Annotated in this window: 55 protein-coding genes, 1 tRNA gene and 1 pseudogene; 37 read left to right on the top strand and 20 right to left on the bottom strand. The window is 45.1% G+C overall.

Going from position 1 to position 57,168, the window contains the following annotated elements; all coding sequences use genetic code 11:
• Positions 1 to 547: 547 nt before the first annotated feature.
• The 10 genes from glmS to IM462_RS00535 all read left to right on the top strand — a co-directional run bounded on the left by glmS (position 548) and on the right by IM462_RS00535 (position 12,365).
• On the top strand, positions 548 to 2,449 hold the full coding sequence (glmS, locus tag IM462_RS00580; protein WP_287702689.1) for a glutamine--fructose-6-phosphate transaminase (isomerizing): 1,902 nt from the start codon (positions 548 to 550) through the stop codon (positions 2,447 to 2,449).
• 55 nt (positions 2,450 to 2,504) lie between these two features.
• Entirely contained in the window at positions 2,505 to 2,807 is a 303-nt protein-coding gene (locus IM462_RS00575; RefSeq protein ID WP_002746625.1) for a hypothetical protein, read from the top strand.
• On the top strand, positions 2,798 to 3,037 hold the full coding sequence (locus tag IM462_RS00570) for a DUF2283 domain-containing protein (RefSeq protein ID WP_002801930.1): 240 nt from the start codon (positions 2,798 to 2,800) through the stop codon (positions 3,035 to 3,037). Before IM462_RS00575 ends, IM462_RS00570 begins: the two co-directional genes overlap by 10 nt.
• Before the next feature lie 485 nt (positions 3,038 to 3,522).
• Positions 3,523 to 5,034 (top strand): type I restriction-modification system subunit M, encoded by a 1,512-nt coding sequence (locus IM462_RS00565; protein ID WP_287700908.1) that lies wholly within the window; start codon positions 3,523 to 3,525, stop codon positions 5,032 to 5,034.
• Positions 5,035 to 5,037: 3 nt separating this feature from the next.
• A complete protein-coding gene (locus tag IM462_RS00560) occupies positions 5,038 to 5,361 on the top strand; it encodes a nucleotidyltransferase domain-containing protein (RefSeq protein ID WP_002750888.1) in 324 nt (107 codons plus the stop codon).
• A gap of 296 nt (positions 5,362 to 5,657) precedes the next feature.
• On the top strand, positions 5,658 to 6,806 hold the full coding sequence (locus tag IM462_RS00555) for a restriction endonuclease subunit S (RefSeq protein ID WP_287700910.1): 1,149 nt from the start codon (positions 5,658 to 5,660) through the stop codon (positions 6,804 to 6,806).
• Between the two features lie 300 nt (positions 6,807 to 7,106).
• Entirely contained in the window at positions 7,107 to 7,550 is a 444-nt protein-coding gene (locus IM462_RS00550; protein WP_287700912.1) for a DUF6036 family nucleotidyltransferase, read from the top strand.
• A 231-nt stretch (positions 7,551 to 7,781) separates the two neighbouring features.
• Positions 7,782 to 11,252 carry a DEAD/DEAH box helicase family protein gene (locus tag IM462_RS00545; protein ID WP_287700914.1) on the top strand — a complete coding sequence of 1,157 codons (3,471 nt, stop codon included), beginning with the start codon at positions 7,782 to 7,784 and terminating at the stop codon, positions 11,250 to 11,252.
• A 28-nt stretch (positions 11,253 to 11,280) separates the two neighbouring features.
• Positions 11,281 to 12,111, top strand: a complete 831-nt coding sequence (locus IM462_RS00540; protein WP_287700916.1) for an Rpn family recombination-promoting nuclease/putative transposase — start codon at positions 11,281 to 11,283, stop codon at positions 12,109 to 12,111.
• Positions 12,112 to 12,254: 143 nt separating this feature from the next.
• Complete coding sequence (locus IM462_RS00535; RefSeq protein WP_223210947.1) at positions 12,255 to 12,365, top strand: DUF2887 domain-containing protein; 111 nt, start codon at positions 12,255 to 12,257, stop codon at positions 12,363 to 12,365.
• A gap of 65 nt (positions 12,366 to 12,430) precedes the next feature.
• On the opposite strand, the gene IM462_RS00530 is transcribed toward IM462_RS00535, so the two are convergent.
• Complete coding sequence (locus tag IM462_RS00530; protein WP_287659911.1) at positions 12,431 to 12,748, bottom strand: DUF3067 family protein; 318 nt, start codon at positions 12,746 to 12,748, stop codon at positions 12,431 to 12,433.
• Between the two features lie 176 nt (positions 12,749 to 12,924).
• Here IM462_RS00530 and efp point away from each other — a divergent pair, with 176 nt between their 5' ends.
• The 6 genes from efp (at position 12,925) to IM462_RS00500 (ending at position 17,271) form a co-directional block, all read left to right on the top strand.
• Positions 12,925 to 13,482 carry an elongation factor P gene (efp, locus tag IM462_RS00525; protein WP_002750882.1) on the top strand — a complete coding sequence of 186 codons (558 nt, stop codon included), beginning with the start codon at positions 12,925 to 12,927 and terminating at the stop codon, positions 13,480 to 13,482.
• Positions 13,483 to 13,648: 166 nt separating this feature from the next.
• Complete coding sequence (accB, locus tag IM462_RS00520) at positions 13,649 to 14,143, top strand: acetyl-CoA carboxylase biotin carboxyl carrier protein (RefSeq protein ID WP_271928495.1); 495 nt, start codon at positions 13,649 to 13,651, stop codon at positions 14,141 to 14,143.
• Between the two features lie 163 nt (positions 14,144 to 14,306).
• Complete coding sequence (locus IM462_RS00515) at positions 14,307 to 15,293, top strand: zinc-dependent alcohol dehydrogenase family protein (protein ID WP_287700920.1); 987 nt, start codon at positions 14,307 to 14,309, stop codon at positions 15,291 to 15,293.
• Positions 15,294 to 15,432: 139 nt separating this feature from the next.
• Positions 15,433 to 16,119 (top strand): ATP-dependent Clp protease proteolytic subunit, encoded by a 687-nt coding sequence (locus IM462_RS00510; RefSeq protein WP_002746650.1) that lies wholly within the window; start codon positions 15,433 to 15,435, stop codon positions 16,117 to 16,119.
• Positions 16,120 to 16,154: 35 nt separating this feature from the next.
• A complete protein-coding gene (locus IM462_RS00505) occupies positions 16,155 to 16,754 on the top strand; it encodes an ATP-dependent Clp protease proteolytic subunit (protein ID WP_002734165.1) in 600 nt (199 codons plus the stop codon).
• Positions 16,755 to 16,866: 112 nt separating this feature from the next.
• Positions 16,867 to 17,271, top strand: coding sequence for a DUF1622 domain-containing protein (locus tag IM462_RS00500; protein WP_002762845.1), 405 nt, complete (start codon positions 16,867 to 16,869; stop codon positions 17,269 to 17,271).
• A gap of 72 nt (positions 17,272 to 17,343) precedes the next feature.
• On the opposite strand, the gene IM462_RS00495 is transcribed toward IM462_RS00500, so the two are convergent.
• The 3 genes from IM462_RS00495 to IM462_RS00485 all read right to left on the bottom strand — a co-directional run bounded on the left by IM462_RS00495 (position 17,344) and on the right by IM462_RS00485 (position 19,220).
• Positions 17,344 to 18,024, bottom strand: coding sequence for a response regulator transcription factor (locus tag IM462_RS00495; protein ID WP_287700922.1), 681 nt, complete (start codon positions 18,022 to 18,024; stop codon positions 17,344 to 17,346).
• A 382-nt stretch (positions 18,025 to 18,406) separates the two neighbouring features.
• Positions 18,407 to 18,862 (bottom strand): (2Fe-2S) ferredoxin domain-containing protein, encoded by a 456-nt coding sequence (locus IM462_RS00490; RefSeq protein ID WP_287701692.1) that lies wholly within the window; start codon positions 18,860 to 18,862, stop codon positions 18,407 to 18,409.
• Positions 18,863 to 18,917: 55 nt separating this feature from the next.
• Entirely contained in the window at positions 18,918 to 19,220 is a 303-nt protein-coding gene (locus IM462_RS00485) for a hypothetical protein (protein WP_079205566.1), read from the bottom strand.
• A gap of 115 nt (positions 19,221 to 19,335) precedes the next feature.
• Here IM462_RS00485 and IM462_RS00480 point away from each other — a divergent pair, with 115 nt between their 5' ends.
• The 3 genes from IM462_RS00480 to IM462_RS00470 all read left to right on the top strand — a co-directional run bounded on the left by IM462_RS00480 (position 19,336) and on the right by IM462_RS00470 (position 21,653).
• Positions 19,336 to 19,737 (top strand): Npun_F0494 family protein, encoded by a 402-nt coding sequence (locus IM462_RS00480; RefSeq protein ID WP_287701696.1) that lies wholly within the window; start codon positions 19,336 to 19,338, stop codon positions 19,735 to 19,737.
• 191 nt (positions 19,738 to 19,928) lie between these two features.
• Positions 19,929 to 21,404: a cobyric acid synthase CobQ gene (gene cobQ / locus IM462_RS00475; RefSeq protein ID WP_287701690.1), complete on the top strand. Its 1,476-nt coding sequence runs from the start codon at positions 19,929 to 19,931 to the stop codon at positions 21,402 to 21,404.
• A 9-nt stretch (positions 21,405 to 21,413) separates the two neighbouring features.
• On the top strand, positions 21,414 to 21,653 hold the full coding sequence (locus IM462_RS00470) for a 2Fe-2S iron-sulfur cluster-binding protein (protein ID WP_002775208.1): 240 nt from the start codon (positions 21,414 to 21,416) through the stop codon (positions 21,651 to 21,653).
• 14 nt (positions 21,654 to 21,667) lie between these two features.
• Here the strand turns inward: IM462_RS00470 and IM462_RS00465 are convergent, their stop codons facing one another.
• Positions 21,668 to 22,372 carry a cytochrome b/b6 domain-containing protein gene (locus tag IM462_RS00465; protein WP_287701688.1) on the bottom strand — a complete coding sequence of 235 codons (705 nt, stop codon included), beginning with the start codon at positions 22,370 to 22,372 and terminating at the stop codon, positions 21,668 to 21,670.
• A 44-nt stretch (positions 22,373 to 22,416) separates the two neighbouring features.
• Here IM462_RS00465 and IM462_RS00460 point away from each other — a divergent pair, with 44 nt between their 5' ends.
• Both IM462_RS00460 and IM462_RS00455 read left to right on the top strand, forming a co-directional pair.
• Positions 22,417 to 23,157: a TIGR00297 family protein gene (locus IM462_RS00460; RefSeq protein WP_287701686.1), complete on the top strand. Its 741-nt coding sequence runs from the start codon at positions 22,417 to 22,419 to the stop codon at positions 23,155 to 23,157.
• A 24-nt stretch (positions 23,158 to 23,181) separates the two neighbouring features.
• Complete coding sequence (locus IM462_RS00455) at positions 23,182 to 24,237, top strand: amino acid ABC transporter substrate-binding protein (RefSeq protein ID WP_287701684.1); 1,056 nt, start codon at positions 23,182 to 23,184, stop codon at positions 24,235 to 24,237.
• A 2-nt stretch (positions 24,238 to 24,239) separates the two neighbouring features.
• On the opposite strand, the gene IM462_RS00450 is transcribed toward IM462_RS00455, so the two are convergent.
• From IM462_RS00450 to IM462_RS00435, 4 genes are all read right to left on the bottom strand, one after another.
• Entirely contained in the window at positions 24,240 to 25,127 is an 888-nt protein-coding gene (locus IM462_RS00450) for a lipid kinase (protein WP_287701682.1), read from the bottom strand.
• A 336-nt stretch (positions 25,128 to 25,463) separates the two neighbouring features.
• A tRNA-Thr gene (locus IM462_RS00445) sits at positions 25,464 to 25,535 on the bottom strand.
• 149 nt (positions 25,536 to 25,684) lie between these two features.
• On the bottom strand, positions 25,685 to 27,583 hold the full coding sequence (locus IM462_RS00440; RefSeq protein WP_287701680.1) for an NAD(P)H-quinone oxidoreductase subunit F: 1,899 nt from the start codon (positions 27,581 to 27,583) through the stop codon (positions 25,685 to 25,687).
• Between the two features lie 208 nt (positions 27,584 to 27,791).
• Positions 27,792 to 28,475, bottom strand: a complete 684-nt coding sequence (locus IM462_RS00435; protein ID WP_287701678.1) for a PHP domain-containing protein — start codon at positions 28,473 to 28,475, stop codon at positions 27,792 to 27,794.
• Between the two features lie 463 nt (positions 28,476 to 28,938).
• On the opposite strand from IM462_RS00435, the gene queD reads away from it, so the two are divergent.
• The 5 genes from queD (at position 28,939) to IM462_RS00410 (ending at position 36,016) form a co-directional block, all read left to right on the top strand.
• The gene (gene queD / locus IM462_RS00430; protein WP_287701694.1) at positions 28,939 to 29,313 is read left to right on the top strand and encodes a 6-carboxytetrahydropterin synthase QueD; all 375 of its coding nucleotides are present in this window, start codon (positions 28,939 to 28,941) and stop codon (positions 29,311 to 29,313) included.
• A 411-nt stretch (positions 29,314 to 29,724) separates the two neighbouring features.
• Complete coding sequence (locus tag IM462_RS00425; RefSeq protein WP_287701677.1) at positions 29,725 to 30,219, top strand: tetratricopeptide repeat protein; 495 nt, start codon at positions 29,725 to 29,727, stop codon at positions 30,217 to 30,219.
• A 143-nt stretch (positions 30,220 to 30,362) separates the two neighbouring features.
• On the top strand, positions 30,363 to 31,463 hold the full coding sequence (locus tag IM462_RS00420) for a S1C family serine protease (RefSeq protein ID WP_287701676.1): 1,101 nt from the start codon (positions 30,363 to 30,365) through the stop codon (positions 31,461 to 31,463).
• A gap of 59 nt (positions 31,464 to 31,522) precedes the next feature.
• Positions 31,523 to 32,131: a COP23 domain-containing protein gene (locus IM462_RS00415; protein ID WP_002763038.1), complete on the top strand. Its 609-nt coding sequence runs from the start codon at positions 31,523 to 31,525 to the stop codon at positions 32,129 to 32,131.
• Between the two features lie 39 nt (positions 32,132 to 32,170).
• Complete coding sequence (locus IM462_RS00410; protein ID WP_287701675.1) at positions 32,171 to 36,016, top strand: serine protease; 3,846 nt, start codon at positions 32,171 to 32,173, stop codon at positions 36,014 to 36,016.
• Between the two features lie 124 nt (positions 36,017 to 36,140).
• Here the strand turns inward: IM462_RS00410 and IM462_RS00405 are convergent, their stop codons facing one another.
• The 3 genes and pseudogenes from IM462_RS00405 to IM462_RS00395 all read right to left on the bottom strand — a co-directional run.
• A complete protein-coding gene (locus IM462_RS00405) occupies positions 36,141 to 36,512 on the bottom strand; it encodes an ATP-binding protein (protein ID WP_287701673.1) in 372 nt (123 codons plus the stop codon).
• A 43-nt stretch (positions 36,513 to 36,555) separates the two neighbouring features.
• Positions 36,556 to 38,883, bottom strand: coding sequence for a tetratricopeptide repeat protein (locus IM462_RS00400; protein ID WP_287701671.1), 2,328 nt, complete (start codon positions 38,881 to 38,883; stop codon positions 36,556 to 36,558).
• Positions 38,884 to 38,909: 26 nt separating this feature from the next.
• Positions 38,910 to 39,011, bottom strand: a pseudogene (locus tag IM462_RS00395) (IS30 family transposase); the annotation flags it as partial.
• Positions 39,012 to 39,375: 364 nt separating this feature from the next.
• On the opposite strand from IM462_RS00395, the gene IM462_RS00390 reads away from it, so the two are divergent.
• Both IM462_RS00390 and IM462_RS00385 read left to right on the top strand, forming a co-directional pair.
• Complete coding sequence (locus IM462_RS00390; RefSeq protein WP_287701669.1) at positions 39,376 to 40,437, top strand: CIA30 family protein; 1,062 nt, start codon at positions 39,376 to 39,378, stop codon at positions 40,435 to 40,437.
• 86 nt (positions 40,438 to 40,523) lie between these two features.
• Positions 40,524 to 41,144 (top strand): CPP1-like family protein, encoded by a 621-nt coding sequence (locus tag IM462_RS00385; RefSeq protein ID WP_287701667.1) that lies wholly within the window; start codon positions 40,524 to 40,526, stop codon positions 41,142 to 41,144.
• On the opposite strand, the gene IM462_RS00380 is transcribed toward IM462_RS00385, so the two are convergent.
• Complete coding sequence (locus IM462_RS00380) at positions 41,141 to 41,836, bottom strand: HAD family hydrolase (RefSeq protein WP_190380565.1); 696 nt, start codon at positions 41,834 to 41,836, stop codon at positions 41,141 to 41,143. The genes IM462_RS00385 and IM462_RS00380 overlap by 4 nt on opposite strands.
• A gap of 285 nt (positions 41,837 to 42,121) precedes the next feature.
• Here IM462_RS00380 and sds point away from each other — a divergent pair, with 285 nt between their 5' ends.
• Entirely contained in the window at positions 42,122 to 43,093 is a 972-nt protein-coding gene (gene sds, locus IM462_RS00375) for a solanesyl diphosphate synthase (protein WP_287666325.1), read from the top strand.
• Here sds and IM462_RS00370 read toward each other — a convergent pair.
• Together IM462_RS00370 and IM462_RS00365 are read right to left on the bottom strand one after the other, a co-directional pair.
• Positions 43,090 to 43,635 (bottom strand): hypothetical protein, encoded by a 546-nt coding sequence (locus IM462_RS00370; protein ID WP_287701665.1) that lies wholly within the window; start codon positions 43,633 to 43,635, stop codon positions 43,090 to 43,092. The genes sds and IM462_RS00370 overlap by 4 nt on opposite strands.
• A 139-nt stretch (positions 43,636 to 43,774) precedes the next feature.
• Positions 43,775 to 44,107 (bottom strand): 2Fe-2S iron-sulfur cluster-binding protein, encoded by a 333-nt coding sequence (locus tag IM462_RS00365; protein ID WP_287701664.1) that lies wholly within the window; start codon positions 44,105 to 44,107, stop codon positions 43,775 to 43,777.
• Between the two features lie 62 nt (positions 44,108 to 44,169).
• Between IM462_RS00365 and cimA the strand changes: the two genes are divergently transcribed.
• A complete protein-coding gene (gene cimA, locus IM462_RS00360) occupies positions 44,170 to 45,810 on the top strand; it encodes a citramalate synthase (protein ID WP_287701663.1) in 1,641 nt (546 codons plus the stop codon).
• Positions 45,811 to 45,947: 137 nt separating this feature from the next.
• Here cimA and IM462_RS00355 read toward each other — a convergent pair whose 3' ends face one another.
• The 4 genes from IM462_RS00355 to pilM form a co-directional block, all read right to left on the bottom strand.
• Positions 45,948 to 46,442 carry a hypothetical protein gene (locus tag IM462_RS00355; protein ID WP_287701661.1) on the bottom strand — a complete coding sequence of 165 codons (495 nt, stop codon included), beginning with the start codon at positions 46,440 to 46,442 and terminating at the stop codon, positions 45,948 to 45,950.
• Positions 46,443 to 46,506: 64 nt separating this feature from the next.
• The gene (locus tag IM462_RS00350) at positions 46,507 to 46,971 is read right to left on the bottom strand and encodes a hypothetical protein (RefSeq protein WP_287701659.1); all 465 of its coding nucleotides are present in this window, start codon (positions 46,969 to 46,971) and stop codon (positions 46,507 to 46,509) included.
• A gap of 52 nt (positions 46,972 to 47,023) precedes the next feature.
• Positions 47,024 to 47,803 carry an ABC transporter permease gene (locus tag IM462_RS00345; RefSeq protein WP_287701657.1) on the bottom strand — a complete coding sequence of 260 codons (780 nt, stop codon included), beginning with the start codon at positions 47,801 to 47,803 and terminating at the stop codon, positions 47,024 to 47,026.
• Between the two features lie 502 nt (positions 47,804 to 48,305).
• Complete coding sequence (pilM, locus tag IM462_RS00340; protein WP_287701655.1) at positions 48,306 to 49,433, bottom strand: type IV pilus assembly protein PilM; 1,128 nt, start codon at positions 49,431 to 49,433, stop codon at positions 48,306 to 48,308.
• A gap of 141 nt (positions 49,434 to 49,574) precedes the next feature.
• Here pilM and IM462_RS00335 point away from each other — a divergent pair, with 141 nt between their 5' ends.
• Together IM462_RS00335 and ilvC are read left to right on the top strand one after the other, a co-directional pair.
• Positions 49,575 to 49,787 (top strand): hypothetical protein, encoded by a 213-nt coding sequence (locus IM462_RS00335; RefSeq protein ID WP_287701653.1) that lies wholly within the window; start codon positions 49,575 to 49,577, stop codon positions 49,785 to 49,787.
• Between the two features lie 156 nt (positions 49,788 to 49,943).
• Positions 49,944 to 50,936 (top strand): ketol-acid reductoisomerase, encoded by a 993-nt coding sequence (gene ilvC / locus IM462_RS00330; protein WP_045361115.1) that lies wholly within the window; start codon positions 49,944 to 49,946, stop codon positions 50,934 to 50,936.
• 118 nt (positions 50,937 to 51,054) lie between these two features.
• On the opposite strand, the gene IM462_RS00325 is transcribed toward ilvC, so the two are convergent.
• A complete protein-coding gene (locus tag IM462_RS00325; protein ID WP_287701650.1) occupies positions 51,055 to 51,843 on the bottom strand; it encodes an ECF transporter S component in 789 nt (262 codons plus the stop codon).
• Between the two features lie 303 nt (positions 51,844 to 52,146).
• Between IM462_RS00325 and IM462_RS00320 the strand changes: the two genes are divergently transcribed.
• From IM462_RS00320 to dcm, 5 genes are all read left to right on the top strand, one after another.
• A complete protein-coding gene (locus tag IM462_RS00320) occupies positions 52,147 to 52,431 on the top strand; it encodes a hypothetical protein (protein WP_287657470.1) in 285 nt (94 codons plus the stop codon).
• Between the two features lie 63 nt (positions 52,432 to 52,494).
• Entirely contained in the window at positions 52,495 to 53,271 is a 777-nt protein-coding gene (locus IM462_RS00315; protein ID WP_287657471.1) for a M48 family metallopeptidase, read from the top strand.
• A 382-nt stretch (positions 53,272 to 53,653) separates the two neighbouring features.
• Positions 53,654 to 53,830 carry a hypothetical protein gene (locus tag IM462_RS00310; RefSeq protein WP_287701648.1) on the top strand — a complete coding sequence of 59 codons (177 nt, stop codon included), beginning with the start codon at positions 53,654 to 53,656 and terminating at the stop codon, positions 53,828 to 53,830.
• Between the two features lie 307 nt (positions 53,831 to 54,137).
• Complete coding sequence (gene argZ, locus IM462_RS00305) at positions 54,138 to 56,249, top strand: bifunctional arginine dihydrolase/ornithine cyclodeaminase (RefSeq protein ID WP_287701646.1); 2,112 nt, start codon at positions 54,138 to 54,140, stop codon at positions 56,247 to 56,249.
• Between the two features lie 91 nt (positions 56,250 to 56,340).
• Positions 56,341 to 57,168 (top strand): DNA (cytosine-5-)-methyltransferase (gene dcm, locus IM462_RS00300; protein ID WP_287701644.1); only part of this gene is annotated, 828 nt, incomplete at its 3' end.

The following is a 57,168-nucleotide window of genomic DNA, read 5'->3' as shown; positions in this document are numbered from 1 at the left end:
TCTAACACTTTCTGGTATAGTTCACTTATCATTTTCGTTATTTAGGTCATATATGGTAAATATGACTTATCTTTTTTTGGAGTCTGTATCTGTATTCCATGCTACATAAGCTTTTCAGCTTGCTTGTCCCCCTGTCAGGGTTTTTAGCTGTCTGGTGATCCTGAAAACCCTTGCTAAATCTACACTCAGCTATTTGGGAACAGCAATAAATGGAGGTTAAAGAGCCTTTTAAAACCCAACCCGTTGATCAATTAATTGTGTAGTTTTGTTGCAAAGAGAAAGTTTTTTTGACAAAAAGAACAAAGTGTGCTGCTGAGTGATCTATAATATATTTGTTCTTCCCACACCCCACACCCCACACCCCACACCCGTTCGGCTGAGCTCACGGCCGAAGCCCACACCCCACACCCTACACCCCACACCCCACACCCTAATCTCCTATAGGGGAAACTTTGCCCTTACCCCTGCGTCTTGAGCCTCTAAGCAAACAAGTGTCACGCTTGCGATAGAATAGATCGGACTTAGCCTAAATGGGGTCAGCGAAAGAATGTGCGGAATTGTTGGCTATATCGGAACCCAAACAGCGATCGATATTCTCCTAGCTGGTTTGGAACGTTTAGAATATCGGGGTTATGATTCGGCAGGGATTGCCACAATTCTTGAAGGTGAATTACATCGAGTCCGCGCCCAGGGAAAACTCTACAATCTGCGAGAAAAATTAGAACAGGAAGTTAATCCCTCCCAAATTGGCATCGGTCACACCCGTTGGGCAACCCACGGCAAACCCGTAGAAAGTAATGCCCATCCCCACACCGATAACAGTCAACGGGTGGCAGTGGTACAGAATGGCATTGTCGAAAATTTTCAGGCATTAAGAACAGAATTAAAGGGGAAAGGCTGTATATTTGACTCGGAAACCGACACAGAAGTTATTCCCCATCTAATCGCCAGTTATTTACCCAAACCTAGCGATGAAGAAGACTTGGGGGTGAGTCCTTTCCTCAAGGCAGTTTTAAGGGCAATTGAACGTTTAGAGGGTGCTTTTGCCCTAGCGGTGATTAGTCCCGATTATCCCGATGAATTGATTGTCGTGCGGCAACACGCCCCTTTAATCATCGGTTTTGGTCAGGGGGAGTTTTTCTGTGCCTCCGATGTCAGTGCTTTGGTTCCCCATACCCGGGCTGTGCTGTCCTTGGATAATGGCGAAATCGCTCGGTTAACACCCTTGGGAGTAGAAATTTATAATTTTGAGGGAAAAAGAGTCCGTAAAAGCCCCAGAGTCCTCGATTGGAGTCCGACAACCGTAGAGAAACAGGGTTATCGTCACTTCATGCTCAAGGAAATCTACGAACAACCAGGAGTGGTGCGCGACTGTTTAGGGACCTATCTGCATCCCCATTGGACAGCACAAAATGGGGATAATGTCAACCCGATAAATATTAATTTTTCTGAAGAAATTTACGATAATTTAGAACATATTCAGATTTTAGCCTGTGGGACCAGTTGGCACGCTAGTTTAGTGGGTAAATACTTGATTGAGCAGTTGGCGGGTATTCCCACAAGGGTACAGTACGCCTCGGAATTTCGCTATGCACCCACCCCCCTGATGCCCAATACTTTAACCATCGGGGTGACGCAATCGGGGGAAACAGCCGACACTTTAGCAGCGTTGGAAACGGAAAAACAGCGTCGTTTAGGATTAGGAAAAAAATATCAGGCCCGGATTATTGGGATTACTAATCGCCCCGAAAGTACCCTAGCACAAATGGTCGATCAGATTATTAATACTCAGGCGGGGATCGAAATCGGGGTGGCGGCAACTAAGAGTTTTACCGCCCAGTTATTGGGTTTTTATCTCTTAGCTTTGGATTTATCCTATCGTCGTCAAACTTTGTCTTTAGAGAGAATCGAGCAAATTATTAATGAAATGCGATCGCTGCCAAGATCGATCGAAACTGTCCTAGAAACACAGGAAAAAGCGATCGAAGAATTGGCCCATGAATTTAATGACACCCAGGACTTTATTTTCTTGGGACGGGGGATTAATTTCCCCATCGCTTTAGAAGGGGCCTTAAAACTCAAAGAAATCAGTTATATTCATGCGGAAGGCTATCCAGCCGGAGAAATGAAACACGGACCAATCGCGCTTTTAGATGCAAAAGTTCCCGTAGTAGCGATTGCGATGCCGGGGGTAGTTTATGATAAAGTTCTCTCCAATGCACAGGAAGCAAAAGCAAGGGATGCGCGGTTATTGGGAGTAGTTGCTGACAGCGATACGGAAGCACCAAAAGTCTTTAATGATTTATTGTATGTGCCGGAAGTTGAGGAATTATTATCGCCAATTTTAACAGTAATTCCCCTACAATTGCTCTCCTATCATATCGCGGCCCGTCGCGGTTTAGATGTGGATCAGCCGCGCAATTTAGCCAAAAGTGTCACGGTGGAATAGGGTTCATCGGGTTGAAAGTGTGGTTTAAAGGTCTATTTACACTGAATCGGAACCTATGAATCTTTATGCAACTTCTCAGAATGGGGTTTTAATTCGTCTGACAGAGGAGAGATGGAAACACATTATCAGTGGACATAGTGAATTAGTATCGTATCAAGCGGAGATATTGGAAACCATTCGCCATCCTGAGAAAATCCTAGTAGGAAACCATCAGGAATTGTTGGCAGTTAAACAAATAGTTTCTGGAAAATATCTAATTGTTGTTTATCGGGAATTATCAGAGGGGGGATTTATTATTACTGCTTATTTAACCCGTCGTCTTCGTGAATTAACCAAGAGGAAACAAATATGGCCATAACTAGCATTAATATTCAATCCTATCTTAACTTCGCCAAGATGATTCACGCTCTGCCTCAGCAAGATTTTTGGACAGCTTATGATGCAAAAGCAGATATTTTGTATATTAATTTTCATCAACCATCTTTACCAGCGGATGATAGCGAATTAACAGATAATGATGTGATTATTCGTTATCAAGGGGATAAGATCATTGGTTTAAGTATTCTCAATGTTAGTAAAATCCAATGATGCTAAGTAGCTGGTTATAATTAAATTAAAAATGGATTTTGCCTTTAATCCCCCCTTAGTCCCCCCTTGATAAGGGGGGTGCCGATCCCCCCTGCCCCCCTTGATAAGGGGGGTGCCGATCCCCCCTTAGTCCCCCCTTGATAAGGGGGGTGCCGATCCCCCTTAATCCCCCCTTAATAAGGGGGGCATCTGATAATTTTTAACGCCTACCTACTTATAAATAGGGTTGGCTGCATATCAGTAGAAGCTTGGCTAGAAAAGGCTTTAATTAGTGATTGCAAAGCGATCGCTAGGCAAGATTGCCAGATAAAATTGAGAAACTGAGCTATATAGGAGCGATCGATCTTTGTGTCCTTTGTGTCTTTGTGGTTCGTTCCACCCCCTAGCCAGTTTTAGAATATATTTTACCCAGAAAACCTAAGAGACCCCCCGATTTTCAGTACAATATTACTGCAATATTAAAAGCAGTGAACAAATAAACAGCGATGATCACCGGCGAATTAAAATCCAAAATAGATAAACTTTGGACAACCTTCTGGAATAACGGCATTAGTAACCCGCTTTCGGTAATCGAGCAGATTTCCTATTTACTCTTCATCAAGCGCCTAGATGACCTAGAACTAGCTAAGGAGCGTAGGGCCCAACGATTAGGCGAAAACCTCGAAAATCCCACCTTTACCCCCAGCCAACAGCATATCCGTTGGTCCCGCTTCAAAAATATCGATGATGCCGAGACAATGCTGCGGATTGTCCGGGATGAAGCGTTTCCCTTTATCAAAGATCTGGGGCAATTGTCCAAGGGTAGCACCTACGCTAAACACATGAAGGACGCGGTGTTTCTCATCGCCTCCCCGGCGCTGCTGGCCACGGTAATCGAACAAATTGAAAAAATCCCCATGGAGGATCGGGACACCAAAGGCGACCTTTACGAGTATATGCTCTCGAAACTGAGTACAGCCGGGACTAACGGACAGTTTCGCACACCGCGCCATATTATCAAAATGATGGTGGAGTTATTAGCGCCGGGACCCCGGGAGGTTATCTGTGATCCGGCCTGTGGCACAGGAGGCTTTTTAGTAGCGGCTGCCGAGTATGTGCGGGAGTTAAAGGACAGCGAGGGGGGACGTTTGCTCCATGAACGCGGCAACCTAGAGCATTTCAATAACCAAATGTTCCACGGTTTTGATTTCGATGCGACGATGTTACGCATCGGCAGCATGAACCTGATGTTACACGGTATCGAGCAGCCGATTATCGAGGCCCGGGATTCCCTATCGGAGGACCACGCCGGGGTAGAGGATAGTTTTACCATGATTCTGGCTAATCCACCGTTTAAGGGTTCGGTGGAGAAGTCCACTATTGCCAAGGATTTATCGAAAATCATTGACACCACTAAAACCGAGTTATTATTCATGGCCCTGTTTTTGCGCTTGCTGAAGACGGGGGGAAAAGGTGCGGTAATTGTGCCGGATGGGGTGCTATTTGGCTCGTCCAAGGCCCATAAGGACATCCGCACCATCTTGGTAGAAGAACATAAGCTAGAGGGGGTGATATCGATGCCGTCGGGGGTGTTTAAACCTTACGCGGGGGTATCTACCGCAATCCTGATTTTTACGAAGCTGGGGGTAAGGGAAAAGGGGACTGACTTCGTTTGGTTTTATGACATGGTGGCGGATGGTTTCTCTCTCGATGATAAGCGCCAACCGATTGCCGATAATGATATCCCGGACTTGCTGCGCTGTTGGCAGCAACGCGACTCCGCTAAGGATACCAATCGCACTTCGACAAAGCTCAGTGACCGCACAGGGAAGGCGTTTTTTGTGCCTCGCGAGGAGATTCAGGCCAATGCTTATGATCTATCAATTAACCGCTATAAGGAGATAGAGTACGAGGAAGTGAGCTATGAGCCGCCGAAGGTGATTTTACAGAAGTTAAAGGCTTTAGAGGCTGATATTCGTCAGGATTTGGACGCATTAGAGGAAATGTTAGGAGATTAGGAGATGAAAAATCTACAGCTAGAGGTTATTCTGCGGGAGATAAAAGATTATTTCCATCTGCTCTATCAAAACCAATTACAGAAAATCGTCCTTTACGGTTCCCAAGCACGGGAAGATGGACGGGAAGATTCTGATATCGATCTTTTGGTCATTCTTTCTGGTGTGGTGGATCCTTATCAGGAAATTGACCGCACGAGTGAATTTATCGCTAGGCTTTGCCTTGATTATAATGTGGTTGTTTCCCGTCATTTTATCTCTGCGGCAAAGTTCCAGAGCGGAGATAATCCATTTCTTGACAACATACGGCGCGAAGGGGTTACGCTATGAGCGATGATTGCATTGGTAGTTTTGCTCAACCGAAAGGATATTTGATTTATGCTGAGAAATAAGATTTGTCGGCATTTAGATTCCAAGAGAGTGGTGGGTTACGCTATCGCTAACCCACCCTACCCATTGAAGGGAGAAGAGTTCATAGTAGGGTGGGTTAGACGGCAACAATCTAGGCATTAAAGTCAATCTAACAATCCGTCGTAACCCACCGCTTTAGTCCACCGAAAGGATATTTGATTTATGCTGAGAAATAAGATTGATCAGGTTTTACACGCATTAAAGGAGATGTTGGGATGAATAGAGATTTATTATCTGGAGAGTACAAGCGCTTTCCAAAACACTGGGAGGTAATTTCATTTACTAAAGCTTTTAAAGATATGACAGGGGGACAAACCAAAATTCCAAAAGGAGATTATTTAGAAAGCGGAGATATTCCCATAATAGATCAGGGGCAAGACTTGATTGGTGGTTATACTAACGAACGCCAAGCTGTATGCGATATAAGACTTCCATGTGTGGTGTTTGGCGACCATACAAAAATATTCAAATTTGTCACCAAACCATTCGCTTTAGGGGCTGATGGTGTCAAGGTATTGAGTGAGGCTAATAATATTGACCCTAAATTTGCGTATTATTTTCTGAATACGCTGAATCTCCCTGATGTCGGCTATAGCAGATATTTCCGCTTTCTGAAAAGAACTTTTTTCCCCCTCCCACCCCTCGAAGAACAGCGAAGAATTGCGGCAATTTTAGATAAAGCAGATGGGGTGCGACGCAAGCGCAAAGAGGCAATTCGGTTGACTGAGGAGTTGTTAAAATCGACTTTCCTAGAGATGTTCGGTGATCCTGTTACTAATCCGAAAGGGTGGGAGATAGCTAAACTCGGTGATTTTGGTAAAATATTGACTGGAAACACTCCTCCTCGTTCTGTCTCAGAAAACTATGGAGACGAAATCGAATGGATTAAGTCGGATAACATCACCACTCCTGAGCATTTTTTGACAGAGGCAGAAGAAAAGCTTTCGGCGAAGGGAAAGAAGATAGCTAGAACTGTCCCTAATGGTTCGGTTCTAGTGACCTGCATAGCTGGAAGTAGATCAAGTATTGGGCGGGCTGCCCTTACTGATAGAGAAGTAGCATTTAATCAACAAATTAATGCTGTGGTTCCAAATTCAGATGTAGATCCGTACTTTTTATACGGCCAGTTATTCGTTGCTCAACATCTTGTGCAAGCACAGTCTACTGATTCAATGAAAGGCATGGTCAATAAGAGCAAATTCTCAAGTATTGAGTTCATAAAACCTCCATCACAAAAACAGCAAAAATTTGGAAAGTGGTTTCTAGGTTTTCATAGATACTACATGAATTTGATCAGTGGAGAGGAACAATCCGAAAATCTCTTTAATTCCCTTTTACAAAGAGCATTTAGGGGGGAACTGTAGCCATGGCAGCTGGCGGATTACTGCCATAATCTTGTGGGAAATGCCATTAAAAAAGACCGTTGGACAATTAACCAAGATTCCTATCATCTCATACTGTCACGAGGGAAAAACCTAGATAAAATAACCGAACTTGCTGTTTTTAAATTGGCAACATTTGGAGTAAAATAATGGAAAAAGTAATTAACAAAGTTAACATCAAAAAGCAAAATAATGACTTTAACTATTGGCAAAAACAATCCTATCAAAAACGATTAGAAGCGTTAGAACAAATTCGCCAACAATACCACCAATATAAATATAATGCTGAACCAAGACTTCAAAGAATTTATACAATTGTTAAACAATAATCAGGTAAAATATTTGGTCATTGGCGGTTATGCTGTAGCGGTGCATGGTCATCCTCGCTATACCAAAGATATTGACATTTGGATCGAAATGAGTTCGGAAAATACCCAAAAATTGATGAGGGCATTAACAGAATTTGGCTTTGGTAGTTTAGGTTTAACTGCGGAAGATTTCCAAACACCAGACCAAATTATTCAATTAGGTTATCCTCCTAGTCGAATAGACTTAATTACCACTCCAGACGGCATAGATTTTATGACCTGCTATCAAACTAAAATAGAAATCAAGATGAATGATGTAGTCGTTAACTTTATTGATTTAGAAAGCCTCAAAAAAAACAAAAAAGCGTCAGGAAGACTACAAGATTTAGCTGACTTGGAAAATTTGTCAAATCGATAATAATTTTCAACCTTTGTGGGAAAAAATTGGCTCTTCTCGACTTTGTGTGATAATCTTTGCTTATGGAATCGTGAAGTGCTTATCGGGCAAGACTTTTAGGACTATTTTGCGGAAGAAACTATCAGTATAGACCTCGTTTCCACACAGAAACCAGAAGAGCCAAAAATTTAGCGAGAGATAGAGATAGCCAAAACTTTGGGAATAATAGAGTTATAGACTGGGGAGCGCAATATGGACTCAAACTTCTCCTTCCTGCGAGATCAATTCCCGACAATCTACGATCATGCCAGCCAAGCGGAGGGATTAGTTTTCAGCAACCCCCGGGCCAGTTGCTTCTATACCCGTTTTGTCCTAGAACAAATGGTCTGCTGGCTCTATAAAAACGACCCCTACCTGCAACCGCCCCGGGACAATAGCCTAGGCGCTCTCATCCACGAGCAAACCTTTAAAGATAACCTTAAACCAGGACTTTTCGGCAAAATTCGCACCATCCACAAAGTCGGCAACAACGCCGCCCACCATGGCAGCCCCATCAGTGAACGGGACTCCCTGCACCTGATCGAGGAACTATTTCATCTCACCTACTGGCTGGTGCGCTACTATGGGCAGAATGGGCGAAAATTGGGCGATATTAGCTTCGATCGCCAGAAGATACCCCCGGCCGCACCCCCCGCTCCCAAACAACTGCAAGACCTGGAAAAACGCCTGTCCCAAAGCGATGCCCTGCGCCAATTGGCCGAAGCAAAACAGCGCCAAACCGAGGCCGAACTGGCAGCCGCTAGGGCCGAACGGGATGCCCTCCTCGCCCAAAATCGAGCGATCGCTGACCAGCACGACTACAACGAAGCCGACACCCGCCGCTACCTGATCGATGTACTACTCCAAGAAGCCGGCTGGGATACCAAAGCCCCCAACGCCACAGAGTTCGAGGTGTGGGGGATGCCCATCCAACAAGCGGGGGATACTGGGCGCGGTTTCGTCGATTATGTACTATGGGGTGACGACGGCAAACCCCTCGCCCTCGTGGAGGCAAAACGCAGCAGCAAAAGCCCCGACAGCGGCCAAAATCAGGCCAAACTCTACGCCGACTGCTTAGAAAAAAACTACAACCAACGCCCCGTTATTTTCTACAGCAACGGCTATGAAACCTATCTCTGGGATGATCTCGCCTATCCCCCCCGTCCCGTCCTCGGTTTCCTGCGAAAAACCGAGCTAGAACGGCTAATTTTCCGCCGTTCCCACCGTAAACGCCTCAGCAACACCGCCATTAACGAGGATATCGTCGGCCGCCCCTACCAGAAAGAGGCCATCCGCCGCATTACCGAAACCTTTGAAGAAAAGTGCGCCCGTAAGTCCCTGTTGGTTATGGCCACCGGAACCGGCAAAACCCGAACCGCGATCGCATTGGTGGAACTGCTCAAGAGCGCCAATTGGGTAAACCGAGTCCTGTTTCTGGCCGATCGCAATGCCCTATTAAAGCAAGCCTATCGAGCCTTTCAGCGTCATCTACCCAGCGTTACCGTCCTGCATCTGACCCGCAGCAAGGAAGTGACGGGGGCTAACGTCATCTTCTCCACCTATCAAACCATGCTCAACGCCATCGATCGCATGGATGCAGAGGGGCGAATCTTTGGAGTGGGTTATTTTGACCTAGTGATCGTCGATGAAGCCCATCGCTCCATTTATCAGAAATACGGCGAAATATTCGATTATTTTGATGCCCTGCTGGTGGGGCTAACTGCCACGCCGCGCTCGGAAATAGACCGGGACACCTACCGCATTTTCCAGCTACCCCAGGGCGTGCCTACCTTCGCCTACGAGTTAAATGATGCCGTTAGGGATGGCTACCTCGTCCCCCCCAAGGGCGTTACTGTGCCGTTTAAGTTTCTGCGTACTGGGGTTAAATACAGTGAGCTAACCCCGGAGGAGCGGCTAGACTACGAGGAGAAGTTCCGGGACGAGGAAAGCGGCGAACTACCGCAGGCAATTAACGCAGCTGCCTTTAATCACTGGTTGTTCAATATCGACACCGTGGATCAAGCATTAGAATTATTGATGCAACGGGGGCTAAAGGTCAACAGTGGCGATCGATTGGGTAAAACGATTATTTTTGCCCGTAATCACCGACACGCCCAATGTATCTGCGATCGCTTTAACAGTAACTATCCTCACTACAAAGGTCATTTCGCCAAAATTATTGACAGTCACGACAAATACGCCCAGAGTCTGCTCGATGACTTCAGCGAAGCCAACAAAGAACCGATTTTGGCCGTCTCGGTGGATATGCTCGATACCGGCGTAGATGTGCCGGAAGTGGTCAATTTGGTCTTTTTTAAGCCCGTATTCTCCCGGGTGAAGTTCAATCAGATGATCGGGCGCGGGACCCGTCTCTGTCAGGATTTGTTTGGTCCTGGCAACCATAAAACCGAGTTTCTGGTCTTCGACCTCTGCGGTAATTTCGAGTATTTCGAGCAGGATATCGATGAAACAAGCCAGAAAATACCCGAAAGCCTCACCAGTCGCCTAGTTAAACATCGCCTCGAGTTGGCAACCCGTCTCGCTCCCTCTAAGCAAAGCGCGACACCTAGAGCAAGAGAGCAGTCCTCTACTTACAAAGTCGATCGATCCGGCGACCTATACACGAGTTTGCTCGATGCACTCCATCAACACATCGCCACCATGCCCCGGGATAATTTCCTCGTGCGTCGTCGCTTGCCGCAGGTGGAAACCTTTAGTCAGCGCCAGCGTTGGAACAACCTCAGTCAGGAGGACGCGGCCACCATTGCCGACTCCTTGGCCGGTTTACCCAATAGTCTGCCCAATGAGGATCCCCTGACCAAGGAATTCGACCTTCTCTGTGTGAAACTGCAATTAGCCATTCTCAAGGCCGACCGTAGTTATGAGCGATTGCGGGACAAAGTGCGGGATATTCTCTGTCAACTGGAGACTAAACCCGATATACCGATGATTAAGGGACAATTGGCCTTTATTCGCGAGGTGCAGGACGAAAGCTGGTGGACCGGCGCAACGCCGTCAATGGTGGAGGGGATTCGGGTGCGTGTCCGGGATCTGGTCAAGTTTATCGATCGCCAAAAGCAGCAGATCGTGATCACCGATTTTGTCGATGAGATGGGGGAGGTGCAGATTGTCGATATTCCCAACACTTCGACACGGCTCAGTGACCTCCATCAGACCGGTTTTAGTCGCGAACAGTATCGCCGGAAAGTCGAGGCCTATATCCGTCAGCATCAGGATCACCTTGCGATCGCTAAGTTGCGGCGCAATATCCCCCTAACGGAGACGGATTTATCTGCCCTAGAGGAGATGCTATTTTCGGCCGCAGAAATTGAGAGCCGTCAGCGTTTTGAGGAGGTTTTTGGCCAGACAAAAAGCCTCAAGCTTCTGATCCTGGAAATCGTCGGACTTGATCCCGCAGGGATCCGCGTAGCGGCACGCCAAGCGGCTAAACAAGCTTTTGCCCGTTATTTGCAGGGGACAAACTTCTCGGCCAATCAAATCCGTTTTATCGAAAATATCATCGATATCCTCACTAAAAACGGAGTTATCAATCCGGGGGCGCTCTACGAGCCTCCCTTTACTGATAACCATCCCGAAGGTCTAGATGGGATGTTTAATGATGGGGAAGCTGATCGGATCGTCTCGATTTTGCGATCGTTTAATGAGTCCGTTGATGCGGTCTAAGAGTAAGCGCGGATGAAGAAATAAAAGCATGAAAACTGACACGATTTTTTATCAACTCTTTCAATCTTTCCCCTCTATCTTCTTTGAATTAATTCAACTCCCCATCAACGAAGCCAATAACTACCGCTTTGACTCAGTGGAAGTCAAACAACTTTCTTTTCGTCTCGATGGAGTCTTTTTGCCTCAAAATAATAACCCCCAGACTCCTATCTACTTCTGTGAGGTACAATTTCAAGAAGATGAGGCTTTTTATCAGCGCTTTTTCACCGAAATATTCTTATATCTCAGTAAAACTGACTTAACCAATGATTGGCGGGGTGTGATTGTCTATCCTAACCCTCAAGTAGAAACCGATAAAGTTCAACGCTATCGGGAACTTCTCAACTCCGAGCGAGTGAGACGGATTTATCTGAATGAACTAGAAAACATTCCTCAAACTTCGATTGGTTTAGCTACAGTCCAATTAATCACCCTATCTAAGGCAAAAGCGATTGATAGCACCCGAAAATTAATCCAAAGAGTGAGAGAAGAATTAACCCCCGACCAAAAACCCCAAGAACTCTTACAATTAATAGAGACGATTCTCGTTTATAAGTTACCACTTCTCAATCGTCGGGAGATAGAAACTATGTTTAGTTTAGATGAATTAAAACAAACTCAGTATTTTCAAGATGTGCGCGAGGAAGCGCGTCAGGAAGGTCGTCAGGAAGGTCGTCAGGAAGGTCGTCAGGAAGGCAGACTAAACAAAGCACTAGAGGCGGTCCCTCGTTTGTTAGCCTTAGGGTTAAGCGTTGAGCAAGTCGCATCCGCCTTAGAGTTAGAGGTTAAACAGGTTAGAGCTATACAAAAAGGGGCATAAAAAAAGCGATCGCCTTGTAATATCATTTTTCAAAAGTGATGACAGACTTAGTTGATTATTCCAAAGCGCAATTCCGCTCTCGGACAGGAATTGCGCTTTTAGATGTTAGTCACGACTATTGAAAATTGGTATAAAATAAGAGCATGAAAACTGACACGATTTTTTATCAACTCTTTCAATCATTCCCCTCTATCTTCTTTGAATTAATTCAACTCCCTGGTTTAAGTATTCTCAATGTTAGTAAAATCCAATAATCCCAGTAATGCTAGTATATTTGAGCAATACCCACAAATTTCGATGATGTAATTGTAATAACTGATCACTGATCACTGATCAGCCATTCCGATGCCCTTTCTCCTAGATCTAGGGGCAGACTAACCGCTTTACCGAGACGGGGACGCTCACGGGTTTCGCGGATAAAAGCTTGAAATTGACTAACACCACCCCATTCGTGGAGATAACTAGCGATCGCATTGAGATGTTCCAAATATTCAGACTCGGAGAGGGGAAAAGAAGCTTGTTCGAGATATTTCCACATTACCTGGACATGAACCTTATCTTTGATGCGTCGTAGCTGGATATCGTAGGAACGACCCCATTTTTCTAGTAATAATTGCTGTAAGTCCACACCCGTCATGGTTGATATCGCTTCTCAGATGTCAGTCAGTCAATTAATTCTAACTTACTTTTAGCTGCTGCCCCTAGGTTAGTTCACCGCGCTTCGATTCGGACAAATTCCCATAAAAAAGTTTTTTTCGGTACAGCGAGTATGTAAAATGGAATGTTGATCTTTCTTGGCCTAAACAGCATTTCATGATTTCGAGTAACGACTTTCGGAGTGGCACAACCATCCAGATCGATGGCTCTGTCTGGCGGGTGGTGGAATTCCTGCACGTCAAACCGGGTAAGGGATCGGCCTTCGTGCGAACCAAGTTAAAAAATGTCCAGACCGGCAACGTGGTAGAACGGACGTTCCGGGCGGGGGAAACCTTGCCCTCAGCCACGATCGAAAAGCGTACCATGCAGCATACCTACAAAGAAGGTGATCAGTTTGTCTTCATGGACATGGAGACTTTTGAGGAAGCAACTCTCACCCCGGTACAAATGGGCGAGAGAGCCAAGTATCTGAAAGAAGGAATGGAAGTTAATATTCTCTTTTGGAATGAGCAAGTGTTAGATGTGGAATTGCCCACCTCGGTAATCTTGGAAATCACCGATACAGATCCGGGAGTCAAGGGAGATACGGCCACCGGTGGCACCAAACCGGCGATCGTAGAAACGGGAGCGCAGGTAATGGTTCCCCTGTTTATTTCCATCGGTGAAAGGATTAAAGTGGATACCCGGGATGGTTCCTATCTGGGACGGGAATAACTGTGATGAGAAGCCCAGAAATGAGGCATTAGGGACGGGTTTAGGACTAAAGCCAGTGTTTCTGAGCCTGTTTCCCAAAACTTAGCCGCTAGATGGGAAAAATCGACGGTTTGGTGGGTGCGAATTTGGATTTGTTGCTTTTTATTTGCGGGGGGATTTCAGAGCGGTGACTATTGATTACAACGAAATTCGAGAACTGATCAAAACATTGGCAGCAACGGATATCAGTGAATTTAGCCTGAAAAGTGGAGATTTAGAGCTAAATATCCGCAAAGGAACCGTTAATACTGCCCTTAGTCCTCTCTCCGCTCCCTTACCGGTGGTGACAGCCCCGGTCGCCCCTCCAGTGGTAGCCGCCAGTCCCACCCCGGCCTCGGAAACCCCCACCCCCGAACCTGTGGCCGCCGCTATTGATAAAAAATGGCTGGCGATTACCTCTCCCATGGTCGGCACTTTTTATCGCGCTCCCGCTCCCGATGAACCCTCTTTCGTGGAAAAAAACGATCGAGTCCGGGTCGGACAAACGGTCTGTATCATCGAAGCGATGAAGTTGATGAACGAAATCGAAGCGGAAGTGGCCGGGCAAATCGTCGAAATCGCCGTCGCTAACGGTGAACCGGTAGAATTTGGCCAGACGTTAATGTGGGTTAATCCCGAATAAGTAAGTGGTTCTAATTAAATAGAAGATAGATTTTGTCTTTGATCCCCCCTGCTCCCCTTGATAAGGGGTGCTGATCCCCCCTGCCCCCCTTGATAAGGGGGGTGCCGATAGGCGGGGGGATCCCCGCCCCCAGGAAAAACTTTTTCAGCAAGCCCTAGATAGAATGAAAGCTATCCTCATGACCGCCGTGGATGTGCTGCAGCTTCAGCAAGTCCCCACCCCGAAAATTAGTCAACCGCATCAGGTTTTAGTAGCATTAAAAGCGGCTGGTGTCAACCCTATTGATACAAAAATTCGTAAACGCGGCACTTTTTACCCCGAGCAAATGCCAGCCATTTTGGGCTGTGACGGGGCGGGAATTGTCGAGTCCGTTGGGGCGGCGGTGCAGGATTTTCGCCCCGGGGATGAAGTGTACTTTTGCAGCGGCGGACTGGGCAGGGCTGGCACGGGAAATTATGCCGAATATGCCCTAATCGACGCGGATTATCTAGCCCACAAGCCGAAATCTCTTTCTTTTGCCGAGGCGGCCGCTGTACCTTTGGTTTTAATCACCGCTTGGGAAGCACTCTATGATCGCGCCCGTCTTCAGTCGGGACAAAGCGTACTTATCCATGGCGGGGCCGGGGGTGTTGGTCATGTCGCGATTCAATTGGCGAAATTGAAGGGGGCTAAAGTTTATACAACGGTGGGAAATAGCGATAAAGAGCGTTTAGTGCGGCAATTAGGGGCAGATTACCCGATTTTATACAAACAAACCGATTTTGTCGCGGCGATACTTGAACAAACCGCAGGGAAAGGAGTAGATATCGCTTTTGATACGGTGGGAGGGGAAACTTTTAGGCAAACTTGCCGAGCGGTGCGAGTATACGGCGATATGGTGACGATTTTGGAACCTACGGGCAGCTGGAAGGAAGCACGCGATCGCAATTTGCGGATTAGTTTAGAATTAATGTTAACCCCGGCTTTGATGGGACTGCCAGAAGCGCAAAAATATCAAACAGAAATTCTCAGACAAGGGGCGCGTTTAATTGACGAGAAAAAGTTAACTATTCATCTCTCCCAAACCTTTCCTTTAGCGGCAGCTATCAGCGCTCATCAACTCCTAGAAACTGGTTCGGTGACGGGGAAAATAGCCCTAATTATCGACTAGAAATCTGCTTGTTACTACTGGTGAGCAGCAGAAGTTGTTAAAGGAGGGAGAAGGCAACCCACCGCTACACTTTTGCCAATCGGTCAACCTGATTACGTTAAAATCAAAAGCAGGATACTGTGTATGACGGAAAAACTCGATGAACTCAGTGATTAAAGCGGTACAAACTGCCTATTATGGGGATGCAGCCTATCGGACACCACCACCGGACTTAGAATCTCTCCTGCTCAAAGAGAGAATTGTCTATCTGGGGTTGCCTTTATTTTCCTCCGATGATGTCAAGCGCAATGTCGGGGTGGACGTGACGGAATTAATTATCGCCCAACTGCTCTACCTGCAATTTGACGATCCCGAAAAACCGATTTTCTTCTATATCAACTCTACCGGCACATCCTGGTACACCGGCGACGCGATCGGCTACGAAACCGAAGCTTTCGCCATCTGTGACACCCTCAACTACATTAAACCTCCCGTTCATACTATCTGTATCGGGCAGGCCATGGGAACTGCAGCGATGATTCTTTCCGCAGGAACCAAGGGTTTTCGCGCCTCCTTACCCCACGCTACCATCGTTCTCAACCAAAATCGCACCGGGGCCCAGGGACAAGCCACCGATATCCAGATTCGTGCCAAGGAGGTAATCGCCAACAAACAGACGATGTTGGAAATTTTCTCGAAAAATACGGGTCAAACCACCGAAAAACTGGCGAAAGACATGGATCGCACCTTCTATCTCACCCCACAACAGGCGAAAGACTACGGATTAATCGATCGCGTTCTCGAAAGTCGCAAGGAACTACCGAAACCCCTCGCCCAAGTTAGTTAAGATTTATTACAAATTAGCAGGAGTTGTTACCAATTATGCCTATCGGTGTGCCAAAAGTTCCCTACCGTCTGCCAGGTAGCCAATACGAACAGTGGATTAGCATTTACAGCCGTCTTTCGGTGGAACGCATTCTTTTTTTGGGGCAGGAAGTCACCGACGGGTTAGCCAATGCCCTTGTGGCCCAAATGCTTTATCTCGACTCGGAAGACCCCACTAAACCCATCTATCTCTATATCAACTCGCCGGGGGGTTCCGTTACCGCTGGTATGGCCATCTACGACACCATGCAGTACATCAAAGCGGAAGTGGTGACTATCTGTGTGGGATTAGCGGCCTCTATGGGAGCATTTTTACTGGCTTCTGGTAGTCCGGGTAAGCGTCTCGCCCTTCCCCATGCGCGGATTATGATTCACCAACCCATGGGCGGAACTGGGCGCCGGCAAGCGACGGATATCGACATTGAAGCTAAGGAAATCCTGCGTATTCGCCAGCAATTAAACGAAATTATGGCTAATCGCACCGGACAAACCATCGAACGCATCGAAAAAGACACGGACCGCGATTATTTCCTCTCCGCCGAGGAAGCCGTCGCCTACGGTTTAATCGATAAGGTGGTGGAGGGAAGACCGGCTTAAGTCAGCCAGAGGTTAGAACAGGCGAGAAACCTGTTCTAACTGCCATTGGAGAAACTTCCTTAGATGGTAGGTCGGTTTATCGGATAATCCCATAAGAGGATATCTGTTGGGTATGGAATTTTTAGCAACTTTAGAAACAGGCTTGATCTCTGCGGTGGCAATCATCAAGTTTTGCCTAGAAAGTATTTCGATCGCTTGTGTGGTGATCGGATTAATTAAAACCCTACAATTAGCTTGGCAGTCTAATCGTCACCGTCGCAGTCTTCCCCCTTTTTCCTTCAATCAAATTCGCATTCGTTTTGGTACTTGGCTATCTTTAGCCCTAGAGTTTCAGTTAGGTGGAGACATCGTGGCTACTACCGTCACACCTACTATAGAAGCCTTGGCACAACTCGCCCTCATCGCTATTATCCGAACTTTCCTCAACTATTTCCTCAGCCAAGAATTGGAAACGGAATTGTCCATGGAAAAAGAGCGATCGCAACTAGCAGCCCAGGACAATCTCAGGGATTTTTAATGCCAAAAAAAGGTGAGTTGACAATCACCTGACACTAAGCCCTGATAAGTTGAAAAACTTTTTCAGCAAGCTCTAGATAGTCAACAGCTTATTACTTTCGATCGCCCATTGGGTCAATTCCGTGCGATTATGAAGACCAGTTTTATGGAGCATATTCGACACATGACTTTCGATTGTCCGTTGACTAACATTGAGTTTTGCGGCGATTTCCCGATTAGCCAGGCCCTGGGCGACCAGTTGTACTACTTTTAATTCCGTTGGGGTTAATTCCACATTACCCGGAACCTGAACAGGGGTGACATCCGGGGAATGGATGCGGGTGCTGCGTTTCGGCAACTGGCCCGCTTGTGTGAGGGAAGACTCCACCAGGGCCACTAATTCTTCCGGTTCAAAGGGTTTGACCATATAAAAATCGGCCCCGGCGGTTAAACCTGTCACCTTGTCCTGACTTTGATCCTTAGGGGAGAGAAAAATCACGGGAAGGCCACTAAAACGAATGTCCCGACGAATTGTTTCGAGGAAGGCATAACCGTCCATTTCCGGCATGATCAGATCACAGATAATCATATCGGGCATTTCCCTTGCTTTGGCAGCATTTGCCCCGCGTTCAAGGATTGCCAGGGCCTCGGAACCGTTTTCTGCGGTTGTCACCCTATAACCACGAAACTCTAGATAATCCTTCACCAAAAGTATTAAATTTGGGTCATCGTCGATTAATAAAAGTTGTTTATTGTCTTTGTTGGTCTCTTTCATCGGTATTTTCTGGGCTGCAGGGTTGGGGGAATGGAGACGGACAAAGGATCGATAGGCACTCATGCAACAGGTAGTTAGGGTTTCCTGAATAAATCTAAAAACCTTATCCAACAAGGTTTTTAGACTTTTTTTCTCTCAAAAACTGCCGACCATTGGAGTGATTGGGGGGAAAATTCTGGGACTTTTTCCCTAAAAATTAGGTAATTGACTCCCTCAAAATCGGTAAAACCCTACACCCGTTCGGACTTCGGCGTGAGCTCAGTCGAACGCTGAGCTCACGGCCGAAGCCCACACCCCACACCCGTTCGGCTGAGCTCACGGCCGAAGCCCACACCCTGCCCCCACGAAAAACTTTTTGCCGCAAACCCTAATTAATTGTGTTTCAGCTAGTTTTAACGCTGTTTTCCTCTATTGTTTCGGGTTCTTCTTCTGGACAGTTCAGGGAAATTGCCGGTAAATCGTGGCAAAGGAAAGCATATTCGGTGACGATTTGATTACCGATTAGGTGTTCTTGGATAATTCTTTCGATCGCTTCCTTGTTTACCCTTCCATACCAGACTCCTTCCGGGTACACTAATAAAATCGGACCTTGGCTGCAAACCCGCAAACAGTTGGCTTTAGTGCGAAAAATACAGCCAGGACGGTCGGCGCTGGGGCGATCGAGTTGTAATTCACTTAACCGCTTCTTTAAATAATCCCACACTTCTAACCCTTCTTCCTTGTCACAGCATTTTGGCTTAGTCTGATCGCAGCAGAGAAATAGATGACGCTGGATCTGGGCCAATCCCAACTTAGCCACATTTTCCCCCAAGATATCTCTAGTGTCCGCTTCTTCCATAAATTTTTTTTATCAACTAAACTCTTGACATTGAACAGAAAATGTGCGTAGCTGACTAAAATTTCGGTTTGAGGATGTAACGATAGATGAGATAAACGATAGCGGCGAGGATTAAAGCGCTTAAAACTGCGCTAACTAGCCGTAAAATCGCCGTTAAAATCGAAAGAGCCACAAAAACCCCCGCCACTGCCACGACTACCTGTGCCGGTGTGGACAGGCTGCCGTACCAAGTTTTCACTTTTTCGAGGGTGGCAGCGAAACTAACCGGGGTATCAAGGGGGGGAAAATCGTCGGTTTCGATTTCCACTTCCACTTCTTCTGGGGTATATTTAGTATCGAACGGTTCGGGAGACTGCATAAACACTCAAGCTACTTAACACTTCATCCCTATTTTATCGATGATTGGGGTTAACAGGGGTTGAGACAGAATTAATGTAACAATGAGTTTATCAATAGCTAAACGACTGGAATCTATGAGCCTATCGACTCCCACCGTTACCGCCATCAATTATCCTGATGCTACCATCACTAGGGCCGAACGCGCCCTCTGTTGTTCTCCTTTCCGTGTCACCCTATTCGCCGCTATGCTGGAGCAAAGTGTATCACTTTTAAGCATTCCGGGTGCTGGGGGTTTAGAGAAAGGTTATACTTCCAGACTGCTGACGGAAGCAGCAGTGGAAAGCTATCTTCTCTGGTTGATTAAAGTGGGAATTTTGCGACGCGAAGTAGATGGACAGGGGATAACCGATAGTTTTCGTCTCACTCCTTTAGGGAGAAAATTAATAGAAAAATGGCAACCCCAAGGGGACTTTTTCCCTAAACCCACTTTCTGGCAAAGATTTTTCAATACTCTGCAACGTTGGTTTTCTTTTTAATGCTGTCGGGTGTCAGTTATCAGTTATCAGTTATCAGTTATCAGTTATCAGTTATCAGATGTGAGTTTTCAGTTATTAGCCTCTTGCATGAGTGCCTGTCCTTATAAATAGCATATACTCAACGGATTTAGTATCAACTGATTACTGTTTACCGATTACTGTTCACTGAAAATACTCAATAAAAAAACTAGATGAAAGCAATTATGGTAGTGGGGACGACTTCCCACGCGGGTAAATCTTTTTTAACTGCGGCTTTATGTCGTTTATTCAACCGGAAAGGTTGGCAGGTAACACCCTTTAAAGGTCAGAATATGGCTCTTAATGCCTATGTTACCGCCGGAGGGGGAGAAATGGGTCACGCCCAGGCGGTGCAAGCATGGGCCGCGGGGACAATTCCCCGGGTAGAAATGAACCCAATTTTATTAAAACCCCAGGGAAATATGACCTCTCAGGTGATTATTAAAGGCAAGGCTGTGGGTATCACCACGGCAGTGGATTATTATCAGAATTATTTTGAGCAAGGTTGGCAAGCAATTAAAGAATCTTTAGCTAAATTATCAACAGAATTTGATCTAGTTGTCTGTGAAGGTGCGGGAAGTCCGGCGGAAATAAATCTCAAACATCGCGATTTAACTAATATGCGGGTGGCTAAATATCTCGATGCCGCTACTATTTTAGTGGTGGATATTGATCGCGGGGGGGCTTTTGCTCACGTCGTCGGTACGTTAGAATTATTAGAACCGGAGGAAAGAGCTTTAATTAAAGGTATTGTGATCAATAAATTTCGCGGACAAAAATCTCTCTTAGATTCAGGTATTACTTGGCTAGAAGATTATACAAAAATTCCCGTGTTGGGAGTTCTTCCCTATAGTGATATCTTTTTAAGTGCCGAGGATTCTCTCAGTTTACTCGATCGCCCCGCCCAAAAACCCAAAGCTGAACTAAATATCAGTGTCATTCGTCTGCCTCATATCGCTAATTTTACGGATTTTGACCCTCTCTGTGGTGAAGCAACGGTTAATGTCCGTTATCTAGAATTACAGGAATCTTTAGGTGATCCCGATGGGGTAATTATCCCCGGCTCTAAAACCACTGTTGCTGATTTAATTGCTCTTAATCAAAGTGGTATGGCTAATCAATTACAAGCCTATCACCAAAGGGGAGGTATTATCTTTGGCATCTGTGGTGGTTTGCAAATGTTAGGGCGATTAATCCTGGATCCTGACCATCGAGAAGGTCACGATAGTGAGGCAGCTGGCTTAAATTTACTGCCCTTAAAAACGGTAATTACTGCCGAAAAAATTACCCGTCAACGACAAGTTTTATCTAATTATCCCCAAGCGGGTTTACCGGTAATGGGATACGAAATTCACCAGGGAATAAGCGAATGGGAAAGTGAATCAGGTTATCAAAAAATGTTCGAGGAAGATGCTAGTCTAGGAATTGTCAATGATTCTCTGTCAATTTGGGGCTGTTATTTACATGGTATCTTTGATAATGGTTCTTGGCGAAGAACTTGGCTAAATCATCTACGTCAGCGTCGCGGTTTATTATCTTTGCCGACGGGAATTGCTAACTATAGTGAACAAAGAGAAATAACCCTCGATAAGATGGCTAATTTACTGGAAGAACATTTAAATCTTAAACCTATTTTTGCTCATTTGTAAGGAGAAATTATGACTATTGCAGTGCGTTTTTTACCCGATGATATCATCATAGAAGCGGAAACTGGAGAACTATTATTAGATGTGGCCAAAAAAGCAGGAATTGACATTCCTACCGGCTGTTTAATGGGTTCCTGTCACGCCTGTGAAGTAGAATTAGATGATGGTACTCAAATTTGTAGTTGTATTACTGGTATCCCCGGCGATCGAGATTCTTTAACCGTTCATTTATACTCCGATCCGCTCTGGTAGTTGATCCCTTAGATCTAGTCAAACTTGGGAACAATCCAAGCCGCTATAATAGCCAATAAAACAACAATTTCTAAGACTTTATATAAGTTAAGAGATTGTAGCCACTGCAAAGTATTAGCTAGACGCAAACTTAACCCCCATTGACGTAATTGAGATAACCATAATTTCGGGCTATCTTGTTCACGAAAACGCCATTTAAGAATAGATAATAACAGGGGAACCCCTCCCACTTTAGCAGTCATGAGCAGGTGCAGCACCAGACCTACTGCCATAATTAACCAACTGAGCAAATGGGCATAATACCAAAAGTGATTTAATTCCCCTTCCGGGAGCCATTCGGAATCCATCATCCGGCCACTATACAAAGCAAAAGTTAGGGCAAAAAGAATCAAAGTATTGACTAAACGATGGAGACTATACCACCAAATCGGCTTACCAAATTGGGTTAATTTGTTAAGAGAATCACTTTGAATTAATCTTTTGTTGCCGCGACGAAAAGCATAGATAGCAAAAACGGGAAAGATAATCAGAGTATAGAGGCCAAAAGTGCCGTGAATACTTTCAATTTCTCGATATTCTGGTAAAGGCAGTTTTAACCAACGACCGTCAAAAGTATCATAGGTCCAATAGGCCGTAACCATGGCGGCAATGAGGGCAATTCCCGTTAATCCGTGCAGAATTCGCAGTAAAAGAGGTTGATAGGGTTGATTAGTTTTCATGAACTCGATCGATACAATAGGGTATGTAAACTTGCCCAGATACTATGTTAACTAATCCTTGGCTCGTCGCTGTTCTTCTCAATACCGTCCTCCTCGGAATCGCTGCAATTGCGCCAAAAAAGCTCTTAACTCCGATGGGTTATCTCCATGCTTGGGTTTTAGGGGTAATTGTCTGGGGAAGCTTGGGATGGCGCGGTTATCTAATTGTTTTATTCTATTTTCTCGTCGGTTCTACTGTCACCCGCATCGGTTTAGCGCGCAAGGAAGCGGAGGGAATTGCCGAAAAAAGAGCGGGGGTACGCGGTCCGGAAAATGTCTGGGGTTCCGCTTTAGCGGGGGCAATTTGCGCTATCCTCAGTCTTTTTGCCGCTTCTCCCTGGGATTACCTCTTAATACTCGCTTATGTGGCTAGTTTTAGCACTAAATTAGCCGATACTACTGCCAGTGAGGTGGGCAAAGCTTACGGTAAAACTACTTATCTAATCACTAATTTTAAATCCGTCCCCCGGGGAACGGAAGGGGCTGTTAGCTTAGAGGGAACGATCGCCGGTTTGCTCGCAGCCACGGCGATTTCCCTGTTAGCATGGGGTATCGGTGCGATCGATCTTCTTGGTGTGTTATGGTGTGTAATTGCGGCATTTATCGCTACCAATATCGAAAGTCTCATCGGTGCTACTCTACAGACTCGCTTTCTGTGGTTAACTAATGAATTGGTCAATGTGATCAATACGGTTATCGGTGCGATCGTGGCTATCCTGTTAAGCTTGCTCTGGTCTTTCAGCTAAAATTAAGTGACTAAAGAAATATCTATGCTAAAGTGGCGTTTTTGTGCATTGTCCCTGCTGTTACTGCTAATTACTGCCTGTGGGACAGAAAATCAACCCAATTCTGGTTCTACCACTGCCAATAGTCCCGATGCGGGCCGCTTGCAAACGGTGAAAAATCGCGGTAAGTTAATTTGTGGCATTAACGGAGAAGTGCCGGGGTTTAGCTTTGTTAATGAAAAAGGCGAATATTCGGGCTTAGATGTGCAAATTTGCCGAGCTATTGCGGCTGCTCTCTTTGATGATCCCTCCAAAGTCGAATATCGTAAACTTAGCCCCCAAGAGAGATTTACTGCCGTACAGACGGGAGAAGTGGATATCCTCAGTCGCAACACCACCTGGACGATTAACCGGGATACCGCCCTGGGGATGGAGTTTATCACCCCGGTTTTCTATGATGGTCAAGGAATTATGGCCACGAAAGCCAGTAATGTTAAGAAATTAGAAGATTTGAGCGGAAAGTCCATTTGTGTGCTATCGGGAACCACCACAGAACAAAATCTGGCCGATGCCATGGCAAAAGCGGCAGTGCAAGGTTATAAACCGATCGTTTCCGATGATGTGGAGGCTTTATATACAGCTTATCAGGCGGGGCGTTGTCAGGCTGTCACTTCCGATCGCTCCCAATTGGTGGCCCGGCGCTCGGTTTTTCCCCGACCACAGGATCATCAATTATTAGAAGTGGTAATATCTAAGGAACCCTTGGCCCCGGCCGTGGCCGATGGTGATCCCGCTTGGTCGAATGCCGTCCGCTCGATCGTTTTTAGTTTAATTCAAGGGGAAGAATTCGGGATTAACTCCCAAAATATTGCCACTTTTGCCGATAGCAAAGACCCCAGTATTCGGCGCTTTTTGGGTATCGATGAGAAGTTAGGCGAAGATATGGGTTTACCCAATGATTTTGCCCAAAGAGTCTTAAAACAGGTGGGTAATTACGGTGAAATTTATGATCGTGAAATTGGTAAACCCCTGCAACTCGATCGAGGTTTAAATAATCTTTGGACAAAGGGGGGTTTATTGTATTCTCCTCCTTTTCGTTAGTTTTAAGATTGTGTTTCCTGACGGGGAATATAGACCCCTATGGCCGCTGGAATAACTCGAAACATGGCGGGAGTAGTGCTAGTAATTTCGCCATCGGTGTTAATACTATGGGGTTTACGAGTCTGAATTTGAATTTCTTTCCCCTTAAGAGTTCTCACCCAAGATAATAAACCCTGTTGTCCTCGTGGTAATGTCCATAAAAGCGGGAAAATTTGCCACCAGTGTTCAATTTCTAGGCTATATAAATCTAATCTTTGATCGTCGATTTGGGCATCGTGAGCGATCGGCATTCCTCCCCCATAATAACGACCATTTCCGATCGCTATTTGTAGGGTTTTAACTTTGATATTTTGGCCATCAATACCGATCATAGCGGTAAAAGGACGGGTTTTACTTAATAACTGTAGGGCTGTCCAAGCGTAGGCCAAAATCCCCAAACGTCGCTTTAAACCCTTGTTCAGTTTTTGGGTAATTTTCACACTTAATCCTAAACTAGCCACGTTGAAAAAGTATTTATTATTTACCCAACCTAGATCGATATATTTTAAATTACCTTCGGCAATAATTCGACAGGCTTCGGCAATAGAATTCGGTATCCCTAAAGTCCGGGCTAAATCATTAGCCGTTCCCAGAGGTATAATGCCCAGGGGCAGTTGAGTTTCTACCAACACATCCACCATAGCATTAAGAGTCCCATCGCCACCACCGACGATAACTAAATCAATATTAGAGCGATATTTTTCCATCAAAAAAGGTATATCTTCTACCTTTTTCAAAGGGACGCTGATAATTTCAAAATCCCAATGATTAAGCAGCTCGACAGTTTGAGCAAAGTTTTCTTTACCCTTGCGCGAGTGACGATTAATTAGTAGTAAAGCTCTTTTAGTCATAGGTAAGTTTCTCAGTAGCATCAATATCTGAAGATAAACCAACACCAGCTTTTTGAGAGATTGTATATAGGGTCTGCTGAAAAAGTTTTTCCTAGGGGCAGGGTGTAGGGTGTGGGGTTTTACCGGTTTTGAGGAGGTCAATTACCTAATTTTCAGGGAAAAAGTCCCTGAATTTTCCCCTGATCACTCCCATATCTGGTACTTTTGGATTTAAAAAAAGTCTAAAAGTCTTATCCAGCAAGGTTTTTAGATTTATTCAGCAACCCCTATATAGACTTTGCCGCAACCAGAGCCACCAAAGCCTTGTAGGGACTGAAAACAGTTGGTTTTCCCACAAGCTGGTGATGGGATTTGAACCCGCGACCGGCTGATTACAAATCAGCTGCTCTACCACTGAGCTACACCAGCATTTTTAACCAACCCATTATAACACAAATAGACCAAGTGGTCACTGAGCCTTGTCGAAGTGTGGAGATTTTTTCTTGTCGAGCATATTCAACCCGCCGCTTTCCTTCCCCAGTCAGCTGCCCGGAGACTAGGGACCGATACACAGACATTCAATGAGTCAACAGGGATGACCAATAATTAGTTATCAGTGACCATTGACCGTTTAATAAGAGCCAGATTAATCCCCCTATTCCGAATAGAATAGTCAAGACATAAAACTGTGATTGACCGGAAACATTATACTTTAAGGCACTGCCGCTAAAAATCGTCGCTAAACTGACTAAATTAACCAGACCATCAATAATATAACGATCAAGCCAAGCGGTAATTTTTGACAGGCTGCCCACCGCTAAAACCACGGTAAACTGATAGATGCGATCGAGATAAAAGTCATAAGCGAACAAATCTTGCAGGAATCGCAGGATTAACCCAGTTGGTCTCGCCCAAGCTCGTCTTAACTCTACCATTAACCCGATAACTAGGCCAATTACTCCAGAGGCCATCAGTAAGGGAAAACCCCAGACAATAGTGAAACTCTGGTTATTAACGAGAGGATTGGTGAAAGATAGCCAAAAATCCCAACGTAGGGGAATAATCGGGGCCAATAAAACGATTAAAATCAACGATACCATGGGCAAAGCCATCGGCCAAGCCACTTCCGGGGTGCGATGGGTTTTACTTTGGGTTTGTCCCAAAAAGACTAAACGAAAGACCCGAGTAAGATTGACGATGCTAAGACAATTAACAAAGATTAAAACCGCTAATAACCACCAAGGAATCCCCCATTCGCCACTTAACCACCGTTTTAACGTCCAAAACATCCCTAGGGGCATTAAAACCGTCATCCCCGCGGAACCTCCTAAAAAAGCCGTGGTCGTGGCGGGCATTCTTGCCCAAATTCCCCCCATTTCCGTGATATTTTGGTTACTGGTGGTGAGAATTAAGGCTCCTGCGCTCATAAACAATAAGGCTTTTGCCACCGCATGGGAGAATAAAATTAGTAAGGCGATATCCACATGACCTAATCCCACCGCAATAAAGACCAAACCGAGATAGGCGCTGGTGGAGTGGCATAAAACCCGTTTAATATCAATTTGGGACAAGGCCATCAGAGAAGTCCCAATTGCCGTCATTGTCCCCAAAACTATTAAAACATTGGCCGCGATCGGAGATAGGGTAAACACCGGCTGCAGCTTAATTAAAACATAGGCCCCCGCCGAAACCACGATCGAATTCCGCATGATTCCGGCTGGATTTGGTCCCTCCATCGCCTCATCTAACCACAAATTCAGGGGAAATTGGGCGCATTTACCCGTTGGACCAGCAATAAGGGCTAATCCTAACAAAGTCGCCGTCAGAGGCGGTACAGGGTTATTTACTGCCCAATTTTCTAACTGAGAAAAACTCAATCCTTCTCCGTAACTGGACAGAGCCACCAAACCCATCAATAAAATAATATCGCCGACGCGCTTGGTTAAAAAGGCATCTCGGGCCGCGGTTACTACCAAAGGTTGGGCATACCAAAAACCGACGAGGAGATAGGTAGAGACTGTTAACATCTCTAGGAAAGCGTAACTGAATAGTAGGGAGTCACTCAGGGCAATTCCCCCCAAAGCTGCCTCAAAAAAGCCCATTAAGCCATAAAATCTCGCCAAGGACCAATCCTTTTCCATGTAGCCAAGGGCATAGATTTGGGCCAAGAGACTGATGAGGGTAATTAGTTCCAGCGTCCCCAAACTGACGGGAGAAAGTTCGATCGAAAGGGATAAACTAAGATCGGCCACTTTTACCCATTCAAAAGCCAGTTTAATCGTCTCTCGATGCCAAATTTGATTAAAAGCGATCGTTCCGTGTATTAACCCTAAGACGGTCATCAATAGGTTAATATAAGCTGCCGGCCGCGGACCGGTGCGACTAATAATGCCTAAAGACCAAGGTAGGGTTAAAATCGAACCAATTAAGCCATAAATGGGAATTAACCAGCAAGTGTAAAGGAATAAATCTTTCATTCAGGGGGTTATTCAGTTATCAGTTATCAGTGATCAGGTTTAAGTTTTAAGTTATCAGGTTTAGGTTTTCAATTTTCAACAAATTTAGGCTCTTTCACTGGTTACTGATTACTGATCACTGATCAACGGCCATAAAAAACCAATACTCGATCGAGAAAGGATCGAGTTTAGTCAATTTAAGTATTTTACAGTTAATCCCGCGATCAGGCTAAATGCGCTGTAATAAAGATTTACCGTGGGAATCGGTGCTACAGGTGGCGAATAATTGATATTGACGACTAAGAGCGAGAGCTTGTTCGGTTTCCCGTTGACTCGGCAGCCAGGGTTTGGGATTGCCGTAGGCATAAAAAGCCTCAATACCATCAATACCCAATTCTACCGCCGCCGCCACTAAATCGGCTGCGGGACGATGGTAACGAAAGGGATGGGCGAGAACCACTAAGGCCCCCGCTTGCTGTAAACTTGTAATGACTCTAGAGGCTAAAGCCAGATCTCCTTCCGGTTTGGCTCTTTGCAGATAGGGAGTCAAGACGACATGAGCGGGATCGAAACCATAGCCAAGAATATGCACTTCTGTCTCCAACAGATCCGCCGTAATTTCTACCCCTGTCCAGAGATGAGGTAGAGAACTCTTTAAATGCTGATTTTCCAGCCAAATTTGGGCTTGTCGATAACCTTCGATCGAGTGATGATCGGTAATTGCTAATCCTTTTAGTCCGATATCTAACGCTTGTCTCATCAAGCCTTGGGGACTCATTTGACCATCGGAACAATGGGTGTGAAGATGGAAATTGTAATGGTGGGGACAACTATCATAGCCAATGTTTGCCCACACCGCTTTCAGGGCGAGGGTATCTTGAGCTAGGGGTGGAATTGTAGCAGAAACGACCATGCAGTATTAAGGAAATTTCCCAAAGATTACAAATTGTTAACAATCAGCATAGCAAATACCAAAAAAAATTGGGTAGCTGCTGTTACCGCTAACACCTTTAGAGACTGTTCGTCAATGAATATTAAGCGGCAATCGGAGCCTTCTTCAGTCTCCGCGCTGATTATCGGTTATCGCTGCCCCTACAGGACTCAAAATCTTCCACCTGTTTCGCGAAACAAGACCCTAAAACCCTTACCTCGTCTATATTTGAGATTTATTCAGCCAGCCCTATGTACCAAGCTTTTTACTACAAACGTTTTGGCTCCCTCTCTCCGCTCCCTTCTCATAGACAGTCTTGACGAGTAACTTAGATACGCTAACAGCTTACTATGGAGTAAGAATACTAAGCTTTTGACTAGAATGGATGATTATCGGTGGCCAAATAAATAAACCAGATGTAACCGATAGTATCGACCGATTAACCATGGCAGAATGGATTATTTACAAAGAATTTCGCTTTGAAGCAGCCCATCATTTACCCCATTATGAAGGTAAATGTCGCCGTCTCCACGGTCATAGTTGGCTAGGGCGCATCTATGTGAAAAGTAATCATTTACAGTCCCAAGGCTCACAACAGGGAATGGTGATGGATTTTGTCGAAATTAAACAATATTTACAGCCGCTACTCGATAATTTTCTCGACCATCATTATCTCAATGAAACCACTGGTTTAGAAAATCCCACCAGTGAAGAATTATCGCGCTGGATCTATGAAAAATTGGCAAAAGCTGGTTTACCCAACCTTTATGCCGTCGAAATCCGCGAAACCTGCACCTCTGGATGTACCTATTATCCCTAATCAGCAAGCTATCATTAGCTAGGTTTGTCAATTGTTTTCGATCTAGAGCGAACTAATCAATTAAATCTCTTGCCAGATAAGAATTTAGTCGATTTATGCCACCCTATGGAACCATACCAAGTAACGAAGAACCTATTTTCTCTTGTCTTGTTTGTGTCTGCCTGGAGGCAAAACTTCAAAAAAAAGACTTTTTGTTGAGAGCTTGTTTTTTTTTGCTACTTTTTCCTTCATTTTTTCAGACTTTACCTCTTTGTCTTAGCTGTATTTTTTTTGTACTACACTTTGAAGTGCGGAATGTGGGTTGTAGTTCCTCTGTCACCCCTTGAATTGATCGCGCTATCCTGCATATTTCCAAAAAAGCAACCGATGAATTAGGTAGAAGCTCAAATCACCCTCACCGAGGAACTACCCATGAAATCCTTCGCCCTTCTCACCACCGTCAGCCTGCTCGGCCTCTCCACCCTCGCCACTGTTCACCCCGTTATGGCCCTAGAAAGCCGACAACCAGTCGAAACCCGGATCGCTCAAACGAACTACAAAGAAGCGATCGCCCACTTTAACCGGGGAATTAACTACATCCAACAGGAAAAATATGATCTCGCCGTCGCTCAATTCACCAGAGCGATCGAACTCGATCCAGACTATACCGAAGCTTACCTCGGTCGGGGCATGATTTACACGATTCGCGAACAATGGCGGCCGGCGTTTCAAGACCTGAACACCGCGATCCGACTAAACCCCCGCGCTGCCTACGCTTACCATTTCCGCGGATACGTCCATCTCGCATTTAACCAGAGACAAAATGCGATCGCCGATCTAACAACGGCCGCCGAATTATTTCGCCAGCAGGGAAACACAGAAATGTACAACAGCGCCATAGAAGCACTACGGCAGATAGGTGCGTAAGTTGCAAGGGAGAGCGATCGCTCTCCCCCTCTAAACTTTTGTGAAAAAAGCAACCTGAAGACTTAAAACTTGATCGCATAATTGGGAAAAAACCAACGATAACATCCTTGCAAGTATCCCTCGACTAAAGAGGAGCCAATCCGATGAAACCAATTACTTTCACCCTATCGGTGCTACTGGCCACCACTGGCCTACTCGTTCAACCAGGAGGCTTCCTGATGGAAAACATTCCACCCATCCTCGCCCAGGAGCAGACCGCTTCTAGAGTCTATCAGAAAGCCAGCCCCGCCGTCGTCACCGTCAAAAATGGCAGCGGCCACGGTAGCGGCTTTCTGGTCAGTCCCGACGGTATCATCATTACCAACGCCCACGTTGTTGCGGACGGACCGCGGGTGGTGACGGTGAAATTTTCCAACGGACAGCAGGCCTCGGCAGACGTGATCGGCTTTGCCAAAAATGGCGTGGATTTAGCCGTCCTGCGGATTTATAACCGCCAAAACCTGCCCTATCTTCCCCTCGCCCGTCCGAACTCCGCCAAAGTCGGCGAAAGCGTTTTCGCCATCGGCACACCCTTAAACGAGGACTATCAAAACACCCTCACCCAGGGCATTATCAGCCGTCTCGACCCCGAAAAAGGCATTGTGCAACACAACGCTAATATCAACAAAGGCAATTCCGGCGGGCCGCTTTTGAATTCACGGGGGGAAGTGGTGGGGGTTAACGTCGCAGGCGATATCGGGAGTTACGTTTACGACGGTGCGGGAAACCCGATCGGCCTTACCCAGAGCGGCATTAATTTCGCCGTTTCCCTCGATCGCCTGCAAGCTTTCCTCACCGCGGTTAAAACAGGCGATGTCTCCACCGTCTCAACATTAGGACAGGACGATCGGATACAGTTACTCGCCCTCCCTCTTAACGGTCAGACCGTTCAAGGCAACTTGACCAAAGACAAAAACGAGCAATATTACGGGTTCGAGGGTCGTGCCGGACAGAAAATCGTTCTGGATATGAACAGCAACGAGATCGCTCCCTATCTTGTCCTCTATCGCGTTCTCCAATCTTCCGAGGGGACAAAATACCCAGAGGTCGCCCGTAGTAACCAGCGTGTCGATCGCGCCCCCGGGGATTTTAACGCTCGACTTGTAACCGAATTACCCGCCGATGGAGTTTATATCCTAGTGGCCACCTCTCGCGAAGGGGGTGAATCGGGTCGCTACACCCTCAACGCCGCCGCTAACCCTTAAATAATCCCATTTTGACCCTAATCACGATTCTAATCCCTATTTTCTGAGTAACTATCCCTATGAACTCTAGATATATTTCCCACCGTCTCGCTTGCGTCGGCCTCCTCGCCACTGTCCTCCTCGGTGGTATCGCCCCCGGTTTCAGCCAATCGACCACCCCGAATGGCGTCACCTTCTTCTGTAAAGAGGTGTTCGATCGCGCATCGGGAGGAAAAATCCCCGCTACCCTGGCTTGGATTCCCCAAAGAAGCGGCAATGTGCGGATTATCGGCTGGAAATCGGAATATTTCTCCAAACGTTCCCCGGTTCGTTGCGAGGAAGTCACGAAAAAATTCCAGGAAGCATATAATCAAGGGCGTTTTAACTATCTCACCACCGGCCGGGCGAAGGGATACCCGATCATCTGCAGCGTTTCACGATCCGGCGATCCCTGCGATGGTAATAGCCAACTTTTTACCCTTAAACCCCACGACAATCCAGATTTAGTCTTGCAACAACTCATGGACATCCTAGAGGGGAAAAGCTCGGATATGCTCCTCCAGAATTCCGGAGATAAAACCTATATCTCGATGACGGAGTTTTTCGCCAAAGCACCACTCGCCGATCGCGACGCGCCCTGTGGTACGAGATCTGCTGGCCCGCAAAATAATTGCGTTCCCACCCGCTAGAATTTTCGCTGTTTTACCCCGAATTTCCCCATAATAACCATGTTGAAACCCTTTCCCCTACTCCTAAGCCTCCTACTTCTGCCCGTCGTACCGGTTAAAGCGCTATCCCCTTTCTCTGCTCCGGCGATCGTGGCGGAAGACAGCCCAGACGCGCAGATCGAGCGATCGATCCGTCAAGTCACCGTTAAGATTACTAGCGAGATAAATCGGGGATCGGGAATCATTATCGGGAAAAAAGGCAGTATATACCTCGTTTTGACCAACGCTCACGTTATCCGCGGCGCGAAAACCCTACAGATCCAAACCCACGACGGCCAAACCCGCACAGCCTCGATCGCGCCGAATTCCCTTTTAAAAGATAAGGATCTGGCCCTGGTGGAGTTTAGCGATACCAGGAATTATCCGATCGCTAAAATCAGTGTCATTCCCATGGAAACGGAACTAGATATCACCGTGACCGGTTATTCCGCAGAAACGGGGCAGTACACCACCGATAACGGGAAAATTGAACAGACGAGCGATCGACCCCTCCGGGAGGGCTACAGCGTCGGTTATAGTGGCGATATCGTGCAGGGAATGAGCGGCGGTGGTATCTTTTTCGAGGATGAGTTAATCGGCATTAACGGGCGATCGGCCCATCCGATTCTCTCTAACTACATCTACGAAGACGGTACAAAACCCACAGACGCAGAAATCCAACAGATGAGAGCGGTTAACTGGGGCATTTCCCTTCATACCCTATTAACCTACATCCGTCCCGAAATCCTCAGCGCGTACCAATTACCCTTACCGAAAAGCTCACCGGGCATCGAAAACCCCACCTATACTGGCTATATCGCCCAATTAGAAACAAAAGCGAAGGGTTTCACCGTCCGGATCGATAGTAGCAGTCAGGCCAACGGTAGCGGCGCAATTATCGCCCGCGAAGGAAAATCCTACACCGTATTAACCGCCGATCATGTCCTCTGTGAGAAAATCTCCGAGGAGAAAACCTGTGCCGATTACACCTATACCCTCACCACCAGCGACGGCAAAACCCTTCCCCTCGACCGAAAAACCATTATTCGACAGGAAGGGGTCGATCTGGCCATTTTTACCTTCGAGAGTAACGAGAATTATCCAGTCGCAGAAATCGCCAACTATAGCCCCAATCGAGAGAGTCCCGTTTTTGTGGCGGGATTTCCCAAAATCGGCGATAAACGAGCGGGATGGCTCTTTAGCGGCGGTGCGGTGAAAAGTCAGGAGGAAGGACTTCTCGCCACGCGACAGAGTGATTTTACGATTACCCAAAGCGGGGCATCCCTCGGAGTTAGTTCCCTGAGCGGCGGTTACGATATGGTTTATACCAGTATTACCTTCGGCGGTATGAGCGGCGGCCCAGTCTTAAACGCAGCCGGACAGGTAATCGGCATTCACGGGCGCTCCGAGGGAGTAAAAGGCAGAATTCAGCTAGGTTTTAGCTTAGGGATTCCGATTAATAGTTTCATCGGTTTACAGGAAAAATTTCAAGTTAAATTACCTTCTTTAGTTACCGTGCAACCCCGATTGACAGCACAACAAAAAGAGGAGATCGATCGCACCCTCGTCAATGTAGAAGTACCGGAAACCAACGCGCCCGCGAATATCTGGATCGAGCGGGGAAATCAACTCTGGCGCTTGAAAAAAGACGATCGAGCATTGCAAGCTTTTGATCGGGCGATACAATTAAACGATCCCGAATACACCTATTTAGCTTGGTACGGTAAAGCGTTAGTTTACAATCGTCAGTATCAATATCGGGACGCTCTTGAAGCGATCGAGAAAGCCCTCGCTACCCTACCCACTCGCGAGCAAGGTTCGGAATTTCACGCTGAAATTTTACACGAGAGGGGTTCACTGTATTGGGCGTTAAGTCTAGGTCAATACGAAAAAGCGATCGAGAGCTATGAACAAGCGATAAAAATCTTTCCCCGCAATCCGAATTACTACAATAGTTTATCGACGCTATTGGTTATACGACAATCCTTTATACGACAGGACGTAAGACAATACGATCGAGCCTTAGAAGCGATCAACCGCGCCATAGAAATCGCTCCCCGTTCCGGTTGGTACAGCAATCGCGGGATGTTATACGGTGCTTGGAAAAAATGGGATCTCGCGTTAGCCGATTATAATAAAGCACTGGCGTTAAATCCGAATAACGCTAGGGCGTATATAAACCGCGCCGATGTTTACAAAGAGCGCAAAGAATTTGATTTAGCTCTAGCCGATTATAACCGAGCGATCGAGATCGATGCTAATTTCGCAGGAGCTTATGCGAGTCGGGGGATATTTTACATGGCGCGTAAAAAATGGGATTTAGCTCTAGCGGATTATAATCGAGCGATTAGCATTGATCCCGATAATCCTATCCTTTCTTTTCCACGGGGGATTTTCTATCATTTTCAAGGAAGAAACGAGTTAGCGCTCGCCGATTTCACGAGAGTGATCGACAGTTATTCTTATCAAGCTGTCGCTTATATCATGCGCGGTTTGGCCTACGTTTCCCTCAAAAAATGGGACTTAGCTTTAGCCGATTTGAACCGGGCGATCGAACTCGATCCGAATTCCGCCTTCGGTTATGGTGGTCGCGGGGGATTATACGAGGGGCGGCGCGAATGGGACTTAGCCCTAGCGGATTATAATCGAGCGATCGAACTCGATCCGAATTCCGCCGCGAGTTACGAGGCGCGGGGAAATCTTTACAATAAACAACAAAAGTGGGATCTCGCTATCGCCGATTATAGCAGGGCGATCGAACTCGGTAATTTCGATGGTTATAGTCGTCGAGGAAGTGTATATTTCCAACAACAAAAGTGGGATCTGGCTCTCGCCGATTATAATAAGGCGATCGAAACCGATCCAAATCCCGAACTCGCCTATTTCCAACGAGGGGCTTTATACGAGTTACAGAAAAAAGGAGATCTCGCACTCGCCGATTACAGCCAAGCGATTCGATTAAATCCTTATTTCGAGTTATTTTATCGATTTCGGGGATCTCTTTACTACCGTCAAAATCAACTCGATCTCGCCCTTGCCGATTATAATAAGGCGATCGAGCTTAATAGTAACGATGCAGAACTGTATTACAACCGTGGGGAAATTTACCGACAACAGCAAAAATCGGATATCGCCTTAGCTGATTACAGTCGGGCGATCGAACTCGATCCGAAATACTGGTCGGCTTATTTACAACGTTATATTATTTATGAGCAACAAAAGAAATGGGATTTAGCGATTGCAGATATCACGAAAGTTATCGAGATCAAGCAATTTCCGGATGCCTACTTCGTGCGCGGCTCCAAGTACCTAGAATGGCAAAAATGGGATTTAGCTCTAGCGGATTTTAATAAGGCAATTGAGCTTAAGCCAGACAATGCTTCATTTTACTCTGCGCGAGGAATCCTTTACTATCAAACTCAAAAATGGGATTTAGCTCTAGCGGATTTTAATCGGGAGATCGATCTCGATCCCAATCGCAAGGACTCTTATAATTTCCGGGGAGAAATTTACAAAAGACAAAAACGCTATAGCGAGGCATTACAAGACTATCAAAAAGTTCTCGAACTGGACGAAAAAAATCTGATTGCGATTACCAATATTGGCTTAATTCATTACGAACAAGGCGATCTAAATTTGGCCAGTAGCCAATTTCAAAAAAGTCTTGAAATTAACCCCCAATCTGCCGAAAATCAACTGGCTCTCGCTGTTACCCTCTACCGTCAAGGCAATACGGAGAAAGCGATCAAACTTGCTAAAAGTGCGCTTAAAATCGACCCTGAATTTGCCAAGGTTGAAACCCTGCAAAAAAATCTCTGGGGTGATAAAATCATCGCCGATGCTCGAAAACTGTTCTCGCAACTGTAGTAGTTTTCTAGGTTGGGTTGAGCGAATAAGTATGTTAAAGAAAACCTCTCAATTTCAAGGAAAAGCGAAACCCAACACCCAACACCTAAATCCGTCTGAATCTTTTTGTTGGGTTTCCTTGGGTCTAGAAATAACAGCACTTAATCTTATTACCACACCCAGGAGGCCCCCAGAAAAGAAGTTTGGTCTTTGGTAAGTATCCATACTTAGCTAATTTTTGTCGTTGACGATGTTGATCTAAGACTCTCTCTATTTTAGCTTCAGTTTCTTGATTAAAGACAATTTGAGTTGAATCTATAGAGCTTTCTTCAAGTATAACTAAATCCTCGCCACTGTGACGATATCTAGGAAGTAATCTTAATCCATTCTCTGGAATCTGTTTCAACCGTTGCTTTCCTAAAACTTGCTGTAGCTCTTGAGCAAGAGCATGATGATTAGCGGCTAATTGATCGGCAATAAGAGACTCCCCCGCTCTTTGAAGGCTTGAAATAGCCAAGTCTTGAAGTCTTTGTCAAAAATTAGCTTATTTTTTCGAGAAATTACTGCATTTTTAACATCCATTCTACCGCCCGTTCATACAGTTCTAAATTACCAGTTTTTATCAAAGCATTAGCAGCTTTTTGCAAATAGTTAAGGCTCACTACTCGACTACTAGGATTTTTATCATCGTAGGTGGCAAGCGCCAAATTATAATAAGCTTCGCCATAATTTGGCTGATGAGTAATTGCTAATTGATAATCGGTGATCGCTGCCCTTTTATCGCCTATTTTTTCCTTAACTAAACCTCGATTATAGTAAGCTTCAGCATAGTTAGACTGGAGAGAAATAGCCATATTTAAATCCTCCAAAGCTCCGGCATTATCTCCCAAATCAAAGCGAATCACTCCCCGGTTATTATAGGCGATCGGATTATTGGAATTCAATCTAATTGCCCTATCTAAATCCTCTAAAGCACCCTCCTTATCCCCAGTTTGTCGTCGAATAATACCACGATTATTATAGGCGATCGGATTGGCCGATATTCTCGGTGTTACTTGTACATTATCGGGAATAGTAGCGGTATCAGTGCGTGCATTTCCCCGATTGCTATACGCTGTCACATCGATAGGATTAATGCTCAAAGATTGCAGATAATCTGTAATCGCTCCTTGGTCATCTCCCACGTCAGCGCTACTATTCCCACGACTATAGAAAATTCTCCCATCACGGACTTTTTCTAGGAATACATTATAATCCTCGATCGCTCCCTGTTTATCCCCTTTTTCAAAACGCGCATTGGCCCGTTTATGATACCCTTCTGGATCGTTAGGATAGGCAACTATATAAGTAGTATAATCTCTTTCGGCCGCAGCAAAATTTTTCAGAGCAAAATAAGCATCTCCCCGGGCCAGAGCATGACAAGAGACGTTATAATTAGGAAGAAAATCGGTTTCTCTGGAGTTATAAAAATAGTTTTTGTCGGCAGATTCTTGGATATTTTCGCTACAGACAGAGCGAGAAGTAAAACTAGGTGTATTGATCCGATCATCTTGGTCTAAGGCAATATTATAATTATCTACTGCCTCCTGATAACGCCCCAATTTATACAGCACTAACCCCCGATGATAGTTAGCGGCTGCATCATGACGATTTCGTGCTACTGCCGCAGTAAAATCCTCTAAAGCTCCCGCGTATTCTTGATATTTATTCGCTCGCATTAACCCCCGATATACATAGGCTTTTGCGTCTTGGGGTTGCAGATAAATTGCTTGGTTATAATCTTGAATTGCCCCTTGATTATTGTTGAGTCTTAGGTGAGCATAACCCCGTTTAATAAATGCTCTAGAATGGGGAATTTTATCGTAGTTGGGATTAACACGGATGACAAGTGCTAAGTCTTTGATGGCTCCATTATAATACTCGATCGCTGTTTGATATCCTTCCGGGGAATTATTCGATAAATTGGCTAATTCTACTTCCTCGTCAGCCATTTCAATTTGTACTCTGGCACGGTTTTGATAACTGCTAGGAGCATTCTTGGCTAAAAATAAGTTAGGTGAGCATTTTAAAACGATTTTATAATCCTTAAAAGCCTCTCGTTTTCCTCCTATCTTTTCTAAAGCTATAGCCCGATTATAATATCCTTCAATTAGATCGGGTTTGTATAAAATAGCCAGATCATAATCTTTGATAGCCTCTGCATAATTTCCCCACTGAGAGTATAGCTGTCCTCGATGATAATAGCCGCGATAATCTTCAGTTTCATAACCGATGAAACGCCGGTAATAATCTAAAGCCAAGGATTGATGATTGAGCAAAGATGCAATAATTGCTAGGTTAAAGTAAACTTCGCTTTTATTGGGATTATATTTAAAGGCTTGCTGAAAATCTGAGCGGGCAGCTTCTAATAATTTTGGCTGACGCTGCTCCTTGGCCATGGCTAACTTTAACACACCTCTTTGATAATAGGCTTGGGCTAGTAACTGTCGATCTTTGAAGGCGGGAGCATTATAATTACTATACCAAATGTATTGACTGAAATCATCGATCGCACCGTTTCGATCGTTGATTTTTTCTCGCGCCATTCCCCGTTGAAAATAAAGTTTAATCGTACCCAGATCGCTAGGATAGACTCGCAGAGTGGCCGAATAATTAGCAATTTCTCTTTGGAGAGCATTTGTATCAACTTCTTCCTTAGAAATGACAGGACATTGTAGATTTTCTACTGCTTTAACCGAGCTAACTGCTAAACCAAATAATTCCCAAAACAACAGGGGAGACAATAAACATATTTTTCTAAAAAGCTTGACATTTAAACTATTTTGTGCTAGGGGATTGGGGAGGGCTTGATCTGTCGGGGTTTTAGGGATTAAGGATTGTTGTGGCATGATGATTAAAAAAATTTGCAGTAAACTCAAATCTGAATTGCATCACTATCCGATCGTATTTGATAAAATACCTCAAAGGGGGTTGGATAGTCAAGACATTTTCGGGGATGATTGTTAATTAACTCCACAACTTTTGCAGCTTCCTCCCGTTGGCTCTCTAGACTGGTTATGGCAAATTAGTAGTTTTAATGAGCTTAAAAACTTAGATAGTATGGAATCGAATAAAGCCAAAATATTTTTTGTTAGAATTAATATCCTGTCAAAGTAAGTTCTCGAGCCGCTATCGGGTCAAAATATCTAAAAGCACAGATAAATTTGACATCATCTTCGGTTTTATGGGTAGGATAGTTGTCTCTTGTCTTTTTTCTCCTCCTGTCTCGGAGTTTCCTCACCTAACGGAAGATTTTTGAGGTTTACAGGAGAGCTTTTGATCTCAAACAGCCAAATTAACTCGATAAAATAAAAATTAACGGCAGTAAGGAGATAAAATTTATGGCTGAATCAAAAAACTGGGATTTTCAGAGATTTTGGCAAACTCTGGACTATTTTGATAGTATTCCCCTCTGGAGTTGTCTGCAAAAACTGCTCGGTTTCGGGGAAGATAAAAAAATTCAGCTAACAAATGAGCAAGCAATGAAGACTATTTTAGTCATTGGTGGTGAAAATGCGATCGGTAGAAAGGTAATCGCTCAACTACAGCAGCAAAACTATCAAATTCGCGCTTTAGTCGATAATATCGAGTCTGCACGTCAATTATTTGCTGAAAATGTCGATTTATTCGCTCTGCAAACCCCGCAATTGTTCATGGGGATTGATGAGATTATCTACTGTCAAGGGGAGAATAACCGCCATAGTTTAGCCAATTTACTCGATTTACTGAAAAATGCTGGTATAAGCGCCGAAAAAACCCTCTTTAACTTTAGCAATCCCAGCAGTGATATAAAAGAAATCTGGGGTGCGGTGGATGATGTGGTAATGGGAGGAGTGAGTGAGAGTCAGATAACCCTAACCGGAGGACGCGCTCTCTTTTCTGGTATCGTTAGAACCGAAAATAACGGCGGTTTTGCCTCAGTTCGTACCAGAAACCTGAATCCTCCCCTAAATTTATCTAACTACGAGGGAATAGAATTACAGGTACAAGGGGACGGAAAACGCTATAAATTAATTCTGCGCTGTGAAGGACGTTGGGACGGCATCGGTTACTGTTATTCTTTTGATACACTTGATCGCACCCTGCAAAAGATTTCTATTCCCTTTCGCGATTTAATCCCAGTGCTGCGGGCCAAAACCCTGCGGGAGGCAGCACCCTTTGATAGCAGTAGCGTCTATGCTTTGCAGTTAATGCAGAGTAAATTCGAGTACGATGGGGCCTTAAATCCCCGTTTCTCTCCGGGGTTATTTGCTTTAGAAATTGTCACAATTAAAGCCTACGGGGGCAAAAACCGCTTAATTATCGTTAAAGAAGGAGAAATCGCCGAAAAAAGCCTTTTAGATGCCAGTGGTTATCCCTACGAAGCGATCGATTCTGCTCAGATTTTCGCTAAACTTAATTAATTTAAATAAGCTTGGATCTCAAGTTAAACTACAGAACATAGGGTTAAGATCATGACTATCGGGAGCATAATTAAGGAGGTATGTTCATGAGTGAACAGAATCCCTACGAACAACTTGGGGTTACTGAAGAATCCTCTTTTGAAGAAATTCAAGAGGCCAAACAAAGACTGGTGCAACAGTATCAGAATGATAGCAAAATTGTCGAATCGATCGAGGCGGCCTACGATTCTGTCCTCATGGATCGACTGCGGATGCGACAGGAAGGTAGGATTAAAGTACCCGATCGCATTCGTTTTCCCGAACGTCTGACGATTCCGGTGGAAAGTAAACCAGTTACTAGCAGTAAATCTCCTAACTGGTGGAAAAGCTTAATCGATACACCTTCTGCACAGGATATCGGCGTACCAGCAGTGATTTACGCTTGTTTAGGAGCAATAACGCTGTTAGTTCCCGATCCCAGTGGCTCCCTTTTACCGCTGCTCTTAGCTTTTGGCGTTTTCGTTAATATCTATTTTTTCAACCGCAAAGAAAAACGTTTTGGCCGCGCCTTGCTATTCACTCTCGCTGGTTTAGTGCTAGGAGTCGCTCTGGGAGCGGGATTAGCTAGTTTAGCGGCCAAGGCTGATTTGAATATTTTCGGCGATCGCCAAATTTATGCGCTCGTCACTTTTCTGATCTTTTGGGTGATTAGTAGTTTTTTCCGTTAACCAATCGCTCGTAGGGATCCTAAGATCACGTCCACTGCTTCCCCAAGGTTATTGACGATATAATCAGGCTCGTAGCTCTCTAAACGGGAACGGCTGCGAATCCCCGATAATACGCCAATAACCTTAATATTTTGGCTCTTAGCGGCGGCAATATCCGCTTCCGTATCCCCCACCATCCAAGTATCGGCAGCCGCCGGCAGTTCCTTTGCGGCCTTAGCCATAAGCAGGGTTTTGTCGCGCACGTCGTTGGTTTTGGTGTAATTGTTATTTAGACAATAACGACGATTAGCGGCGAAAAAACGACCGATATCGTGGCGATTAAAGGCATGATCTAGCTCGGATACCCGCCGCATCGTCATCACGACTAAATCGATCTTTAACTCTTGGATTTTCTGGAGAGTTTCCAAAGAACCAACCACCGGGCGATCGTGGACAAGATAGGGTAAAGTATGGACAGTTTGACGACGAAGATGGGCAAATTTACGGGCCTGATCTTCATCTAATCCTGACATTTCCCCGATACGCTTCTCAGAAACCTGATCCCGTTTTAACTGCCAGAACTCCGCTTTCGATAATTCCCCGATAATTTGACCTTTATAGGCGGTTTTCTGTAAACAGTATTGATAAACTTGGTAATATCGCTCCGATACGTCCATTATCGGGCCGTCAAAGTCGCTAATTAGTCTCAACATCGTTCTAATACTTCTCGCTTTATTAATTTTTATATACAAGTTACCCTAGAGTCTTGACAATGACAAGGGTTTTGTCGGGAAAAAGATTAGGGACCAGGGAAGTGGGGTGTGGGGTGTGGGGTGTGGGGTGTGGGGAAATGGGAAAATTTCAACTAATACCCCAACCTCTAACCCCTCACTGTTTACTGATCACTGATGCTTCCCCTTCCCTAGTCTGGACGGTTAGCTTAAAATAAATGTAAGGATATGTAAACTTTCGTAACTATCTCGCCAATTGGCTAACCAATGATCCCAACAACTTCTTTATTCGCACCCGTTGACGATGATCTCCGTCTTTTGACCGATAACTTAAAAAATCTCGTCGGCGCTCGTCATCCCATTTTAGCGGCGGCAGCAGAACATTTGTTCGAGGCCGGTGGTAAACGCGTTCGACCGGCGATCGTGTTGCTGGTATCTCGCGCTACCATGTTAGACCGGGATATCACTCCCCGTCATCGTCGATTAGCGGAAATCACGGAGATGATCCACACTGCCAGTCTTGTCCATGATGATGTGGTAGATGAGGCAGAATTGCGGCGCAGTGTTCCCACCGTTAACAGTTTATTTGACAATCGCGTGGCGGTTTTAGCGGGGGATTTTCTTTTCGCTCAATCCTCTTGGTATCTAGCTAATTTAGATAATTTAGAAGTGGTAAAATTACTCTCAGAAGTGATTCGCGATTTTGCTGAAGGGGAAATTCAACAGGGAATTAATCGCTTTGATACCAGTATCTCCCTGGAAGCTTATCTAGAAAAAAGTTACTACAAAACTGCTTCTTTAATTGCCAATAGTGCCAAAGCAGCCGGGGTATTAAGCGATCAATCGGCCGAAGTTAATCATCATTTATATAATTATGGCCGCAATTTAGGATTAGCTTTTCAGATCGTCGATGATATTCTCGATTTTACCTCTCCCACGGAAGTATTAGGAAAACCCTCTGGCTCCGATTTGATCAGTGGTAATATCACTGCTCCCGCTCTCTTTGCCATGGAGGAAAATCCCTATATAGAAGTGTTAATCGAACGGGAGTTTAGTCAGGAAGGAGACATCGAAAAAGCTCTTGATTTTATTCACTCTAGCCAAGGTATTCCTCGCTCAAAAGAATTAGCCAGTCAGTATGGACAAAGTGCCTTAAAACACCTTGACTGTTTAGCTTCTTCTCCCTCAAAAGAGGTGTTAATCGAGCTAGTAGATTATGTTTTGAGCCGAATTTATTAGGGAATCATAGTTCTCGCCGTAGCAATAGTCCAAGCATCGACTAATAATAAAAATAGGGTGAGAATAAAAAGAATTCCATACATCCAAGGCTGAGAAAGGGGGCGAATATCGGTCATATCCAAGTTAGTTTTTTCCTCGATTATTTTGACCATGCGATTAAATCCCACTACTCGCATCGGCAATAAATAGGCTTTTTCCGCGGAGCGATCAAGGAAATAATAAACTAAACCACCCTGTCCTGTACTGCGACATTTAAGTTCTTTTATATCTGTCCAATTTAACCACCAACCAGAGCGAAGAAAAGCAGGAAACCATTGGGGATAGGTAACTTGTATCCCTGTTTCTGATAAAATGACTCTTTCACTTAAAGCTCCGTATAAAGCGATTAATCCTAAGCTAATTCCTATCCAAAGAAAATTGGGATTAACGGGGGAATTAGTGACTTTTGCTAAAAAGGGTAAAGGGATGGTTAACGCTATGTATAAACTTAATAAAGTTACCCGAATTATTGGTGATATCCGAAAAGTTGTTGTCTCGTTCATTTGATAACCTTAATCAGTAAACAGTAAACAGTAAACAGTAAACAGTGAAAAGAAGGCTCCGAACTTGCCACTTAATACTTTAACACTTTAATACTGCTCACTGATAACTCAAAACTGATAACTGATCACTGATAACTGATCACTGATAACTGATCACTGCGTCTCCCTGTCCCCAAAAACCATCGTATTTAGTCACTTCAATATCCCCAAAAACTTTGACTTGACAAGCAAGACGACGGTTATTATTGGGGTTATGGGGAGGTAAAGAAAGACGCGCTTTTTCCTGCCAATTGATAGCAGAAACTTCGCCAACAATTGCCACCGCACAGGTTCCACAGCTGCCGATGCCGCGACAATTGATCAACTTGGAACCGCCGTTATACAAAGAAATGTCATGTTTTAATAATATACGACGGAGATTTTCACCTCGATCGCGGGTGATTGTTTGATCGTAAACTGTTATTCTAGGCATTAGGGACGTGATTTTAACTTGCTACAGTTATTAATTAATATTAACACCTATTGACTATTTCTATGAACAATGGTAAGCGCATTTGGGTCTATGACACTACTCTCCGGGATGGGGCCCAGCGAGAAGGTATTTCCCTCTCCCTGGAAGATAAAATTAAAATCGCCAGGGAATTAGATAGAATGGGCATTCCTTTTATCGAAGGCGGTTGGCCCGGCGCAAACCCTAGAGACGGTCAATTTTTCTGGAAACTGCACGAAGAACCCCTAAAACAAGCCGAATTAGTCGCTTTTTGTTCCACGCGTCGCCCCCATGTCGAGGCCCGGGAAGATCCGATGTTAACCGCCATTCTCGCCGCTAGAACTCGTTGGGTGACAATTTTCGGCAAATCTTGGGATCTGCACGTCACAGAGGGCTTAAAAACCAGTCTGGAGGAGAATTTAGCCATGATAGGAGATACGATCGAGTATCTACGCTGTCAGGGAAGACGAGTCATTTATGATGCCGAACATTGGTTTGATGGTTACAAAAATAACCCCGAATACGCCCTTTTAACCCTCAAAACCGCCAGAGATGCCGGGGCCGAATGGTTAGTTTTCTGTGATACCAACGGTGGCACTTTACCCCAAGAAATCGCCCCGATTGTGGAGAAAGTGCGGGAGCAATTGGGCATCGATCCTGATAACGAAAATGGGACTAAATTAGGCATCCATGCCCATAATGACGCGGGAACCGCCGTAGCCAACTCCTTAGCGGCAGTTAACGAGGGCGCACGCATGATTCAAGGCACAATTAACGGTTATGGGGAACGCTGCGGCAATGCCAATTTATGTACTTTAATTCCCAATCTTCAGTTAAAAATGGGCTTTTCTTGCCTAGAAGAAAATCAATTAGGTCGATTGACGGGAACTAGCCGGAAAATCAGCGAAATGGTCAATTTAGCCCCAGATGATCACGCTCCCTTCGTCGGACGTTCCGCTTTTGCCCATAAAGGCGGTATTCACGTTTCTGCGGTGGCGAAAAATCCCCTCACCTACGAACATATTAACCCGGAAGCGATCGGGAATCAGCGCCGCATCGTCATTTCTGACCAATCGGGATTAAGTAATGTGTTAGCGAAAGCGCGTAGTTTTGGCATCGATTTAAATAAAGATGATCCCACCTGTAGGCAAATTTTGGAACGTTTAAAAATCTTAGAAAGTCAGGGTTATCAGTTTGAAGCAGCCGAAGCTAGTTTTGAGTTATTAATGCGGGAAGCTTTGGGACAAAGAAGCCACCTTTTTGAATTAAAAGGATTCCAAGTGTATTGTGATATGCTGCGGGATAGTGGTAATGCAATTGCAACAATTAAAGTACGGGTAAAAGAGGAAGATTTATTAGAAGTGGCCGAGGGTAACGGGCCTGTGGCTGCTTTAGATCGGGCTTTAAGAAAGGCTTTAGTCAAATTCTATCCCGAAATTGCTAACTTTCACCTGACCGATTATAAAGTGAGAATCCTCGATAGTGGTTCGGGGACGGCAGCGAAAACTAGGGTTTTAATCGAGTCGAGTAACGGTCAACAAAGATGGACTACTGTGGGAGTGTCTAGTAATATTTTAGAAGCTTCCTATCAAGCAGTAGTAGAAGGAATTGAGTACGGTTTATATCTGCTGCAAAACAATAAACTAGAATTATCGGGTCAATTTTGTCCTTTGGGGATAATTTAGAGAACAGTAATCAGTTATCAGTAATCAGGAGTCAGTAATCAGGAGTCAGTATTCAGGAGATTATTTTTATTTATTCTTCCCATTCCCCCACACCTCACACCCCACTTCCTGCTCCCCTTTCTGGGATTGAATGTTTACTAGGATAATAATCTAGTGACGACCGAATTTTGCCAACGACGAGCTAGGGCCCGCAGATACATATTAACGGGAAACTGATAATATTCGATAATTAACCAGAGTAAACAAATACCATGGCAAATAAAGGTTAAAATCGACCAAAATAGAGGCACCCATGACAAAGGACTCCCCTCGACTGGAGGGAAAAGATAGGCCCCTGTCGCCACAATTGCTGTGGGAAAAATCACAAATCCTAAACCGATAATTAAGTAAAAACCTGCTATCTCCATTCCTTCTCTCGGTAAACCCTGCCAATACTTACCATTCCAATACCAAGTTAAGGGTAATTGACTATCGGCCATTTTTAAAACCTGTTGTTCTAAATTAGCAGTAAAAATGTGTTGACAAAAGTTACAAGCATAGGCTTCCATTAGGGGTAAAGTGGCGATTTTACCATGGCGACAGACGGGACAAGAATAGGTATCATGATAGTTTAATCGGGTTGGCTCGGTCATGGTAATGTGAGTGAGAGTAAAAAAGGCAATTGCAGATAATTAACTTTTCCCTATTGATAACTAATTAAGCAAGATTGGGAGGAATTGCCCCTAGTTTTTGCAGTTGTTTTTCAATATTAGCCTTTAATTGGGTCCGGGAGATTTCTTTTCCTGTTTGAGCGGTGTGTGCATTTTCCAGAAAAATAATACTATCTACTTTTTCTACGGCAAATAATTGGAATAAAAGATGGGTTACGGGAATCAGGAGCGTTGATAGGGGTGAATTAGCAGTATTTTGGGCAGATATGGCCATTTTTTCCGTGGCAAAGGCATAGATCACCCTTTTCTCTCGTTGCGGCTGCTGCCGATGGGCTAAGGTGGTTAGTAACCAATCACCCTGGCTATTCTCAACCACATAGTATTGTAAATGTTTTAACTGTCTAGCAAAAGCTGCAAGGACGGGATTAACCGCTTCTTCCATGACCACGGTTGCCAGTCCGTAATTGACCGCTTCTCGACTTAAAATATGCAGTTGTGCCTTTAATTTCATGGCTAATCATGTCTATAAACTAATCGATGGCGATGACATTCGGCAAGGCCATTTAAAATTGTCGTCGTGAAAAGATGAGGATGGAGATACCCAATAATAGACCAGTATAAACGAGACTGTAGAGGGCATTACCGATTAAGACATCAGCACTAGGCAGCAAACCATAAACGGCCTCATTTCTAAAATTCAATCTCTCCAAATCTGGGAGAATTAGATAAATATTTTTGGTGATAGCAAGGATATTGGCATTTTTGCTGATTATACCCAATTGGATCAGATCTTTGCTGATGTGACCCATTAGATAGACCCCAAAAGTCATTAACGTGGCTAAAATCGAACTGGTAAATACCCCAAAAGCGATCGCCACGGCTGCGATGAGAATTAATTCCAAACCGAGATAGAAAACCGAGACAATCAGGGGTAAAGGTTGAAAAGATACTTTCATCCCCAGCAACATCAGCAAGTAAATCACCAACATTACCCCCAACATCACCACTAAAACCCCAGACAAACCCAAGTGTTTACCGAGGATAAATTCGGCCCGACTCAGGGGTTTGGGAATCAAAACTAAAATAGTTCTCTTGTCAATTTCCTGATTAATTAGCCCTGTACCCACAAAAACGGCGACAATTACCCCTAATAACCCGATAGCGGCTAATCCCAAGTCAAGAAAGATTTTCTCATGGGTTCCCACCGCAATTTCCGGTAATAAACGCCAAGCGAAGGCCATCAATAGGGCAAAAAACCCGATAAAGTAAAGAATGCGATCGCGAATAACCTCGCGAAAACTATTGGCTGCGATCGCCAAGATTCTCAGGATGCTGATACCCATAGCCTTTCATCAAAAGAACTCTTGCCAATTAATTATATGTTATGGTCGTGGGTTAACTAATTTTCCCCAAAAAATTAGTTAGTTCATTTGTTATGAATAAAAACCTGAAGTTTAACTTTTAACCCAAAACTCTTTAGATATGCTTTAATTTGGTTGTCAAAACCTCTTTATTTAGGGTTTGCTGAAAAAGTTTGTTGGTGGGGTTAGGCTTCGGCCGTGAGCTCGCCGAACGTCCGAAGTCTCACGCCGAGGTCCGAACGGAGTGAGTAGCCGGTCGTCAGGAGTCGGGAGTCGGGAGTTTCAGGCTTTGTTGCCCTGCTTCTTTGTACCAGTTTCTGTACTAAAAAAAGAATAAGGCCAGGTTTTTGAATGTCCCAATCCGATTTTCGCAGCATGAACATCGGATTTTAACAGGTCAAAAGCCTTATTTTAAAAGGGTTTTACTATTATTCAGCCAACCCTAATTAGTAGCGTATGTAAACGTATGTTGACAAAACCTTGGCTAATGGTCAACCTCCCGCAATCCTAAACCCAGAACTGTTCCTAAACCAGGTCTTTCGGCATTAGGAATCTCTTGAGTTGTATCTAAGTTCAGTGATGCGATTGGATCGATTGCCATGGTGGGGACGCTGAGACGTTGAGTAAAATATTCGTCTAGTTGCGCTAAACCGCCCCCGGGACCGGCTAAAAGTAACTGGACAATTTCCATTTCCAGTTCATCACTTTGGTTAAGATAGAAATTAATCGATCGCCGCAATTCATCGGTTAATTCCCCTAAAACCCGCATCAGTGCCGCCATCCCGGCGGTAGTAAAGGTTCTGGAAAGACCGGTATTGGTGCCAAGACTATCAAAGGCAGTGGTCGGGATTGTCATCCCCAAAAGAATCTCAGGACTGCGGGAGGTGGGCAAATTCATCGCCCTGGAAATGGCATTTTGTAGCTGGAAAGTGCCGATGGGGACAGTGCGGGAAAATTGGGGAACGCCGTCCACCACGATGGCAATTTCCGTGTTATCAAATTCTATATCGACAATAACGGTAGCTTCATTGGAACTAAACTGTCGCAACTGATCGCGAATCGTCCGAATTAGGGCAAAACTATTAATTTCTAGCACATCTACCTGTAATCCTGCCCGTTGCAGGGTTTCCATATAGGCATCGGTGATCTCCCGACGAGTAGCTACCAGCAAAACCTGCACCTTTTCGATCCCGTCTTCATCCTGAAAGTAGCCCAGTTTTTGGTAGTCGATATCCACTTCCTCCCGCGGATAGGGAAGGTATAAATTAGCTTGATGATTTAAGACCAGATCGCGCAATTCCTCCTCGTCCAATTCCGAGGGAATAGGGATAATCCGGATAATTGACTCGCGCATGGGGACAGCAGTAGCGACTCGTTTGCTGTTAATTTTATTTTCCTTGAGGACTTCTTGGATTAATTCCGCTAAAGCGACGGAATCGACGATTTTTCCCTCCTCAAAGATGCCTTCTGGGATATCCGACGAACAACATTTAACTAATTTATAATTTTGTTTCTGTTTGGCCATCTGAACCACGTTAATGCGCTCTGGGGTAATCTCTAACCCAATACCTTGAGTTTTTTTTGTCAATAGCTTCTTAAAAAAACTTACCATAGATTTTCTGGGGCAGCTCTAAGGGAATTGGTGATCAACAAAGCCAATAATCTTGATCTTTTCACCTGATTTTATCTAGTATCGCTCAAGGCAGTAAATCAGTCTATAAACGATCCTAACTGGGTAAATTACCCAGAACCGGTGAAAATCGAAGGAGAGAGAAGCTATTTCTGCACTAATATTAACCTGATTATCTGTGTTCAGACCGAGGTTAATCCTAACTGGATAGGAGGAGAGGAAGTGCTTAATGATAGTGATATTGTAATCAATTTTGCTGAAAGAACCAAGTCCAAGCTAAAAATTGGCCATTATCCCCCCCCTTCTGCTCAACTAGATCAAGTCAGCTTTCCCTAGTTAGATTACCCAAATATCTCAAGAAAATTTCAATTTTTCTAGGCACTATTTTTTCTTGACTCCTAGAAATAGGCGATCGAATGCTTCTGACAGGCGTGATTTTCGCGTATAATTAGGAGTTTGCATAGTGACAAAAGAAGTTAAGGAGCGAGTTCGATGGCACGAATGTACTATGATGAGGATGCCAATTTAGATTTATTAGCGGGAAAAACGATCGCTATTATTGGTTATGGTTCCCAGGGTCATGCCCACGCATTAAATCTCAAGGATAGTGGCGTTAATGTGATTGTTGGTCTATATCCCGGCAGTAAATCGGCAATCAAAGCCAAAGAAGCCGGTATTCCGGTTTATGATGTGGCCGAAGCCGCTAAAATTGCCGACTGGATCATGATCCTCTTACCGGATGAAGTGCAGAAAACGATTTATATCAACGAAATTGCCCCGAATTTAAGCGCAGGCAAGGTGTTATCTTTTGCCCACGGCTTTAATATTCATTTCGGTCAAGTGGTTCCCCCGGATAATGTCGATGTGGTTATGGTCGCACCCAAAGGACCGGGCCATCTCGTCCGTCGCACCTACGAACAAGGTCAAGGGGTCCCCTGTTTATTCGCCGTCTATCAAGATGCTACCGGCCAAGCACGCGATCGGGCAATGGCCTACGCTAAAGGTATCGGTGGCACTCGGGCTGGGGTTTTGGAAACCACTTTCCGCGAGGAAACAGAAACCGACCTTTTTGGCGAACAGGCAGTATTATGCGGCGGTTTAAGTGCTTTAATTAAAGCTGGCTTTGAAACCCTCGTGGAAGCTGGTTATCAACCCGAATTAGCCTATTTTGAGTGTTTACACGAGGTAAAACTGATCGTCGATCTGATCGTCGAGGGCGGTTTAGCCAAAATGCGCGATAGTATTTCCAATACAGCCGAGTACGGTGACTATACTCGCGGTCCGCGGGTGGTGACGGAAGCGACTAAGGCCGAAATGCGGAAAATCCTCCGGGAAATTCAATCGGGACAATTTGCCAGAGAGTTTGTCCTCGAAAATCAAGCAGGTAAACCGGGGTTCACCGCTATGCGTCGTCAAGAGGCAGAACATTCGATCGAAGAAGTCGGTCAGGATCTGCGGGCGATGATGAGTTGGCTAAAACGCTAGTTCGCTTTTTTTTCGCTGTCGGGTTGGACGCAACGCAGGAATTCTTCCCGTTGAGTCCGCCCCTACACCCCACACCTCACACCCTGTCCCCAGGAAAAACTTTTTCAGCAGCTCCTACCTAGTAGATCGCCTCTCGTGATTTGACCAAACCGATCGCTCGTAAACCGGCAATGACACCACAACCGATCACCATACCGACGAGGGAACGAATCAGATTTTCTACAGGAATGATCGGAATTAAAGCGATCCAGACTTCTTCGGGCCAGTTAAAAATCGAGTAGGTAATGGCCACGGCCCCTAAATGGGAGAGGCCGCTGGCGGTCCAGGTACCCCCAAAAATTCCCGCCGCTACTAAGGCCAAATTGCTACCCTTGATCCAATGGGTAAAAAGAGTCCGGGTTGGTAGGATAAATAATACCAAGGCCGACCAATCGACGAAAGCCCCGGCGATAAAGACTCGTGGCGAAATGCCGTTCAGTCCGATCGCCCGGTTAGCGTAGATAAACAGGGGAATCAGAAAAATTAACGTCAATCCTAACCACCAATAACGGCGTTTTTTGCCTAAAACCATTGTTCCCGCCGCAAAACTAGACAAAATCGCCCCAAAGACCGAAATAGCGGGAATTCCTGCCGTGTAGGGGGCAAGGAAAGCCCCAATTAAGGACCCAATGCCACTAGCGATCGCACCAGCGATCGGGCCGAGTAACCAACCCAAGAGGGGAAAAACCGCTTGACTGAGGGGCATACTACCGCCGGAAGCGAGGACAATGGAGAAGGGAATAAAAGAAAGGGTAGTGACAATGGCGGCTAAGACGACAATATAGGCGATCGGCGCCCCATCAATAGCGGCACTACTGACAGCTTCTACTTTGCGTTCTTCCCCTTCAGGGATAATATCTAGAGTCATAGATGAAAGGGTAATTCTAACTTTTCTATCATCCTCTGGTTTTATCCGCTTCGGGCAGTTAATGGTCAACGTTATAGCACGGGATTTGAGCAAGCGGAAAGGAGGCAGTCGCTGCATCCCCACCGGTGTACGCTCCTGTGGGGACTTCCTCTGCTATATTTTTCTTAACCAAGAATCTTAATGATATTTTAAGATTTTTTAAAAAACCGTCCCTATCGGAGATGAACGTATATCCTAGAGGGGAGCGAGTATAAATTCTTATTCCCGTTCGATCGCCCCCCAATTCTCTGGAGATCAGCACCCATGCTTACTTTGCTCCGTTCTCTGCTATTTTCCACCCTATTAAGTTTTGTTGCCCCCGTCCTCCTGGTGGGTTCGATTTTAACTGCTTTATTGGCCACCAGTCACGTCCCCGGCTTTACTTGGGTTTCTCAGACTGTTTTTAGCCAAATCCTGCAATTTTTAACCATTTTTGGTGGCGGTTATCCCCTACAAGGAATGTTAACCATCGCTGTTACTTTTGCTTTTGTTGGCAGTTTATTCGATTTATTTAACTTTTACGTCTATCAAACCAATCGGGGACAGTAACAGACAAAGGGTGATAGGGACTGTCTAGAATGGGAATGAGGTTTTTATGGGATCGAATCGTCTATGCGCCCTATTTTCTACCGTTTTTGGCTATTAACAATCATTTCTCTGCTGCTGAGCCTGAGTATCGGGATTATCAATCCCCAAACCAGTTTCGCGCTCTCGTGGATGGATTTACTTTTTCGGGGTGTGCAAGTTATTCAACTCTCCACTATTTCTCCTCAGCAGGAAGTCGCCATCGGTAGGCAGATTAATCAAGGTTTATTAGAATCAGGTAAGGTGAAACTGTCCAAAGATGCCAGAATTAACCAATATGTCCAAGAAATCGGGCAGCGATTAGCCACAACTAGCGATCGCCCTGACCTTCCCTACACTTTTCAAGTGGTGCGCGACAATAGCATTAACGCCTTCGCAACTATGGGCGGATTTGTCTATTTACACACGGGATTGATTAAAACTACTGATAATGAGGCAGAATTAGCCAGCGTCATTGCCCATGAAATCGGCCATATCGTCGGTCGTCATTCTATCACCCAATTACGCAATACTGCCCTCGCTCAAGGACTTCTCAGTGCGGCGGGATTAGAGACAAAAACTTGGGTACAATTGGGGGTTAATCTCGCCTACAGTTTGCCAAACAGTCGCAAGGATGAATTAGAAGCGGACCGACTGGGTTTAAAAAATTTGGCCAGGGCTGGTTATGAACCCACGGCGATGATCTCCTTTATGCGAAAATTAGCACAACAGGGGGGTTCTACCCCGACAATTCTCAGCACCCATCCAGCTACAAGCGATCGCATTGTGGCACTGCAAAAACAGCTTAATTCGGTTAATAACTGAACTTCCCCCAGACATTATTCTTCTCCCGAATGGCGATCGCTATTCCCCTGCTCTCATGACTTTTTGTTGGGTTTCCTTGGGTCAACCCAACCGGTTTAGCGGTGGACGTTCCACAGAGGCTAAAATCGATATATTTCTCCACGAAAATTTAGTTAGGACTTGCTGAATAAATCTAAAAACCTTGTTGGGTAAAACTTTTAGACTTTTTGTCAATCAAAAAGTACCAAATATGGGAGTGATCGGGGGGAAAATTCAGGGACTTTTTCCCTGAAAATTAGGTAATTGACCAGATGAAAATCGGTAAAACCCTACACCCCACACCCCACACCCGTTCGGCTGAGCTCACGGCCGAAGCCCACACCCTACCCCCACGAAAAACTTTTTGCCGCAAACCCTAGTTAGAGATGCAATTAAAGTCGTTTCTAATAATTCCTATGTGCAGTCTCACCTAATTTGGCGGATAATGGATGCGGCTGCTACCGTCGATCCTAACTGGGTGATCGATCATGTACGTCCTGCTGCGGAAAAGATACTGGACGAAAAAAGGGCTGATCCCTAGGAAGAAGCGATTAAATGGCTGATTATATATCAGGAAGACGGGAAGAATGGCAAACTTATCGGGAAAGTTTAATTAAGGAACACGGACGCAAATCGAAATTTATGGGGTTATTTAAATATCAGGATTTACAATAATTTAAGCTTCTAGCCGTCAGTTATCGGCTAGGATTAGGCTGTTTTTAGCTTGTAGAGCGGGAATTGTCCTAATCTTAGGCCTAGTGACATTTCGGGGCAAAGTGGAGTATAATGGAAGATTGGTCTAAACTTATCTCCAGACTACTTATACTGAATATTCATTGTCAAAAAATATGACTGAAACCATTCGCTTTTTGATGTGTTCTCCCGATCATTACGATGTGGATTATGTGATTAATCCTTGGATGGAGGGCAACATTCACAAATCTTCCCAGGAAAAAGCTAGGCAACAATGGCAGCAGCTTTATCATGTTCTCAAAGATCGGGCGCTCGTGGATTTAGTCCCACCAGAAAAAGGCTGGCCCGACATGGTTTTTACCGCTAATGCAGGTTTAGTTCTGGAAAAAATAGTCGTTCTCAGTCGCTTTTTACACAAAGAAAGACAGGGAGAAGAACCCTATTTTAAGCAGTGGTTTGAAGATAACGGTTTTACGGTTCATGAACTGCCCAAAGATTTACCCTTTGAAGGTGCAGGAGACGCATTATTAGATCGGGAAGGACGTTGGTTATGGGCAGGATATGGCTTCAGAACTGAGTTAGATTCCCACCCTTTAATCGCTAAATGGCTCGATATCGAGGTTTTATCCTTACGTTTAATCGATGAACGTTTTTATCACCTTGATACCTGTTTTTGTCCCCTTAGTGGCGGTTATCTCCTCTACTATCCCGATGCTTTTGATGCCTATTCTAATCGGTTAATTGAGTTAAAAATTCCCGAAGAAAAACGCATTATCGTTGAAGAAGCCGATGCGGTTAACTTTGCTTGTAATGCAGTAAATATCGGTCAAGTAATCGTCATGAATAAAATTAGTGACGATTTACAATATAAGTTAGTGTCAAAAGGGTTTGAAGTGGTACAAACTCCCCTGACGGAGTTCTTAAAAGCAGGAGGAGCCGCTAAATGTTTAACCCTGCGTACCACGGAACCCTTAATTCCAGACCATCACGCTAATGTCACCATTGAAAGTCGCATTCTCCAGCTAGAAGGTCATCTGCTCGACGCGGGAATTATGAATAAAGCTCTCGATGTTGTGGTAGGAAATGGGGGCAGCTTCAAGGTTTTAAACTTCACTTTGGGGATTGAGCGCCAAAGTACCTCCTCGGCCGAAGTGCGGGTTTCTGCACCCTCTCACGAGGTAATGGAGGAGATCATGGTACAATTGATCGACCTCGGTGCGGCCGCTCGTCCCCAAGAAATCTGTGATGTCAATACCGCCATTGTCGCTCAAGATGGGGTCGCTCCCGATGATTTTTATGTCAGCACCATCTATCCCACGGAAGTGCGGGTTAACTGTGAATGGGTGCGGGTGGAAAATCAACGCATGGATGCAGCCATCGTCGTCACTGAAAGTCCGGAAGGCAAAACGGCAAAATGTACTCTGCTGCGGGATTTAAAAGCTGGCGATCGCGTTATGGTGGGAGTTGAGGGCATCCGTACTATCCGACAGGCGGAATCCAGGGAACAACGCAACAGCACCCAGGAATTTACCTTTATGGGTGCGGGGGTTTCCAGCGAGCGCCGAGTCGAGTTAACCGTGGAGCAGATTGCCTGGGAAATGCGCCAAATTCGCGACCAGGGCGGTAAAGTGGTAGTAACGGCAGGTCCGGTGGTCATTCACACTGGAGGAGCGCAACATCTCTCCCGTTTAATCCGCGATGGTTACGTTCACGCTTTACTGGGGGGAAATGCGATCGCAGTTCACGACATGGAACAGGCGATCATGGGTACTTCTTTAGGGGTAGATATGCAGAAAGGCATCCCCGTGCGCGGTGGCCATCGTCACCACCTCAAGATTATCAACCTCATCCGTCGCCACGGCAGCATCGCCAAAGCTGTATCGGCCGGGGTATTGACAAAAGGCGTAATGTATGAATGCGTCAAGAATAATGTCCCCTTCAGTTTGGCCGGTTCAATTCGCGATGATGGTCCGCTTCCGGATACGGAGATGGATTTAATTAAAGCACAGGAAGAATATTCCCGCTTAATTCAAGGTGCAGACATGATTCTCATGCTGTCTAGTATGCTCCATTCCATCGGTGTGGGCAATATGACACCGGCGGGGGTAAAAATGGTCTGTGTTGATATTAACCCGGCCGTGGTGACAAAATTAAGCGATCGAGGTTCCGTAGAATCCGTGGGTATCGTCACCGATGTGGGTTTATTCCTGAGTCTGTTAACCCAACAGTTGGATAAGTTAACCCGTCCCTTGGTAGAAACGGTTTAAAACCGCAAGTAAATCCTCTAGAGACGTTTCTAGAAGCGTCTCTTTTTTAATTATTCCCATAATTGGCGATACTGCCGATCAGATGCTATCAATGAACCTTCTAAAAAACAAAGAAAAAATTCGTTTTGTTGACCTCTTTTGTGGTTTGGGAGGGTTTCGAGTGGCAATTGAACAAGTTTGTCGCCAAAAAAACTTAGAATCTGATTGTGTTTTTTCCTGTGATATAGATAAAGATGCTCAGTCAATTTATCAGGCTAATTTTGGCGACCAACCCCGGGGAGATATTACCGAAATCGCTGCCCTAGATATTCCCAATCACGATATTTTAATGGCGGGATTTCCCTGTCAACCCTTTAGTATTTGTGGTGATTTAAAGGGGTTTGAAGATACCAGAGGCACGCTATTTTTTGAGATTGCCCGTATTTTAAAAGCCAAACAACCCGCAGCATTTATTCTGGAAAATGTCAAGCAATTGCAGGGACATCAACAGGGAAAAACCTTAGAAGTTATTCTCGATACTCTGCAAGATTTAGATTACTATACCGATTATCGGGTTTTGAATGCGCTTAATTTTGGTTTACCGCAAAAACGAGAACGAATTTTTATCGTTGGTTTCCGAGAAACTAGGGGTTTTATCTGGCCAAAACCAGCTTTATCTAGAACAACTTTAACGGAAATATTAGAAGAAAATGTCTCGGATTTTTATTATGCTTCCGAAAAAATTCAAAAAAGTCGCCTGCTGAAAAGAGAGGGAAAAAAACCTTATAGGGAACCGACTATCTGGCACGAAAATAAAGGAGGTAATGTCAGTGCTTATCCCTATTCCTGTGCCTTGCGAGCGGGAGCATCCTATAATTATTTGTTAGTGGATGGGAAAAGACGCTTAACAGAAAGGGAAATGCTACGTTTACAAGGTTTT

Source organism: Microcystis sp. M144S2, from assembly GCF_020246065.1.
Taxonomy (GTDB): domain Bacteria; phylum Cyanobacteriota; class Cyanobacteriia; order Cyanobacteriales; family Microcystaceae; genus Microcystis; species Microcystis ichthyoblabe_A.
Note: the sequence above shows the minus strand (reverse complement) of the source record. Positions and strands in the feature narration are given on the sequence as shown.

What these genes read in the sequence shown, in the direction of transcription:
- glmS (WP_287702689.1), top strand. Translation starts at nt 548, where the DNA reads ATGTGCGGAATTGTTGGCTATATCGGAACCCAAACAGCGATCGATATT.
- IM462_RS00575 (WP_002746625.1), top strand. Translation starts at nt 2,505, where the DNA reads ATGAATCTTTATGCAACTTCTCAGAATGGGGTTTTAATTCGTCTGACA.
- IM462_RS00570 (WP_002801930.1), top strand. Translation starts at nt 2,798, where the DNA reads ATGGCCATAACTAGCATTAATATTCAATCCTATCTTAACTTCGCCAAG.
- IM462_RS00565 (WP_287700908.1), top strand. Translation starts at nt 3,523, where the DNA reads ATGATCACCGGCGAATTAAAATCCAAAATAGATAAACTTTGGACAACC.
- IM462_RS00560 (WP_002750888.1), top strand. Translation starts at nt 5,038, where the DNA reads ATGAAAAATCTACAGCTAGAGGTTATTCTGCGGGAGATAAAAGATTAT.
- IM462_RS00555 (WP_287700910.1), top strand. Translation starts at nt 5,658, where the DNA reads ATGAATAGAGATTTATTATCTGGAGAGTACAAGCGCTTTCCAAAACAC.
- IM462_RS00550 (WP_287700912.1), top strand. Translation starts at nt 7,107, where the DNA reads ATGCTGAACCAAGACTTCAAAGAATTTATACAATTGTTAAACAATAAT.
- IM462_RS00545 (WP_287700914.1), top strand. Translation starts at nt 7,782, where the DNA reads ATGGACTCAAACTTCTCCTTCCTGCGAGATCAATTCCCGACAATCTAC.
- IM462_RS00540 (WP_287700916.1), top strand. Translation starts at nt 11,281, where the DNA reads ATGAAAACTGACACGATTTTTTATCAACTCTTTCAATCTTTCCCCTCT.
- IM462_RS00535 (WP_223210947.1), top strand. Translation starts at nt 12,255, where the DNA reads ATGAAAACTGACACGATTTTTTATCAACTCTTTCAATCATTCCCCTCT.
- IM462_RS00530 (WP_287659911.1), bottom strand. Translation starts at nt 12,748, where the DNA reads ATGACGGGTGTGGACTTACAGCAATTATTACTAGAAAAATGGGGTCGT.
- efp (WP_002750882.1), top strand. Translation starts at nt 12,925, where the DNA reads ATGATTTCGAGTAACGACTTTCGGAGTGGCACAACCATCCAGATCGAT.
- IM462_RS00515 (WP_287700920.1), top strand. Translation starts at nt 14,307, where the DNA reads ATGAAAGCTATCCTCATGACCGCCGTGGATGTGCTGCAGCTTCAGCAA.
- IM462_RS00510 (WP_002746650.1), top strand. Translation starts at nt 15,433, where the DNA reads ATGAACTCAGTGATTAAAGCGGTACAAACTGCCTATTATGGGGATGCA.
- IM462_RS00505 (WP_002734165.1), top strand. Translation starts at nt 16,155, where the DNA reads ATGCCTATCGGTGTGCCAAAAGTTCCCTACCGTCTGCCAGGTAGCCAA.
- IM462_RS00500 (WP_002762845.1), top strand. Translation starts at nt 16,867, where the DNA reads ATGGAATTTTTAGCAACTTTAGAAACAGGCTTGATCTCTGCGGTGGCA.
- IM462_RS00495 (WP_287700922.1), bottom strand. Translation starts at nt 18,024, where the DNA reads ATGAAAGAGACCAACAAAGACAATAAACAACTTTTATTAATCGACGAT.
- IM462_RS00490 (WP_287701692.1), bottom strand. Translation starts at nt 18,862, where the DNA reads ATGGAAGAAGCGGACACTAGAGATATCTTGGGGGAAAATGTGGCTAAG.
- IM462_RS00485 (WP_079205566.1), bottom strand. Translation starts at nt 19,220, where the DNA reads ATGCAGTCTCCCGAACCGTTCGATACTAAATATACCCCAGAAGAAGTG.
- IM462_RS00480 (WP_287701696.1), top strand. Translation starts at nt 19,336, where the DNA reads ATGAGCCTATCGACTCCCACCGTTACCGCCATCAATTATCCTGATGCT.
- cobQ (WP_287701690.1), top strand. Translation starts at nt 19,929, where the DNA reads ATGAAAGCAATTATGGTAGTGGGGACGACTTCCCACGCGGGTAAATCT.
- IM462_RS00470 (WP_002775208.1), top strand. Translation starts at nt 21,414, where the DNA reads ATGACTATTGCAGTGCGTTTTTTACCCGATGATATCATCATAGAAGCG.
- IM462_RS00465 (WP_287701688.1), bottom strand. Translation starts at nt 22,372, where the DNA reads ATGAAAACTAATCAACCCTATCAACCTCTTTTACTGCGAATTCTGCAC.
- IM462_RS00460 (WP_287701686.1), top strand. Translation starts at nt 22,417, where the DNA reads ATGTTAACTAATCCTTGGCTCGTCGCTGTTCTTCTCAATACCGTCCTC.
- IM462_RS00455 (WP_287701684.1), top strand. Translation starts at nt 23,182, where the DNA reads ATGCTAAAGTGGCGTTTTTGTGCATTGTCCCTGCTGTTACTGCTAATT.
- IM462_RS00450 (WP_287701682.1), bottom strand. Translation starts at nt 25,127, where the DNA reads ATGACTAAAAGAGCTTTACTACTAATTAATCGTCACTCGCGCAAGGGT.
- IM462_RS00440 (WP_287701680.1), bottom strand. Translation starts at nt 27,583, where the DNA reads ATGAAAGATTTATTCCTTTACACTTGCTGGTTAATTCCCATTTATGGC.
- IM462_RS00435 (WP_287701678.1), bottom strand. Translation starts at nt 28,475, where the DNA reads ATGGTCGTTTCTGCTACAATTCCACCCCTAGCTCAAGATACCCTCGCC.
- queD (WP_287701694.1), top strand. Translation starts at nt 28,939, where the DNA reads ATGGCAGAATGGATTATTTACAAAGAATTTCGCTTTGAAGCAGCCCAT.
- IM462_RS00425 (WP_287701677.1), top strand. Translation starts at nt 29,725, where the DNA reads ATGAAATCCTTCGCCCTTCTCACCACCGTCAGCCTGCTCGGCCTCTCC.
- IM462_RS00420 (WP_287701676.1), top strand. Translation starts at nt 30,363, where the DNA reads ATGAAACCAATTACTTTCACCCTATCGGTGCTACTGGCCACCACTGGC.
- IM462_RS00415 (WP_002763038.1), top strand. Translation starts at nt 31,523, where the DNA reads ATGAACTCTAGATATATTTCCCACCGTCTCGCTTGCGTCGGCCTCCTC.
- IM462_RS00410 (WP_287701675.1), top strand. Translation starts at nt 32,171, where the DNA reads ATGTTGAAACCCTTTCCCCTACTCCTAAGCCTCCTACTTCTGCCCGTC.
- IM462_RS00400 (WP_287701671.1), bottom strand. Translation starts at nt 38,883, where the DNA reads ATGCCACAACAATCCTTAATCCCTAAAACCCCGACAGATCAAGCCCTC.
- IM462_RS00390 (WP_287701669.1), top strand. Translation starts at nt 39,376, where the DNA reads ATGGCTGAATCAAAAAACTGGGATTTTCAGAGATTTTGGCAAACTCTG.
- IM462_RS00385 (WP_287701667.1), top strand. Translation starts at nt 40,524, where the DNA reads ATGAGTGAACAGAATCCCTACGAACAACTTGGGGTTACTGAAGAATCC.
- IM462_RS00380 (WP_190380565.1), bottom strand. Translation starts at nt 41,836, where the DNA reads ATGTTGAGACTAATTAGCGACTTTGACGGCCCGATAATGGACGTATCG.
- sds (WP_287666325.1), top strand. Translation starts at nt 42,122, where the DNA reads ATGATCCCAACAACTTCTTTATTCGCACCCGTTGACGATGATCTCCGT.
- IM462_RS00370 (WP_287701665.1), bottom strand. Translation starts at nt 43,635, where the DNA reads ATGAACGAGACAACAACTTTTCGGATATCACCAATAATTCGGGTAACT.
- IM462_RS00365 (WP_287701664.1), bottom strand. Translation starts at nt 44,107, where the DNA reads ATGCCTAGAATAACAGTTTACGATCAAACAATCACCCGCGATCGAGGT.
- cimA (WP_287701663.1), top strand. Translation starts at nt 44,170, where the DNA reads ATGAACAATGGTAAGCGCATTTGGGTCTATGACACTACTCTCCGGGAT.
- IM462_RS00355 (WP_287701661.1), bottom strand. Translation starts at nt 46,442, where the DNA reads ATGACCGAGCCAACCCGATTAAACTATCATGATACCTATTCTTGTCCC.
- IM462_RS00350 (WP_287701659.1), bottom strand. Translation starts at nt 46,971, where the DNA reads ATGAAATTAAAGGCACAACTGCATATTTTAAGTCGAGAAGCGGTCAAT.
- IM462_RS00345 (WP_287701657.1), bottom strand. Translation starts at nt 47,803, where the DNA reads ATGGGTATCAGCATCCTGAGAATCTTGGCGATCGCAGCCAATAGTTTT.
- pilM (WP_287701655.1), bottom strand. Translation starts at nt 49,433, where the DNA reads ATGGTAAGTTTTTTTAAGAAGCTATTGACAAAAAAAACTCAAGGTATT.
- ilvC (WP_045361115.1), top strand. Translation starts at nt 49,944, where the DNA reads ATGGCACGAATGTACTATGATGAGGATGCCAATTTAGATTTATTAGCG.
- IM462_RS00325 (WP_287701650.1), bottom strand. Translation starts at nt 51,843, where the DNA reads ATGACTCTAGATATTATCCCTGAAGGGGAAGAACGCAAAGTAGAAGCT.
- IM462_RS00320 (WP_287657470.1), top strand. Translation starts at nt 52,147, where the DNA reads ATGCTTACTTTGCTCCGTTCTCTGCTATTTTCCACCCTATTAAGTTTT.
- IM462_RS00315 (WP_287657471.1), top strand. Translation starts at nt 52,495, where the DNA reads ATGCGCCCTATTTTCTACCGTTTTTGGCTATTAACAATCATTTCTCTG.
- argZ (WP_287701646.1), top strand. Translation starts at nt 54,138, where the DNA reads ATGACTGAAACCATTCGCTTTTTGATGTGTTCTCCCGATCATTACGAT.